The organism is Desulfuromonas acetexigens, assembly GCF_900111775.1.
GTDB classification, from domain to species: domain Bacteria; phylum Desulfobacterota; class Desulfuromonadia; order Desulfuromonadales; family Trichloromonadaceae; genus Trichloromonas; species Trichloromonas acetexigens.
In genome coordinates, this window is sequence record NZ_FOJJ01000037.1 from 226,766 (window position 1) to 284,436 (window position 57,671).

Sequence of the window (57,671 nt, forward strand, 5' to 3'; positions counted from 1 at the left end):
CCGCCAATGCGGAGTAATCCGGCGTGATCGCCCGGCTGGACTCTGGCCAGTTCGACCAGGGTGGCATCGGTGAAGACGACGAAAGGCGGCACCCCAGCGGTTTCGGCGATGGTCTTGCGCAGGGCGCGCAGACGCTGAAAGAGGACTTGGTCGCAGGCAAGATCCTTCTTGCCCTTTGTTTCCCCAGCCTCCTTTTTCACCGCCGGGATCCGCGGCTTCGCCAGATGCAACACCTCTTCCCCCCGCAGCAGGGGGCGGGCCCGTTCCGTCAACTTGAGCACGGAATAGTCCGCGACATCCTGGCGCAGATAACCAAGATGTACCAGCTGGCGCAATAGCGAGCTCCATTCGGCCTGGCTCAGGTCGGCGCCGATGCCGTAGGTGGAAAGCTGGTCATGACGCAGATCGAGCAGCCGCTGCCCCCGGCCGCCGCGCAACACCTCGATAACATGGCCGGCACCGAAGCGTTGCCCGACCCGATAGACGCAGGAGAGCGCCTTGCGCGCATCCTCGGTAGCATCATAGGTTTGTGGTGGATTCCGGCAGATGTCGCAGTTGCCGCAATCTTCCTGCCGTTCCTCGCCGAAGTAGCCGAGCAGCACCCGCCGGCGGCAAATCTGGCTTTCGGCGAAGGCGGCCATGGCGTTGAGCTTGTGCAGTTCGATCCGCACCTGTTCGGGATTGCTCCCTTTTTCAATGAGCCCGCGAGACAGGGCGATGTCACCGCTGCCGAACAGGAGCAGGGCCTCGGCGGGCAAACCGTCCCTCCCGGCGCGGCCGGTTTCCTGATAATAGCTTTCCAGGTTCTTGGGCAAGTCATAATGAACAACGAAGCGGACATTGGATTTGTCGATTCCCATGCCGAAGGCGACGGTCGCCACCACCACCTGGATTTCGTCCCGGGAAAAGGCATCCTGAACCCGGCGCCGTTCTTCGTCGGGCAGTCCCGCATGGTAGGCCGCCGCCAGGAGCCCCTCCCGTTGCAGGCTTTCGGCGATGCGCTCGACCCGCTTCCGCGACAGGGCGTAGACAATCCCCGCTTCCCCCTCGTGCTCGCGCAGGAATTCCAGCAGCAATCCCTGGGGACGGTGCTTTTCCACGACCTGATAGCGGATATTCGGCCGGTCGAAGCCGGCGACATGACAGGCTTCGGGGCTCAGGCGCAAACGGGTGAGGATATCTTTGCGGGTCTGGGGATCGGCGGTCGCGGTCAGGGCAATCAGCGGGATGGCGGGAAACTCATCCCGCAAAGCACCGAGGGCCAGATATTCCGGACGAAAATCGTGTCCCCACTGGGAGACGCAATGGGCTTCATCGATGGCGAAGAGAGCGATCTCGATCTGCCGCAAGCGCTCCAGAAACTCATCGCTCATGAGCCGTTCCGGGGCGACATAAAGCAGATCGAGCTCGCCTCGTTGCAGTGCCTGTAAAACTACGCGACTGGTCTTGCCGTCAAGGGAGGAATTGTAGTAGGCGGCCCGCACCCCGTTGAAGCGCAGCGCATCGACCTGATCCTTCATCAGGGCGATCAGGGGAGAGACAACGATGGCCACACCGGGGCGATGCAATGCCGGGATCTGATAACAGAGGGATTTCCCTCCGCCGGTGGGCATGAGGACAAAGGCGTCGCGCCCTTCGATCAGATCTTGGATGATCTGCTCCTGATGGGGCCGAAAAGATTCGAAGCCGAAGACCCGGCCCAGAGTTTCCCGGGGGTTCTCCATCATCCCTCGGCGACCGGGATGATCCGCGCCAGCTTCATATCGACCATGCGAATGTGCTGAATCAGCCAGGCGAACAGGGCCTCGTTGGTTTCAACCAGCAAGTCGAAAGAGGCTCCGGACTCGTTGAATTGGCTCTGCCATTGCCACAAGCGCTTGATAAATCCCTGGTGTTGGTGCTGATGGTGGGCCATCTCCGGATAGATCGCCGTCGCCATCAGGGCCTCTTCGGCGGAAAAATGATAATGCACATATTCATCGAGAAAATCATACAACCGCCCGATTTCCTCCCGCCCCTTTCTGGCTCGGCAAGCACTGATCAGGGCATTGAAGCGCTCGAACAGTTCCCGATGATGGGAATCGATCAGCGGATGTCCGACCGCATACTCCTCCGTCCATTCCATGGAATACTCCTTTTACTTGTTTGCTGAAAACCCATATTCGTTCCAGCGTTCGTCAACCATTTCCATAATCTTCGCATCGGCAACCACTGGCTTACGCTTCTGGCGCACGGTCGCATCAATGACGACCCGCGAACCATGGATCTCAAGATCCCTATCCGCCCTGACGCAATTGAGAACATGCCAGTAGGAGGACGTCGGGTTTTGCACATCGACTTCGGAATTAAAAACAACCACGAGGCGTGAATTTTTGAAAAGCCAGTGTTTTTGTAGCTTCTGCAGAAGCAAACAGCCTTGCCCATCGGCTTCAGGCTTTACGGAGAGCAGGGCCGCGCCGTGATAGATTCCTTCAACCGGGAAATTAATGTCCTGCACTTCCGGACAATCGAGCTGCAACAGAGGGAGGAAAAGACGCTCGCTGGCTTTTGCGAGATAGGCTGTTTCCATGGGCGGGGGACCAACTACGGTACAGGGGTAGAGCGGTCGCCGGCGTGTGGTCAGGGTAGTCAAATGAAAAACCGGCGCCGAGGCGGCGGGAACATAGTAGCCGGTGTGGTTTGCGAATGGCCCTTCTATGGCTGTTTCCGAGGGATGAAGGTAACCTTCCAATACGATCTCCGCCGCTGCCGGTATCTGAAGATCGCAGCTCATACAGCGAACCATGGAAATGGGTTGCCGGCGTAAATAGCCGGCAAAGGCGACTTCATCGAGCCCCCCGGGAAGAGGAACGCCGGCAGTGTAAAGCAACGCCAGGTCACCACCCAAAGCTATGGCCATCGGCATGGCTTTTCCACGCGCCTGCCAGGAACGATAATGGCGGGCACCGTCACTCTCTTCCGCCCAATGGATCGTCGCCCGACGTTCATCGAGAAGTTGCACCCGGTACATGCCGCAATTGCCTCGTCCCGTCCCTGCTTCGCGAGTGAAAACCAGTGGCAGAGTCAGGTAACGGCCTCCGTCGCCCGGCCAGGATCGCAGTGCCGGAATCTGAGCAAAAGACGCATTGTCGCGCTGGACGGTCTCCTGGCAACTGCCCTGCTTGATCAGCCGCGGCAACCCCGTCGGCGTGTCGATCAGGTGAGCGAGTCGGGCCTCTGCGCTCCCCTCTTCAATCTTGTCCAAATCCCGGGCAATTCTCTGCGCCAACAGATCGAGGTTATCAGTCCACAATGCCCAGCCCATGCGTTTGACGGAGCCAAAGAGATTGGTGAGTACGGGAATCTCGGACCCTTTCACCTTTTCGAAAAAGAGAGCCGGCCCCCCCCCGGGAAGTTTGCAGCAACGCTCCGTTATGGCGGCGATTTCCAGATCGGCGTCGACGGGAGTGTCGATCCGACGCAATTCGCCACACTCCTCCAACAAATCAACAAATCCCCGAATATCCTGCATCGACATAGTAAACACTCCTGATTGTCCCCGATTCGGGCAAAAAACACTTCATCTTAACCTGTTTCACCGATCAAAGAGAAAAAAAAAGCCCCCGGCGCACCGGGGGCTTTAAACCGCTTCGTATCAGGAACGATCAGAATATAGCAGATTTGGCCATTTCCATAATGCCCCCGGGCAGAATGCCGAGGTAAAGAACACCTATAATCGCCAGAACAATGGAGACAACGGCGCCAACATTCATGGTTACCCAACCGAAATCCTCACCAGACTCCTTGAAGTACATGTAGACCATGACCCGCAGGTAGTAATAAAGGGAAACCGCCGAGTTGAGCATGGCAATTACCGCCAGCCAGATATAACCGGCTTTGATGGCACCGGAGAAGATATAGAATTTACCGACGAAACCAGCCATCGGCGGAACGCCCATGAGGGAGAAGAGGAAAATGGTCATCGCGACAGCCAGCAGGGGCTTCTTGTAACCAAAACCTGCAAAACCTTCGAGAGTGAGATTGTCCTCGCCTTTCTTGCCGGCCAGAACCAGCACGGCGAAAGCACCGAGATTCATGAAGGTATAGGCGAGCATGTAGAAGAGGATACCCGACATGCCGATTTCATTGGCAGCAACGATACCGACCAAGGCATAGCCGGCATGAGCGATAGACGAGTAAGCCAGCATTCTCTTGAGATTGGTCTGGTAGATCGCGATCACGTTACCAATGGTCATGGTCAGGACTGCGAGAATCCAGAGCAGCGAGGTCCATTCATCCTGAAGACCACCGAGCCCCAGAGTCAGGATACGCATTAAAGCGGCAAAAGCGGCAGCTTTCGGTCCGGCACTCATAAAGGCCGTGATCGGAGTCGGAGCGCCCTGGTAGACATCGGGAGTCCACATGTGGAAAGGCGCAACGGCAATCTTGAACAGGAAGCCCGTGCTGAGGAGCAGCATCCCGGCAACGGTCAAGGGGTTGGAGAGCTCAGCAGGATTGGCGCTGAGATAGATACCGATATCCGCAACGTTAGTCGTTCCGGTAACACCGTAGATCAGAGCAATACCGTAAAGCAGGAAACCGGTGGAAAAAGCCCCAAGCAGGAAATACTTAAGGCCGGCCTCGCTGGAGTCCACGCGATTGCGGAGAAAACCGGCAAGGATATACAGGGAAACCGAAAGAACCTCGAGACCAAGGAAAATGGTCATCATGTCGGTGCCCGACGCCATCCACATCGCCCCGGCAGTGGTAAAGAGAATCAACGGATAGTATTCGCCGACATTGAACTCTTCACGCTTGAGAAAGCCATCGGACATCAGGATGGAGAGTCCCGCAGCGATCAGGAAAGTAAAGTTGAAGAAGGTGGCGAAATTATCCAAGGCCACATGCCCGGCAAAGCCGAACCTGGGATCATTCCAGGCCCCAAGGCAAAAGAAACCGGTAATGACCAAGGCACCCAAGCTCAACCAGCAAATGAGCGAGGATTTCCCACGCGGCAAAAAGACATTGACCAGCAGAAGCGCCATAGCACAACAGCTCAGCACCAGCGATGGCATAATGGCCGCAAAGTTGACATTCTGCATGGCGGTTTGCACCAGATTTTCCATGGACATGCTCCTCCGGAAGCGGTTTGAACTTTATTCAAAAAAACTTGATTATTTAAGTTCCAGATGGCCGGGAATGACGTTCTCGACCATAGCCACCTGCTGCTTTCCTTTGACCTGCTGAATGAGCTGATCAACAGCCGGATTCATCTTGTCGAAGAAGGTGTTCGGATAAACACCGATCCAGAAGACGAAGAGTAAAAGAGGCAGCATCAAGGCGACTTCACGAGCGGAGAGGTCCTTCAGTTTCTGATTAGCAGGATTACTCAATTCGCCAAACATGACCCGCTGGAACATCCAGAGCATATAAACAGCGGCCAGAATGACCCCAGTCGTTGCAAAGACACCGAACCAGCGCAACTCACTCTCATAGGCCCCCATCAGAATAAGGAACTCACCGACAAAGCCGTTGGTCCCGGGCAAGCCAACCGAGGAAAGGGTCATGATCATAAAGATCGTGGCGAATACCGGCATCTGCTTGGCCAAACCGCCGAACTCGTTAATGGCACGGGTATGTCGACGCTCGTAGATAAAGCCAACGATAAGGAAGAGCGCGCCAGTTGAAATCCCGTGGTTGATCATTTGGATAATACCGCCCGACCAGCCTTGAGTATTCATGGCGAAAATACCGAGCATGACAAAACCAAGGTGGGAAACCGATGAGTAGGCCACCAGTTTTTTCACATCGTCTTGCATCATCGCCACCAGCGCACCATAAATGATGCCGATGACCGCCAAGAGGGACAAGAAAGGAATAAACTGTTGTGTCGCTTCAGGGAAGAGCGGAATGGCGAAGCGAATATAACCATAAGTACCCATCTTCAACATAATAGCGGCCAGAATTACCGAGCCAGCGGTGGGCGCTTCGGTATGGGCATCAGGCAACCAAGTATGCACCGGGAACATGGGAACTTTGATCGCGAAGCTGAAGGCAAAAGCCAGGAACAGCCAGGTTTGAGCTTCGGGAGAGATGCTCAGTTTGTAGAAGTCAATGATACTGAACCCCGCCACTTCAACACCGGATTGGATGGCGTGATAGTAAACGTAGATGATGGCTACCAGCATCAGCAATGAACCGACAGCGGTGAAGATAAAGAACTTAACCGCAGCATAGATACGGTTCTTACCGCCCCAGATACCGATCATGAAGTACATGGGAATCAGCATCAGTTCCCAGAAAACATAAAACAGGAACAGGTCGAGGGAGATAAAGGCACCGAGCATGGCGGTTTCGAGAAGCAGAGTCAGCGCCATAAACCCTTTGATGTTTTTATCTACCGCATGCCACGTCGAGAGAACGGCGATCGGCATGATGAAAGTCGTCAGGATAACCAACCAGAGGCTGATGCCATCGACTCCCACGTTGTAGTTCATCTGGAAATAATCACCGATGCTGATCCACTGAGCGAATTCAGTATAATGCATCGCCCCAGAGGTCTTGAACACATCATCAAAAGCCAAGGGGAGGCTGATGAAGAAGGTGATAATTGTAATAAGCAGTGTGAAGCCCTTGAGCAGATTTCCATTGCCCTTGGGAAGTGCCAGGACAACTAGCATACCCAAGATTGGAAAGAATGTCATCAGGCTAAGAAGATGTTCAGTCATGAGATTTCGCTCCTTGTTTCAACAATCGCAGAATGGCCAGCGTTCTTACCTGAAGACGTAGAATGCGAGAATGGCAACCACACCCAACGCCATAGTCATGGCATAGTTATGGGCAAAGCCAGTCTGGGTGTAACGCAGCGCATTGGAGAAAACATTGATCAACTTGCCGATGCCGTTGACAGCCCCATCTACAACTCGGACATCAAACCCTTTCCAGCAGAAAGTACCGATCTTTTTCGTGGGATTAACAACAAGGGCATCATAAAGCTCATCGACGTACCATTTGTTGAAAACCGCTCGCCAGAGGCCAGTGAAGGAGGCAACAAACTTGCCGGGGAGGGCGGGGTTTTTAATGTACATGATGTAGGCCAGGAAGATCCCGCAAAGAGCGATACCTACGGAGACTCCCATCAAGCCGAACTCGGCAGCGGGGCTGCCATGAGCGGAAATATTATAAAGATCCTGGGTAGGCTTGAAGACCGGAGCAAGGAAGTCCCCGAAGTAGTTGGGAATATTCCCAAAAGTGTGACCGATGACTGCGGGAATGCCGATATAGCCACCCACAACGGCGAGCAAACCCAATACCATCAACGGGATGGTGATGACCAGGGGAGACTCATGGACATGATCTTTCGCCTTGGCATGGGTCCGCTGTTCACCGAAGAAAGTCATGAAGACCAGGCGGAACATGTAAAAGGCGGTCATACCAGCGGCACAGGCGCCAAGGACCCAGAGAGCGACATGACCGCGGGTCGAGGCGAAAGACCACCAGAGGATCTCGTCCTTGGAGAAGAAGCCTGAGAAACCGGGAATACCGGCAATGGCAATGGTCGAAACCAGGAAGGTGAGGAACGTGATCGGCATTTTCTTGCGCAGACCACCCATGTTCCGCATGTCCTGGGCATCGTCATGAAGATGCGCGTGATGATAGGCATGATGCATGGCGTGAATGACCGAACCGGAACCAAGGAAGAGACAGGCCTTGAAGAAGGCGTGGGTCATGAGGTGGAAAATACCGGCGGTAAAGGCACCAACACCCATGGCCAGGAACATGTAGCCCAACTGGGAGACCGTGGAGTAGGCCAGAACCCGCTTGATATCGTTTTGGGCAAGACCGATGCTGGCGGAAAAGAGAGCCGTTACACCACCGACGACAGCGATAACCATCATGGTGTCAGGAGACAAGGCGAAGAGCGGATTCATCCGGCCGATCATGTACACACCGGCGGTAACCATGGTTGCCGCATGGATCAGAGCGGAGACCGGGGTCGGACCTTCCATGGCGTCTGGCAACCAGGTATAGAGAGGAATTTGCGCTGACTTACCAGTACAACCCAGGAAGAAGCAGAGAGTAACCAGGGTAACTACCGAGCTGCCCATGCCGAGGAGATGAGCATTCTGGCCGATTTCCAGGAAATTCACAGTCCATACGCCGTGGCTGCCCAGCGTCCAGTAGAGCACAAAGAGACCGATCAGGAATCCGAAGTCGCCGACCCGGTTGACCACGAAGGCCTTTTTGGCGGCATCACTGGCGCTCTTCTTATGAAAGTAATAACCAATCAGCAGATAGGAACAGAGGCCAACACCTTCCCAACCGATAAACATGACAACCGCGTTGCTGCCGGTAACGAGCATCAACATGGCAAAGGCAAAAAGATTCAAGTAAGAAAAGTAGCGATAGAATCCTTCTTCACCATGCATATAACCAATGGAATACAGGTGAATCAGCGAACCGACACCAGTAACGACGAGCAGCATGACTGCTGTGAGGGGGTCGAACAGAAAACCCCAGTCGACCTGCAGCTGACCGACGGAAATCCACGAAGCAAGAACGATTTCATGCGTCTTGACCGTGTCTCCGAGCAACTGAAAGAAATACTTGCAGGAGAGGACGAAGGAGGAGACCATGGCCAGAGTACCAATGCCGCCAATGATCTTCTCGTTCTTGATCTTCTTGCCTAAAAGGCCGTTGATCAAGCACCCCAACAGTGGGAAAAATGGGATCAGCCATAGTTTGTCGTACATCTAAGTCTCCTCTAAGCAGATTAAGCCTCTACACGGAAGCTACGAAATTTACCATTTCAGCAGATTGAAGTCTTCCACGTCGATCGACTCCTTATGCTTGAAGAAGGCGATCATGAGAGCCAGACCGACTGCTGCCTCAGCGGCGGCCACGGTCATAACGAAGAAGACGAAAACCTGCCCATCCATGTTGCCAAGGAAATGGGAGAGGGCAATGAACGACAGGTTGACGCCATTGAGCATCAGTTCGATACACATAAAGACGACGATGGCATTTCTCCGGGTGAGAACCCCAATGGTTCCCAGCGAAAAGAGAATGGCGCTGACAACAAGATAATGGTGCACAGTTACGGTAAACATGACTTATCTCCTGTCCAAAGTATGACTAAACTTCTCTTTTGGTCAGCACCACAGCGCCAACAATCGCTACCAGAAGAAGAATTGAGGCAATCTCAAAGGGCAGCAGGAAGTTGGTGAACATCGCCTGACCGATCAGCTCAGTGTGTCCAACCTGCGCAACCACTTCCTTGGTGATTTCACCTTGGACTGTCGTGGTTTCACCACCTTTGAGGAAAGTCATCGCCAGCAACATCATCAACGCGCCAACCACGGACCCCCAAGCAATACAGTGAGAAGTCCGCGCTTGTACGGCCGTACCGAGGTTGAGCAACATGATTACGAAGATAATCAGTACGATGATCGCCCCCGCATATACCATGATCTGGATGGCGGCCATAAAAGGCGCATGCAGCATGACATAGAAGATAGCCAGACAGAAAAAGGTCATCACCAGTGAAATTGCACTGTTGATTGGACTCTTGCATGTAATGACCATTATTCCGGATAAGACCGCGACCAGGGCGACCAGATAGAAAAATAGAAGTTCCATGGTTTCAACGCTCCTATTCGGTTACTTGAGAAGTCTCTCTTTGGTGAAGGCAAAGTCTTCACGCTTATAATCAGCCAGTTCGTATGCACCGGTCATCTCGATTGCTTCTACCGGACAAGCCTCAACACAGTAGCCGCAAAAGATACACCGAAGCAGATCGATCTGGTACACCTTGGGATACTTCTCGCCTTTCTCATTCTCTGCCGCCTCGACTGTAATGCATTTCGCGGGGCAGACCGTCGGGCAAAGATAACAGGCGACACACTTCTCCCGATCCTGAGTAGGTACCAGCCGATGAAGGCCACGGAAACGATCGGATACCTTCAGCCTGACCGTCGGATATTGCACCGTTGTAAGCTTGCTTGGCGCCAGATGCTTGGCAGTGATGATCAGACCTTGAATTAATGCTTTAAACATGGGTCCATCCTCTTGTTATGGTGATGTGATTACTGTAACAGAACAACGACCAGGCCGGTCACCACGATATTGGCCAACGCCAAAGGCAGGAACACTTTCCATCCCATAAACATCAATTGATCGTATCTTACACGAGGGTAGGTGGCGCGAATCCACATGAAAAACATCACAAAACCTACAATCTTGATCAGGATGTTAATAAACCCGGGGAAGGGGCCGGACCAACCACCGAGGAACAGAGTGGCGATAAGGGCCGAAATCACGATCATGTTGGCATATTCAGCCATGAAGAAGAGAGCATACTTCATAGAGGAATATTCCGTACAGAAACCGGAAACCAACTCGCTTTCACATTCAGGCAAGTCGAAGGGAGTACGGTTGATTTCAGCCAGGCTGGTCACCGTAAAGAGGACAAAAGCCAAGGGTTGACTAAACACATACCAGTTAGGCAGGAAGCTGATCACACCCCAGAGAGGCTCCATCTGCAGTTCAACAATCTTCCGCAGACTCAGAGTCTCGGAAAGCATGAAAACTGAGATGATGGAGAGGGCGGCCGCCAACTCATAAGAGATCATCTGGGCTGCGGAACGAATGCCACCCAGCAAGGAAAATTTGTTGTTAGAAGCCCAACCCGCCAAAACGATCCCGTAGATACCCAAGCCGGCCATAGCCAGAACATAGAGGATACCGACGTTCAGATCGGTGATCTGCTGGGGGATGATAAAGTTGTTGATCACCAGATCAGGTCCGAAAGGCACGACCGCCATGGTGATAAAGGCCGGGATACAGATCATCATGGGCGCCAGGATGAACGGAACCTTACTGGCCTGCGACGGAATAATGTCTTCCTTGAAGAAAAGCTTCAAGCCGTCGGCAATGGGTTGCAGCAAGCCATGCCAACCGGTCCGCATGGGACCCAGTCGGGTCTGCATGTGGCCAATCAGTTTCCGCTCCAACCATGTCGCATAGGCGACCATGAGAATGACGACTACAAAGACAGCAAGAATCTTTACAATCATCGATCCGAGAAAAAGGGGCCAGTTGTTCGAGAGGCTCAACAGTTCAGGCGTCATGACAATCCTCTTCCTTGACTGATTTAGGACAACTTACGCGCAACAAATAAACGGCTAGAAACCGGGCTTATGAGGGGTGGTCATTTCCCGCAGGTGAGATTTCAGATACTGAGCATCTCGATTTTGCGGATTAATGCGAAGTGCGCTTTCTAATTCCTTACCGGCGGCATCCAGCAGATCCATCTGCATATAACATTCAGCCAACCTGACGTAGGTATCGGCGTCCTTCGGGTTCAGCTTGAGAACTTCACTGTAGGCAACCGTAGCTGCCGAGAAATCCCCTATTTTCCTAAAAGCCTCACCGAGCATGAAATAGCCTGGTGAGAATTTTTCTTTCGAGGCAACAGAACTTTCGAATTCAGAGATCGCTTCTTCGATTTTTCCTTCCTTGAACAGAGCCATTCCCAGTTCGAAGCTTGCTGCTGTGTAAGAAGGACTGATCTCTAGGACTTTCTTGAATCTTTTTATCGCCCCAGGGTTATCTCCGCGCTGGGAAAGGACCATACCCAAGATATAAAGTGCGCGGGTATATACGGGGTTAATCTTAATTGAAGCTTCCAACGCTTCCTGGGCTTTTTCGAGATCTGACACGCGCAAATACGATAGACCCAGACGGTAATGTGTTTCAGCGCTTTTGGGATTAATCTCAAGCGCCCGCTTATAACTATCGATGCTGGCGGCGAGATTTCCCAGCCCATAAAGGGCCATTCCTAATTTGAAATATACACGGAATGGCTCTTTATCATTTTTTAGAGCTCGCTTGAATGAATCTACCGCCTTGTCCAGTTCGCCTCGATCATAATGAGCCATACCTTTATAGTAGTGAGCTCTGGCGAATTCAGGATCTTCTTTTATAACATCGTCCCAGAGGAGCAGAGCCTGATCCAACATTCCCCGATGATAGTGTTCCAACGCCCGCTGGTGAAGGAACCCAACATCCTTGATCAAGCTGACACCACACTGGTCACAGAAACGTGCTCTTTCAGAAACCAGTGTTTGGCACTTGGGGCATTCCATGGATGCTCCTGGGCAATGACTACTTGCTTAGCTCCACGGGGATAACCGACTCACCGCGATAGATGCGGTTGAGTCCGGCACCGACGAAGTGGTAAGGGACGAAAACCAAACCCTTGGGCAGGCGGTTCGCTACCTTGGCTTTCAGTTTCATCTCGCCGTTAGCCGCCTTCACCACAACCATGTCGCCCTCGACAACCTTGAGCGCTTTAGCATCTTCGCGACCGAGTTCAACATAAGGCTCGGGAACGACGGCTAGGGGGCCGGAAGCATGGGTCGACAGGGTGCCGCTGTGATACAAAGCACTGCCCGTTACCATGCGGTATTTGCCCTTGACAACCTTGGCTCCTTCGACCGCGACCACATTCTTCTTGGTAATCGCCAGATTTTCTCCACCCCATACCGCACCCTGGGGACCGATGGCATTGAAGTCAATGCCCTGGTAGCCCGGGACGCTCGCAGTTACTGCGGCAAAGATGGCAGCCGGTCCCGTATAGGAGACTTGTGCCCCGAGTTTGGCCAGCAGTTTTTCAAGAATAACGAGGTCGGACTTGGCCTCGCCGGGGCTTGCGATTCCGGGGTGCAGTCGTTGGATGCGGCGTTCGGCGTTAGTGAACGTTCCTTCTTTTTCCGCAAAGCTGACCGCCGGAAAGACAACATCAGCCTTGGCTGCCGTCGGCGAAAGAAAGAGATCCTGGACCACAACAAACGAGGCTTTATCAAGAGCCGACTCGATCTTAGTCCGATCGGGATAGGACGAAATCGGATCTTCACCGAGAATATAGAGGGCGGAAAGTTTATCGTCCGCGGCGGCCTCAAGCATCGCCTGAGCGCCCATCGCCCCCTTGGCAGGCAAAATACCGAGATCGATGGCACCTTGACTGTTGGCTTTTTCGCCACAAAGGAACAAGCCCGAGCCTTCGCGCCCGGCATTGCCGATAAGAATCGCCAGGTTGGCCGCCGCCACTGCAAGTTCTTTGCTTTGGGCCGTGTAGGGCAGGCCATAGGCGAGCAGAATTGCGGACTTTTTAGCAGAAGCCAAGGCACGAGCTGCCTCACGGATAGCGTCGGCGGAGGCACCTGTCTCGCTGGCCACCTTGTCCGGGGCGTACTTGCTCAGGGCTTTCTTCAACTCATCCAGCCCGGAAACACCGTCGGTTACCGCCAGTTTCTCTTCGATAAGGACGGAAGCGATGGCGTTCAGCACATTAACTTCCATTCCGGGTTCGGCCAGCAGGGTCTTGGATTCGGGAAGTTTGGAAAGCTTGCCGGTTTTATCGGCAACCACGAAAAGCTTGGCATGGTTGGCGCGAATGGCCTGATTGACGACCATCCCAACGACCGGATGGGTTTCATAAAAATCGTTACGAATGGCCAGGATCGCTTCACATTCTTCGATCTGCGGGAAGGTCCCGGTCGAAGCGGAAACACCGAGGGTTTCGACCAATCCTTCAGTAAGACCTTTGTAGCATTCCCCACCGGAATGATCCAGATTGCCTGTGCCCAGGGTCTTGGCCAGGTTTTTCAGCAAGAAAAGCTCTTCGTTGGTAAGACGGCCACCGGTCAGGATGCCGACACCTTTTTCCTGCTGGGCTTTTTTCAGTCCCTCGGCGGCGACGGCCAAAGCTTCATCCCATTCAACCTCAACCAGTTCGCCATTTTTGCGGACCAAAGGCTTTTTGAGGCGGTCTTCACTGTTGACATAGGAGTAGCCAAAACGACCACGGATGCAGAGGTTGCCATCATTGACGCCGGTTTTATCATTGAAGCGGATCGTCTCGACCTTATTTTTCAATACCCCGAGGGTAACCGTGCATCCATTCCCGCAGTAGCCACAAACCGTGTCAACTTCCTTGAGCTGCCAAGGGCGGGCCTTGAATTTGAAGGGACGGGGCAAGATGGCACCGACCGGACACATGGAAACGCACTGTCCACAGAATTCGCAGTTCAGACCCCGGTCGTAGGCCGTGGCGATCTTGGTTTCAAAGCCGCGGTTGATAAAGGTATACGAACCATACCCAACAACCTCGTCGCACACCCGCACGCATTTGCCGCACAGAACGCAGCGGTTCATGTTGCGCTCAATCAGGGGATTGACTTCGTCCTTGGGCAGATCGAACTTCTCACCCTCGAAGCGATTGGCGTTGACTTCGTACTCGTATGCCAGATCCTGCAGATCGCACTCACCACCCTTATCGCATACCGGGCAATCAAGGACATGATTGACCAGCAGAAATTCAAGGACCGTTCGACGCACCTTGCGGATTTCGTCGGACATGGTGGTAACGACCATGCCTTCGGTAACCGGCGTGGTGCAGGAGGGAATGAGGCGACCCTTCATCTGCTCAACTTCAACTAGGCAAATGCGGCAGGCGCCATAAGGAAAGAGTTTTTTGGCGTAGCAAAGTACCGGAATCTTGATGCCGGCCTGTTCAGCGGCCTGATAAATCGTAGCCTTCTTGCTAACCGTAATCTGTTTGCCGTCAATCGTAAGATTTACCATCTTAACCTCGTATCAATCAAATCAGTTAGGGAGTCGGCTATTCGATTGCCATGAACCGGCAGGCATCGTAACAGGAAGTACACTTGGTACATTTATCAAGATCAATCCTGGCCACTTGTCCCTTTTCCCACTCAATGGCATCAACCGGGCAAACCTTAGGACAGGCCCCACACTTTTTGCACTTGTCCTCGATCACCCGGAAATGCAGCAATGACTTGCAGCTATGGGATGGGCACTCCTTCTCCTTGATATGAGCCTCATACTCATCACGGAAATAGCGGATGGTGGAGAGTACCGGGTTCGGCGCAGTCTGACCGAGACCACAGAGTGAGCTCTTTTTGATATCGATTGCCATATCTTGGAGCATTTCGATATCGCCTTCCTGCCCCTTGCCTTCGGTAATGCGCTCAAGAATTTCCAGCATGATCTTGAGACCAATCCGACAGGGGATGCACTTTCCGCAGGATTCAACACGGGTAAAGTTGAGGAAGAAGCGGGCGATGTCGACCATGCAGGTGGTTTCGTCCATGACGACCAGACCACCGGAGCCCATCATCGCACCGGCCTTGATCAGCGAGTCGTAATCGACCTCGGCATTGAGAGCCGCCTCGGGGAGACAGCCGCCCGAGGGGCCGCCAGCCTGAACCGCTTTGAACTTGCGATTATTCAGGAGACCACCGCAGACGTCGTAAATAACTTCCTTCATGGTGGTACCAGCAGGAACCTCGACCAAACCGGTGTGCTTGACTTTGCCGGTTAGAGCGAAAATCTTGGTTCCCTTGGTGCCTTCGGTACCGATAGCGGCATACCACTCGGGGCCGTTATAGAAAATGTAGGAAACGTTGGCGAAAGTTTCGACGTTGTTGATATTTGTCGGATAACCCCAGAGGCCACGGACAGCAGGGAAAGGAGGACGGGGACGGCTCATGCCCCGCTGTCCCTCGATGGAAGCCATCAGGGCCGTTTCCTCGCCACAGACGAAAGCACCGGCGCCGGCCTTGATCCGCATGTCTAACTGGAAGCCGAGACCCATGCAGTCCTTGCCGAGAATCCCTTTTTCGTAACAGGTATCGATCGCCTTCTGCAGACGCTTGATGGCCAAGGGATATTCGGCGCGGCAGTACACATAGGCGAACTTGCAGCCAATAGCGTAAGCACCGATCATCATCCCTTCGATGAGACCGTAAGGGTCACCTTCAAGTACCGAGCGGTCCATAAAAGCACCGGGGTCCCCTTCGTCCGCATTACAAATCAGGTATTTGGTATCCCCAGGAGTAGCAGCGCAAAAGCCCCACTTCACCCCGGTAGGGAAGCCGCCGCCCCCACGTCCCCGCAGACCGGAACGCTTGACCGCATCAATAACCTCGGCGGGTTTCATCTTCACCGCCTTTTTGATGCCAGTAAAGCCTTCATGTTCTAAAAAAGCATCCAGGCTTTCGGCATCAATGGTTCCGCATCGGGAAAAAACGATACGCTTCTGTTTTTCAAGAAATTTGGTGTAATAAGGTCCGGCGACCTTCTTCTCTATAGGCTGATTGCCGATAACATGCTGCTCGACGATTTGCGGCACCAACTCTGGAGTGCAAAAATCGTAGGTCACCGCAGCCTGACCAGGAATGACCACATCGACCAATACGTCGTTGGCACACAATCCGCGGCAGCCTGTGCCGACCACATCGCAACGCTTACCGACCTTGGCTTCAACTCCCTGCTTGGCAAACTCCGCTTCAAAGGCGTCGGCTACCGCCTGCGCGCCGGAGGCAAACCCCCCCGTTCCCGTACAGATTAGAATTTTTATCGCTTCTGCTTTCGCGGCCATATCTGATCCATCCCCGCTCGGTGAATAGTTTTAGTCCAGGGGCGCCTAGTCCATCGCCTTATACTTGGCGATGACCTCATCCATCTTCTGCACCGTCATGCTGCCATAAGTCGCATCGTTGACCATGATGACCGGCGCCATACCACAGGCGCCGATACAGGCGACATATTCGGCAGTAAACTTGAGGTCCTCGGTAGTCTCGGCATGGCCGATTTTCAAGCGATCCTTGAGGGTATCGGCGATCCTGCCGGCGCCCTTGACGTGACAGGCCGTTCCCATACAGACGCGGACAATATATTTTCCCCGCGGCTCAAGGTGGAACTGAGCGTAAAAGGTGAGCACCCCGTAGATCTGGCTCGGGTAGACATTGAGCCTTTCGGCGATAAGATGAACCGTCGGCTCGGGAATATAGCCGTAAACATCCTGTACGGCCTGGAGCACCGGCATCAGTGCTCCCTTCATATCGATATATTTATCGATGACCTCATTGGCGCCGGTCAGATCGACTTCTTCTTCTTTGACCTTCTCCGCGACTTCGCTCATGGAAATAGCCCTTTCGTTTCTCGATCCGTTATCTGTCGATTTCCCCAAGGACGATATCCAGGGTACCGATAACCGCAACAACGTCGGCAATGAGTCGCCCTACGACCATCTGCGGAAGAGCTTGCAAATTGACGAAGGAAGCCGGCCGGATTTTCATGCGATAGGGGCTAGGAGAACCGTCGGAAACAAGATAGAAACCGACTTCACCCTTGGGATTTTCCACCCCCTGGTAAATCTCGCCAACCTCCGGCTTCGGGCCTTCAGTGATGATCTTGAAGTGATGGATCAGGCCCTCAATGGTGTTGACGACATTTTTTTTCGGCGGGAGACAGATCTTCGGGCAATCAGCCAGGATGGGGCCCGGCTTGAGCTTGTCCAGACACTGGCGAATGATCTTGCAGGCCTCGCGCATCTCAAGGAGACGGACCTTATAACGCGCCCAAGTATCGCAGCCGTCGTCGACATGAACTTTGAAATCATAGTCTTCGTACCCGCTATAGGGATTGTCGCGACGCAGATCCCAGTCCACCCCGGAACTACGGAGGGCAGGTCCGGTCAAGCCGATGTCGATAGCATCTTCACCGGTAATGCTGCCAACACCCATGACACGCTTCTGCCAGATCTTGTTTCCGGTCAGCAGGCCTTCATAGGTATCGATATGTCCGGGCATCATGTCGATAAAATCACGCATATCCTTCTCAAAGCCGTCCGGAAGATCGGCGGAAAGGCCACCGACCCGGAAATAGTTGGAAGTCATGCGGGCGCCGGAAATTTTCTCGTACATATTCATGATGTGCTCACGCTCGCGGAAAGCGTAGATGAACACGGTCATGGCACCGATATCGAGAGCGTGACAGGCGATCCACACCAAATGGCTCTTGAGACGGGTCAATTCCGCCAACATGACCCGGACAACCTTGGCCCGCTCGGGAATCTGATCAGTGATGCCGAAAAGCTTCTCAACCGCCAGCACATAACCCAAGTTGTTATGCATGGGAGCCAGATAGTCCAAGCGGTCGGTCAAGGGAATGATCTGATGGTAGGTGCGGTGCTCGGAAAGCTTCTCCGTCCCACGGTGAAGAAAACCGATATGGGGAGTGGCCTTGATGACGATCTCGCCGTCCAGTTCAAGGACTAGCTGGAGCACCCCGTGGGTCGAAGGATGCTGGGGCCCCATATTCACGGTCATTGTTTCGGTAAGTGACATAACCTAGCCTCTTCTATGGAAAAGTGATCTTCGGATTCCTGGCCTACTTATGACGTCCCTGATACGGCTCACGCCCCGGACCCTGCAGCGGGTAATCCTTGCGCAACGGGTGCCCTTCCCAATCAGCCGGCATAAGGATGCGGCGGAGATCGGGATGATTATTGAAGGAAATCCCCATCAGGTCCCAGCACTCACGCTCATGCCAGTTGGCGGTGCCCCAGACTACGGAAACCGTATCAACCCGGGCGTCGGACTCTTCAACGGGGACTTTCAGACGCAGGCGGTCCTTGGTGGCGATGTTGTAAATGTTATAAACCACCATGAATCGGGGGGATTGGCCCAGGTAATCGACACCACAAAGGTCACAAAGGAAGTTGTAACCGAGATCCTTCTTCATGAAGGTGCAGATATCGACAATATTTTCTTTCTTGACGGTTATCGTCGTCTCACCCCGAAACTCAACGACATCCAGAACGGAATCAGGAAATTTTCCCTTCAGCTTTGCCACAGCAGCATGTTCGCTCATTGCTTATATCCCTATCTTTGCAATCAGATTCGAAAGAATGATTTCCGATCAGGCCTGGCAGATCCGCTCACCAACGCCGATGGCCGCCCCGAAAGAGTTGCGCTCTTTCATGATCTTCTCCTGAAGCTTCAAAATGCCATAAAGAAGACCTTCCGGACGGGGCGGACACCCGGGGATATAAACATCGACCGGAATAATTTCATCAACCCCCTGTACAACACTGTAGGTATCAAATACTCCACCCGAACAGGCGCAGGCACCCATGGCAATGATATACTTCGGCTCAGGCATCTGCTCGTAAAGGATTTTGATGACCGGCGCCATTTTTTTAGTCACCGTCCCAGCAATGACGATACAGTCAGACTGGCGGGGGGAAGCGCGAAAGATAACCCCGAAACGGTCGAGGTCGAAACGCGCCGCACCTGTCGCCATCATCTCGATAGCGCAGCAGGCCAGACCAAAGGTCAGGGGCCACAACGATCTGGACCGGGACCAATTGACGAGTTTGTCAAGACTGGTGGTGACGACATTGTTTCCCAGCGTTTTATCTACTCCCATTCCAGTGCTCCTTTTTTCCAGACGTAAATGTAGCCAACGAGAAGGATAGCGATAAAGACGCCCATCTCGATGAATCCAAACCACCCGAGCTGCTTAAAAACAACCGCCCACGGATAGAGAAACACCGCCTCGATATCGAACAAGATAAAGAGCATGGCGATAATGTAGAATTTCACCGGAAAACGTTGCCGCGCCGTCCCCACCAAGGGCATGCCACACTCATAAGGAGCGAGCTTGATTGCGCTCGGCTTCTTTTGCCCCACGAGAAACGAGAAGACCGTGGACCCCAAAGCAAGGGCAATCGCACAGAGGATGAGGACGAGTATCGGTAGATAAACCTCAAGCATGAATAAGCTCCTCCTAGTTGATGGACTGTGACTTGATACGCTACTGTTTACGCTGCTTCGCGGATTGCAAGTTAAGACAAATTAAATTCTTTGTCAAGGAAAAAATACAGTATACAGTATGCACTCCAGCGACCCGGAAAGTCGCTTAAAAAGGGGGTTTAAGGCCCATTTTAGACCCCATTGTTCTCATCGTTTCGGGGGCGTTTGGACACAACCGGTGCCCTCCCCTGGATGCCTGTATACAACATGTTGGGACCCCCCAGCGGGCAACGGAAAGCCGGGCTCACATGTCTTTCCCCGCCGGTTTCAACCCTGGCGACAACCGCCTACCAGTAATGGTTCCAGAATAAAAGGGCCGCCGATTCCCAGTGGCCCAAATCAAGTCGCCGAGAGAATTCAAGGCGCAAGCTGTGATCGCGATCCAGTCGATAGTTCTGGTCAAAAGCGACAAGGGTGGATTCATGACGATCCCCCAACGGGTAGTCCAAAAAACGGATGCGCCCATGCCCACGCCAGGCCCCCCACCGCATAAGCAGACCGGCGCTTCCCCCAACCCCCATCCCGTACCCTTCCTCCAAGCCCCTGCCGACCCGCAGTTCGCTCTCCATCAGCACGTAGCCGGTGAATGAGCTGAAGCGTGCGGCGTATCCGGCCCCCGGATTGAAATGAAACGCTAATCGATCCTCACCTTCATCGCTCCAAACCTGCTGGGCCCCCACTCGGACCTGCCAGGAAATCGGCTTATGCCAGGGCGTCACTGGGGTCAGCGAGCGCAGATCGACCAGGTCTAGCCTTTCCAGCCGGAGGCGTTCATTTTCGTGAAGGTAACGCACGGCAACCTGTCCCAGAACGATCTGCGCGCCGGAGAGATAACCGGCCTCGTCATCGAGAAGATCGTGGTAGACGGGACGATAGCGGATTTCCTGAACCCATTCCCCGGCGGCATAACCCACACCCAGAGACAACCGCGAGGGTCCGTGCCCATGATCAGGACGTACGGGGTGCTTGCTCTCTTCTTCGGTATCTTCACTCCGGCCCAACCGGCTACGGGCCGTAAGCAGCTGCAGAACGCGTGTACGGTATGTGGGCAAGTCGATGCGCTGGGAAAGAAAGTCCTGTTCCACGGCCCGTGCTGCAACCTGGAGAATCCGCCGGTGCGCATTTGTATCCGGGACCGACTGATCGAGTTCATCCGTGGGAAGAGCCCCCGTCGCCAGGGAGCGCGCAACAAGGAGATCCTCCGTTGACAGCGACGCCATCTCCTGCTGCAGCAAGGTCGCCAGGGAAGGGCGAAACCACGCCTCGTCGAGCAGGCCTTCCCGATCCAGCCAGCGGATGGTATCGACCGGCAAAACCCACAAGGGCTTGGTATCCGTCAGCCGCAGGGACGGGCGCGCGGCCTCCAGAAGAAACAACAGATTGTAGGAACAGTTTTCGTCGAAAAAAAAATAATCGGAATAGATATCTCGCAACTCCCAGAGATGCAGGAACATCCGCCGCGTCTCCTCGGGCGTCAGGTTCAAGGGATACTCCCAGATATCCCGCCGTTCCAGGCCACTGTATTCCTTGAGTTTTTCATAATAGGGCAAAAGCGAGAAATAGCCTCGATAAAGACCGGTCAAGCCCTTGACGGCATAAGTAAAACCATTGCTTTCATCGGTAAACGCCGAGTAATTGGCGGCATGGGCCAAAAGCTTGCTCTCGTGAGGTCCGGAGAAATTGAGCAGGGTATGACCGAACATCGAAGCCGGACTGTTCGGATAACTCCCCGGGAAGACCAGGGTCGCGCGTCGCGGTGCGATCCGCTCGAGGGCCGGGCCGAGATCGGAACAGTCGGCGAAGGACAGGTCGGCTGTCACGCCCAGCTCTTGAGCCAGCCACTCATAACGAGCAGGGAAACGGCAACGAGTGATATTTCGCCTCTCTTCATCCTTCCCGAACAAGGCTTGAATCGTTGCTTCCAGTTCCGCCGCGGGATCCGTTTTACCGTCGGACGCCAGAAAAAAGTCCGGGTCATCGACCGGACTGACCAACCCCCGCGAACCTTGCTGATAATGCAACAGCACTTGCCAGTAACGCTGCTCGTGGAGCTGTCGATCTTGCGCTTGGCGGAGCAAGCGCGAGAAATCACTCACTTCGGCCCACACTTCCCCCCCAGAGACCAGCAGACAAAAAACGAGGCACAAGGCCCACCAGGGGGCCTTGTGCCTCGTATGCTGTTGTTTGCCACCGAAGAGCAAGGAGGATACTAACCAGCGATCATACGGATACGATCCAGAACCAGTTCGGGACTTTCTGCACCGGTGACGAAAATTTCGCCGAAAGAAGCCTGCAACTTACCGGAGAAGAAGACTCTTTGCCCCTGGGGAACGGCCATGAGTTCCGCCAGGGTTTCAAGGTGCTCGCCCTCGCCGAAGGCCATATCCTGGGCAAGACCATCGAGATTGTCGCGCACATAGGCGAAAAGCTGGTCATCCGAGCCAATGTTCTCGGGCTGTTCGCAGCCCAGGGTCCCGGAAGTGATGCCGAAGGTCTGACTCCCGAGAAAGCCGTTGGTACTTACCTGCATCGTCTGAGAAAGAATCGAACCATCCGCGCGATCTCCCCACAACAGTGTCCCCAGACCGCACCCGCAATTAGACCTGGCCTGACCGGCCCAGGCACCGCCCGTTACCAGCATGAGGGCAACGAGACTTCCCAGAAAAATTCTGATTTTCATTGATTTCTCCCTTTTGCGACATTTGAACGGAAAATGCATGAAGCTTTGAGCGAATGGACTGTTTCTAACGTGTAGCCAGGGGGAAAGTCAAGGATTGTATACACTCCGCCGACAGCGCCCGGCTCTGAACAAAAAGGAAAGCGGCGAAGCTTTAACACTCCGCCGCTTTTCGGGTCAACTCGCCTATGGCCAAATTCAGCCGTGGATAAAAAGGGCCAGACAAATCGGATCGCCATCCGCCACATGAATGGGGAAGGTCAGAATTCTTTCTCCCGCGACGGCGGCCAAGGGACCGGCCGAGGCGAAGTGGGTGTAGGGAGGATCAATCTCGAAAGAAACCCCCAGTTGGGCCGCCTTGGCGGCGATATTGCCGCAGACGATATTAACGAACTCCAGCACTGTATCGTTGAGCACTTCCTCCGATTCGCCGTCGACGGAGTCCTCCTTGAGAATCGCCTTGGCGATGGCAAGTCGTGTCGCCTCGGTGACCCCCAGGGCGTAGCGCCCCTGGACCGTCCCCTTGAAGGGCATGACCGCCACCAGAAATACCGGACCCAGCGTGTCGGAAATTTGACTTACGCTGGGGCGCGTCGACAGCCCCGCCACCCGCAAGAGCAGCTTGAAGGTCAAATCGGCGCAGATTTCCCACACCTGGGGATGGGGAAGCCCGGCAGGGACGACGATACGATCAACGACATAGGGAGCCTGGTCTTCCTTGAAGGCGTCAAGATAGTGCTTCAGTTCCTCGGAACTCAAGGCGCCGATGCGCACCAGCGCTTCGCCGATATACAGATGGTTGTTTTTCTGGCGGATCAGCACCTGATTGACCTGCTCTTCGGTCAAAATACCGAGCTTGATCGCCATATCCCCGAACTTGAGATCCTCAAGGCGCTGCGCGTCATGAACCCGTTCGAAAGCGGTCAGGGAAATCAAGCCCATCGCCAGCGCGGTCGCGCCAAACTTGAGGTTTGTGGTTTCCTGCAGTTCGATCGCCTTCAACAGATCCTCTTGTTTGACGGCTCGTTGTTCCAGCAAAAACTGACCGAAAAATTTGACAGCCATGAACGGCCCCCTTGTCAAAAAAGTTTCATCCCTCGGCAAAGAAACTGACGACGCTGAATATGCGGTCAGAGATCTCGCAGGGTGTTGAGCACGCCTTCGGTATCAAATGGTTTGGAAATCACGGTCTTCGCCCCCAGGCGCAAGGCTTCGGCGAACTTGTCCCCCACCCCGCCAAGGGAAGTGACCATGACGACTTTGGCCGTAGGGTCCATGGCCATCAGGGTGCGCAAGGCGGTCAATCCGTCCATGACCGGCATGTTCATATCCATGCAGATCAGATCCGGCTTGGTCGTCTGCTTCATTTTGATCGCTTCGGCACCATTTTTCGCGTGTCCGGCAACCTCGAACTCGCCGGAACTCGCCAGAATTTTTTCAAGCTGTCGGGCGACGGCAATACTGTCGTCCACAATCAGAACCTTTTTCATACGGAAAACCTCCCATCGGCAAACGTTAACACCACCGCCGTATCATGCAATATTGAATCCAACTTCGCCGAACAAAGCCGCAAGAGATTCACAAGCAGGCCTTGCGTACCCTTTCCGGCCCCCGGGGGCGGCCTTCACAGTCGACGACGGAAACGAAAAAGACCTGCCAGGGCAGGTCTTTTTCGTTTCATGCCGACACCCGATCAGGGTGCGTAAACTTCCAATTCATAGACGGAATAGCCGTCGTAGCGGTCTTTTTTACAGAGCAGTCGCACATAGCGGGCGTCCCGGGCGGTAAAGGTGATGTCGTCCACTCCGCCGTTGCCATAGTTCTCCGTTTTCACCCGGGTCCAGTTACGGTTGTCGGTCGACACGTAAACCTCGTACTCCCTGGCATAATTGCTGTGCCAGTTAATCACCACGCGATTGACCCGAGAGCTTTGCGTCAAATCCACCATCAACCACTGGTTGCCGTCACTCCTGGTCCACCACCGGGTCGCGGCGTTCCCGTCGACGGCCTTGGCCGCGTTGTAGGTGCTGCTTTCCGCCCGGGAGGCCGTGGCGATCTTGTTCAAGGCCAGATTCGCCGGCGCCGGCGGCGTCACGCCGGGGCAGAGGCTGCCGATATAGGTCGCCTCGGCCAGCTGGTAAGTGGCCAGGGGCACCCGGTTGAGGGTCAGATGATCCCGCCATTTGACGTTGTCGCAGCTTACCTTGGCGGAATTGTCGCCATGGCAGGAGGTACAGACGGCCAATCCGGCGGTGACGGGCCCATCGGTGAAGTAGGGGACCGTATAGACCTTTCCGACATGTTCAATCTGGGTCAGGCTAAAGTCAACGGAATCACTAGTGCTTCTTCTTCTGTCACTGCCGGAAAACTGCGAGACAAACAAATTAAAGATTCCACGGCCGGCACCTCCGCCACCACTGCGGTAACGGCCTCCATCATAGTCCCTAGATCCACTATCGCTGGGCTTGGCGTGAAAGGGCATGGTGTCGTGACAAGCCGCGCAAGCGCCATAATGCTGGATCGGTCCGCCCTTGTCGTGCATGTACTTGCCGTGACACTGGCGGCAAGCGGCCTGGGCCGGTCGGTCGGTGGCGGATGCCGGAATTTTGTGGCAATGGGCGCAATCGCCGGTCTGCGACCAAGTGGTGGTATGGTGCGGGCTGGCCTGGTGGCAGTTGGCGCAGACACTCGGATCGTTGGTGGTGGCGTGGCAAACGGCGCAATCCCCGCTCACCTGAGCCAACGGATCGGCGTGGTGAATCTCGGGAATCGGCGCCGTGTGGCAGGCCTGACAGCTGCCGCCGTTGAGCGCGATGGTGCTGTGGCAATAGGTACAATCGCCGGAAGCGAATTGCGGCTGAGCGTGATGATTGGCCGGCAGGCTGGTATCGGGAGCATGACAGGCGGCGCAGACGATGCCGCCGATTTCGGCACCGACATGGCAGGACGAGCAATCCCCGAGTTGGAAAAGATCGGTGGCATGGTGGGTTACCGCCGTTCCGGCCAGGGCCATGGTCCCATCATGACAGCTGGAGCAGTCCAGCCCTTCGACATTGACCCCGACATGGCAGACGGCGCACTCACCCATCTGATAGGGAATGGTCATGTGGTGCTGATCAACGATCGAAGCCTGATCGCCGGAGGTATGGCAGGTGGCGCAGTCCAGGGCTGCCGTGTCGACGTCGGCGTGACAGGCACTGCAGGCGATGCCGTCGCGGGCGGCGGCAAAGTGATGGCGTTCGTCCACCGCCGGCGCCCCCGGCCCGGAATGGCACCAGGCGCATTCAATGGCAGCCGACTCGGCGCCGGTATGGCAGTCGAGGCAGCCCCCGCCGACGGCAAGTTCGGTGGCGTGATGCATTTCCGCGCCGCCGTTCTTGGTCAGACCGTCGTGACAGGCGGCACAGGTCAGATTGGCGGCGATGATCGTTGTATGACAGGCGACACAGTTGTTGCCGTCATTCACCAGATAGGTCGGCGTGGCATGGTGCATCGCGCCTTGCCCGTCCTTGGCCTGGGTCGCGTGACAGGTCGCGCAATCGAGGCTGGCGGCGGTGATGCCGGTATGGCAGGCGCCGCATTGCAGACCATCCGCCGCCGCAGCGGTGTGATGGCGCTCGGGCAGCGGCACCGCGTTGGCGTTTTCGTGACAGGCGGCGCAGTCGATGGTAGCGAAGGTCACACCGCTGTGACAGGTATCGCAGGTCTGGGCGGCAAAGGCCGGATGCAGGTGATGCATGGCCGCCGAGCCGTCCCGGGCCTTGCCGACATGGCAGGTGGCGCAATCGAGGCCACCGGCGACGGTGTCGATCCCCTGGTGACAGGCCGCGCACTGATCGTTGACAGCCGGTGCGGTGGTATGGTGCATGACCGGCGAACCGTTCAGGACCGGCTGGGCGGCATGGCAGCTTTCGCAGGCGCCGGCGACGACGGCCGCTTCGGCGCCACTATGGCAGGCCGCGCAATTGTAGCCATTGTTCAATGCGTAAAGATCGGTGGCGTGGTGCATGGTCCCCGAGCCGTCCTTGCCCGGCAGAGCGTCATGGCAACCGGCGCAGTCAAGGGCCACGGCCCCGGCATGACAGAGGGCGCAGTTGTTTTCGGCATAGGCCGGTGAGGCATGGTGCATGGTCGGCGAACCGTCGTTGGTCCTTCCCGCGTGGCAGGCGGCACAATCGAGGCTGGCCTCGGTGATCCCTTCATGACAGGCCGCGCACTGATCGCTGACGGCCGGGGTGGTGGCATGATGCATTTCCGGCGAGCCGTTCTGTACCGGCTGCACCCCGTGACAGCTTTCACAGGCGCCGGCTACCGTGGCATCGGCGGCTCCGGTGTGGCATTGATTACAAGCCAGCCCGTCCCGCTCGGCGGCGGTGTGATGCCGTTCGGGGATGGCCACGGCATTGGCACTTTCATGGCAGCCGGCGCAGTCGATGGTCGCAAAGGTCACGCCGCTATGACAGGTAGCGCAGGACTGGGCGACGAAGTCCGGATGCAAGTGATGCATGGCGACGGAGCCGTCCCGCGCCTTATCCTGATGGCAGCTGGCGCAATCGAGACCGCCGGCGACCCCTTCGATCCCCTGATGGCAGGAACCGCAATCGTCGCTGAGGGCCGGTGCCGTGGCATGGTGCATGGTCGACGAGCCGTCTTTCGTCGTCGGCTGGGCAGCATGGCAGGAAGCGCAGGCGCCATCGGCCACCGCCGCTTCGGCGCCGCTGTGACAGGCGGAACAGTTGTCGCCGTTGTTTACCTGATAAAGGTCACCGGCGTGGTGCATGGCGGCGGAACCGTCCCGCGCCTTATCCTGATGACAAACGGCGCAGTCGAGGGCACCGGCGACTTCCTCGATCCCCTGGTGACAGGAGCCGCATTGGTCGTTCAGGGCCGGAGCTGTGGCATGGTGCATGGTCCCCGAGCCGTCCTTGGCCTTGGTCGCATGGCAGGCCGCACAATCGGCCAATGCCGTGCCGTCCACCCCGACATGGCAGGCGGCGCAATCACCGGCCGTCGCCGGGGCGGTGGCATGGTGCATCAGCGGCGAACCGTCGATGGCGGCGGGCTGAGTGCCGTGACAGGCGGCGCAGTCGAGCCCCCCGGCGACACTGTCGATGCCGGTATGGCAGGCGGCGCAATCCCCCGACGTCGCCGGGGCCGAAGCATGGTGGAAGGTGGGAATCGGTTGCTGGTTGACGGTCTGGGTGTGGCAGCTTTCACACTGCTCCGGCGGCGGCACCAGGATGGTGTAGGCCCCGTCAATCATGCCGATGACATGACAATCGAGGCAGGCCATGCCCCAGGTGTTTTTCGTTTCCGTCAGATGATGGATGTTTGCGTCGACAAAAGAGTGACAGCCGGCGCAGCCGTTGGTTTCCTCGACTCCGGAGTGGCAACTGTTGCAGGAGCGATTGTTGAGATCGGCCAGCCGATGGTGGCGGGCCTCGGCGGTGATGTCCGTCCCCCAGCTGGTATGGCAGCTTTCACAGTTGACGACCTCGACGATACCGGCATGGCATTCGGCACAGTTGCCGCCGGTGGCAAAGGTCGTGGCGTGATGCTGGGCGGCGGCGTTGCCGGCGGACCAGCTGGTGGCGGTATGACAGCTTTCGCAGCCGCTGGTGGCGACGATGCTGGTGTGACAGCTGTTGCAGCTCACCGAAACGGCGGGGTCGTTCAGCAGATTGTGATGATCGGTGCGGACATCGGCGGTCCAGGTCGCGGCGGTATGACAATCGGCGCAACCGCCGGCGCCGGGCATGCCGACATGACAGACGGCGCACTCCTGGGTCTGGGCGGTGGCAGTGGCGTGGTGCTGGTTACGGACGTTGCCGGCGCTCCAGAACCCGTCGCCGTGACAGCTTTCGCAACCACCGGCATCGACGATACTGGGGTGGCAGGTATTGCAGCTCACCGAAACAGTGGGGTCGCTCAAGAGGTTGTGATGATCGCTACGGGCGTCGCTGGTCCAGGTGCTCGCGGTATGGCAGCTCACGCACTCGTTGACCCCGGCCAAAGTGGCATGGCAGGAACCACATTCGATGCCGGTGGCACTGGCCATATCATGATGGGCCGGGCGAGCCTCGCCGCGGTCGTGACAGTCCTGACAACCGCCGAGACCGGGCATGCCGGTGTGGCAATCGGTACAGGCCCCGTTCTGGGCAAACGCCGTCTGGTGGTGTTGATCCTGGGCATTGCCCGCGCTCCAGGACGCGGCGTCATGACAGCTCGCGCAGCCGGCGACGGCCGACAGGGCGGTGTGACAGGCGACGCAATCCCCGGCCTCGGCCGTGGCCGTATGGTGATGCTGGTCACGGGCACTGCCGTCGGTCCAGGTGGTATGGCAACTTTCACAGCCGGTCACCACCGCCAAAGCGGTATGACAGTCGACACAGGCCTTGCCGTTGACGGCGGCGAAATCATGATGGGTGTCGCGAGCTTCCCCCTGGTGACAATCCTGGCAGCCTTCGGCGCCGACCATGGTGGTATGGCAGGCGGTGCAGGGGCTGTTCTGGGCGGTGGCGGTGGCGTGGTGCTGATCACGGGCGCTACCAGCGCTCCAGGAACCGGTACCGTGGCAATCGCTGCAGTTTTCCGTGGCGGCGATACCGCTATGGCAGGTCGTGCAGTTGACCGTTACGGACGGATCGGTGAGGAGATTATGGTGATCGGTACGGACATCGGCAGTCCAGGTGGCGGCGGTGTGGCAGCCGGCGCAGGAGGTGGCGCCGGTCAGGCTGGCGTGGCAGGCGCCGCATTCGATACCGGTGGCGGCGGCCATGTCATGGTGAGCGGGGCGGGCCTCCCCGCGGATATGGCAGGCGGTGCAATCCTCTTTCGGATCGAGGGTGGTATGGCACAGGGTACAGGCCATCTGCCCTTCGCTCGCCAGGGTATGATGACCGTTGCGGGCATCCCCTTGCTCGGCCCAGTAAGCCCCGTCGTGACAGCTCACACAGGCGGGATCGCCACTCGGCGCATCGCTGTGACAGCCCGAGCATTCGAGGTTCGATTCGACGGCCACCTGATTGTGATGGAGATCGCGGGCCTCCCCCTGGTGACAATCCTGGCAATTATTTTTGGGAATGATGCTCGTATGGCAGACGCCGCATTCGATGCTCGCCTCGGCCGCGACATAATGATGGCGGGAAGCCGATTCCCCCTGATGACAGACATGGCAATCCTGCTGCAAAGTTACCCCGGCATGACAGGCCTGGCAGTCCTTGCCGTCGGCGGCGGCCTGAACATGATGGCGGGTGCGGGCGTCGCCGTCCTCCCCCCAATATTCGGCATCGTGACAGCTGGCGCAACCGGTTACCGGCGCTATCGTGGTATGGCAGGAATCGCAGCTGATATTTTTGGTCGCGGAGGCGACATGGTGGGCGGTGCGGGTATCGCTGCCGTGGCAGCTCTGACAGCCGTCCCCCCCTTGCAGGGTGGTGTGGCAGGAGCGACAGTCGATGGACTGGGCGGCGGCGGCTTCGTGATGGGGGGTGCGCAGCTGGCCTTGATGACAGCTGGCGCAATCGCCGAGTTCGCCGACGCCGGTGTGGCACTGGGCACAGTCGCCGCTTAGGGCGGCACTTGTTTCATGATGCCGGTTTTCGGCGGCGAAGGCATGGCAGCTGGCGCAATCGCCGGTGGTGGTGATCCCCTGGTGGCAGTAGGAACACTCTCCCTGGTCGAAATAGCTGGTCGCGTGGTGATTTTCGGCGACGTTGGCACCATGACATTCGGCGCAGTCGCTCGCCGTCATGGCGCTGGTCGTGGTGGCAGTCGAGGAGGTGGTCGTCGACGTGGTGGTGGAAGTCGTGGAGGAATCCCTCGTCCACCCTCCCCAAGCAAAAGCCAATTCCGGTGCGCCGATCAGAACCAGCAGGCACAAAAAAAGCCGCACCCCGGCTAAACGAACCCCTTGGGCCGACATCTTCCCTTCCGCCATAACTTTCCCCCTGTTTTCATTTGTGTGAATCGCGTTGTTAATTTCGTGGCAGGTCGCGATGCGTGTTTCGTCCCGTGGGCAGCCGAGTCGAAACCGAATTATCCTAACGTGTAATGAATCCTTCTGATCCTTGTCAAGAAAATTCTTCTTACAACATAAAAGCAAACTATAGGAATATCTACATAAATTAAGACCGCCAGGAGACTGCACGGCCCATTTAATCCTCGGTCTTCAGCGTCGGGGATGCGGGGCGCGGGGACGCCGGATCACGCTTTCCCGTCCGCCCGGCCGGTACCCGGAGGACTTCGATGTCGAGATCGCCGACCAACTCCTTCGTCCCCACCGCCACCCGCATCGGCACGGCGCCGCCATAAACTCCCACATGCCCCCCGTCCAGAGGCGCCCCGCCGCGGTAATCGTCCTTGACCCGCAGATAGATGTCGCCGGGATGGTCGAGGCGCAGGGCATATCGCCCGTCGACGCCGGTGCGGGCCGAAACCGCCAGCGGCTGTCGGGTCAGTTCCGGGTCGGCGAAAGCGAAGACGAGCACACCGGCCACCGGCCGCCCCTCGCTATCGCGCACCCGCCCCGTCACCCCCGGAGGACGGAGCTCCTCCATCCCGGCATAGGTCCAGAAGCGCTGCTGCCGTCCCACATCGAGATGTTCACCGGCGCCGAGCTCAAGTCGAAGGCTCTTGCCATCGGGATCAGGGGTCATGAAAACCCGATCCCCCACCCGGGGCGGGCCGATCTCCGGCCCGGGCGTGGCGCGTACCAACGCCCCGAGATAGTAATCGCCGGGAGGAGCCGCCAACTCGAAGGTGCAGGAGGCCGACAGCGGTACGGCGCTGAAGGGGATGATCAGATAGCGCCGGGGATCGGGCACGCGCCCTTCATCCCCCGGCCAGAGGGAGGCCACCCCCCGGCACTCCCGGCCGGCGGGAAGGGCCAGGCTCCCCGTCACGCGCCCCATCGCCGGTTCTTCCCCCCAGGCGATGAGCGGGAGCAAAAGCAGGAGGAGCAGCAATCGGCCGAACGATGGAAGCCGCATTTCATTTTTCGCCGTCATCGCCGACCTCCTCCCTCTTGGGTTCCGGCCAACTTGAGGGGCAGGCGCAGAAAAAAACGGGTTCCCGTCTCGGCGGCACTGGTGAAATGGACCTCCCCCCGCAGGTAATTGCTGAGCAGGCGCATGCCGTAGGTGCCGAGACCGCGGTCATCTCCTTTGGTGGAAAAATTACGCTTGAAGATCTGCCGTTGAATCCGGGGAGGAATACCGCCGGGATTATGCACAAAAAACTCCGCCCAGGGCCCCTCAACACGACAGCCGAGAGTCACGGTCTCCCCTTCGGCACAGGCTTCCAGGGCATTTTTGAGCATATTCCCGAGGATGCGGAAAACGAGAGTCCGATCGCTGACCAAAGACACCCGTTCCCCGGCGAAAAGGACTTCGATGCACCGTTCGACGCAGACGGGGTGCGCCCGATAGAGTTCCGCCAGAGCTTGCAGCAGTTCCAAGCCCTCGAAGGGTTCCGCCGCCAGACGCAAGGCGCCGCGTTCGGCGGCGACCAGCAGACGCTGCCCCTCGATTTCGTCGATGACCTGGTCGGCGGCCTCATGCAGCAGGCGGTAGATCTCCGGTCGCCGCTCCAGATCGTAGCTCTGCAGCAGCTCGGTAAAGCCCCGCACGCTCCCCATCAGATTGAGGACGTCGTGAAAAAAGATGTTTTCCAGGATCTGACGACGCTTTTCATGGCTGATGTCGGTCAGCGCCATAACCACAAAGTTTTCGCCCTGATGCTGCAAAGGGGTCGCCTCAGCGCGCAGATCGAGGGCCTCCAGGCGCTCGTCGCGCAGGCGCGTCAACCGACACTCGCGGATCGTGCCGACACCGGCCAGGCCGGAGAGGGCGGCGAGAACCGCGCCACAGGCTTCACAGGGCTCGGCGCACCCGCAGCCGTCCGGGGCCTGCCCGGCGTGTTCGCAGTCGAGCAGATCACCGATCCGCCGCCCGATGCAGTTTGCCACATCGGCCAAGCCACAGAGGTCAAGCAGGGCGCGATTGGCGTAAACAATCCGCCGCTGGCCGTTAAGCACCAGCAGTACTCCCGGCAGAGCATCGAGCAGCTGCCGTGCCAACGCCCCATCGGCAAAATAGGACTCCTGGCGCCGGGCGTCGTTCGCCGCCACCGAAACGGGGTTGGATTGGGGAAGGGAAGGGGCCACGGTCATCTACCTCCAAAAAAATGTTTCATCAGATTTCATTCGCCCCGCGCGCCAGCAGTCCGCGGATGACTTCACCGGCCATGGTCAGGCCGAAAATCGGTGGGATATAAGAAGAACTGCCGAGGGTCACCCGCCGCGCCCGCTCCTCCGCCCCGGGCTCGGCGAGGGGACGGAATTCCTCCGTCGAATAGACCACCGGGACTCCTGAGTCAATCCCGCGCTTACGCAATTCCTTGCGCAGGATCTTGGCCAGCCGACACTTCTGGGTCTGGAAGAGATCAGCCACCGCCACCTTGGTCGGATCGAGCTTGTTCGCCGCCCCCATCGAGGAGATAATCGGCAGACCCCGTTCCTTGCAGCTCTGGATCAGATGCAGCTTGCTGGTAATGTGATCGATACAGTCGAGGACCTGGTCGAAGCCGCGCCCGAGCAGAACCTCGGCGCTGTCGGCCCCGTAGAATTCCTGCAGGGGCTCAACCCGGATCGCCGGATTGATCGCCCGGCAACGCTCGGCCATGACCTGCACCTTGGCCCGGCCGACGGTCCCCTCCAAGGCATGGATCTGGCGATTGATATTGCTGAGCGCGACGACATCGAAATCGATCAGGGTCAAACGGCCGACACCGGCGCGGGCCAGGGCCTCGACGGCGTAGCCGCCAACGCCGCCGACGCCGAAGACCGCCACCGAGGCCTCTGCCAGGCGGCGCAGGCCCTCGTCGCCGATCAGCAATTCCATACGATTGAAACGATTTTCGGACAAAAGCTCCACCTCTTGCTCGTCAATAAGGATGCAAACCCAACACCCGCCGGGCATTGGCCGTGGTGATCGCCGCCGTCTCCGCCAGCGACCAACCACGCAGGTCGGCCAGACGGGCGGCGATCAGGGGCAGATAGGCGGGACGGTTGATCTGCCCCCGGTAAGGTTCCGGGGCGAGATCGGGGGCGTCGCTCTCCAGCACCAGCCACTCGGCCGGAAGGCTGCGCGCCAACTCCGGTCCGCGCCGGGCGCCGGTGAAGGTGAGAACGCCGCCGAGGCCGATGGCGAAATTCATCCGCAGTGCATCCCGGGCCGACTCCGAACTGCCGGAAAAGGCGTGAAAGATCCCCCCCACCCGCTGCGCGCCTTCATCCCGCAGAATTTCCAGGGTGCGACCCATCGCCTTGCGGCAATGGATCAACAGCGGCCGCCGCGCCGCAATCGCCAGGCGCACCTGGTCGCGAAAAGCCCGTTCCTGAACGGCCGGGGAGGGGTGTGAAAGCGTTCCGTCGAGCCCGATCTCGCCGACCGCCACCGCCGCATCGAGCAGACCCGTCAGGGCGGCGGCGGTCTCTTCGTTCCAGTCCGCCGCCGCCAGGGGATGGACCCCCGGCGCCGCCAGGACTTCCGGAACTTTCGCGACCGTCGCCAGCAACGCCGGCCAGCCGGCGGGGCGAACCCCGGGGACGACCCAGGCGCCGACGCCGACGGCGCGAGCCTGGGCGAGTTCCTCTACCAGGCGCTCGCGCAGGGGGAGAAAATCGAGATGGGCGTGCGTATCGAAAAAAAACGGCGGGGGGGTCTCCATTTTTCGATGCTAACACAGCCCCTCTTCCGGCGAAAGACTCCTCGCTTTCCAAGGAGATTGCTCAAGATAAATGCCTTGTCACGGCCGCCATTCTGTGTTATCTGGCAAGACACTGATTTTTCATGGAAAGCACCAACAGAACCGGGGAGGACCTATGCCGGCTGAGGGTTTCAGCAGAATTTCCTATCTTCGCAAACTCTTTTATCTGACCCATTTCGTCGGGCTGGGCGCCGGCCTTCTCGTCTCCCTGGCGACCGCGCCCCTGCTCGCCCCGGAAAGCTCCTTCCCCCTCTTTTTTGGCGCCTGTCTGATCGGCGGCCTGCTGCTGGCCACCGCCATGTTCCGCCTGGGGCGGCTGACCCTGAAAAAACAGCTGCGCCATCAGATCGACCGCCTGCGTCCCCTGGTCGGCGACATCGTCATCGCCGACGAGAGTGTCGAAGCTCTGGATGAAGCCTTGACCGCAGCCGTCGATCGGGCCGACGGCCTGGTCCGCCGGCTGCTGGGAACCACCGACCAGTTTCTCCCCCATCACCGGGAACTGACCGAGCTCAGCCGCTTCCTCTCAGAACGATTCAAGGAGGGGATCGAGGCGGCCATCCACGCCCGTCAGGACATGCAAACGATGGAGGGACGCCAGCAGGAGGTCATCCGACAGGTCGAATCCCTGAGCGAAAAGACCCAGGATGAAGCGGCCTGGTCGCGGGAACTCTCGGCCTCCCTGGCGGAGATGAGCGGCGCCATGGAACATTCGACGGCCAAATTCCTGGAGACCACCGCCACCGTCGACCAGATGGCCGCCAGCATCCATGAAATCGTCACCCAGGCCGAGGCCGTCGCCCGTTCGGTGGAGGGAACCGCCCACGATCTCGATTCCATCGGCGAAACCCTGGCCCGGGTGCAGTCCGGCGCCGTCGCCAGCGCCCATTCGGCGAACATGGTGAAGGAAGACGCCGAAAACGGCCTGCAGGTGGTGCGCAGCTCGATGGCGGAAATGGCCCGGATCGAGGAGGAGAGCCGCAAGGCGACCGAGGCCATGGAACGACTTTCCCGCCAGACCAAGGAAGTGGCCAAGATCATCGAGGTCATCAAGGAGCTCGTCTCCGACACCGAACTGCTCGCCTTCAACGCCGCCATCATCGCCGCCAAGGCCGGCGAGGAAGGCAAGGGCTTTTCCGTTGTCGCCGAAGAGATCCGCGATCTCGCCGACCGGACCACGACCAGCGCCCAGGATATTCAGCAGATCGTCAAGGCGATCGGCGGCGATACCCAGGAAGTCACCACGGCGGTCGGCGCCACCGCCCGCGCCATCGCCAAAGGCCGGGACCTCTCCCAGTCCGCAGGCGAGGCTCTGAGCAAAATCGTCGAAAGCTCCAACGAAGCGGCGGCGGCCTCCGACGAAATCGCCGAACTGACCGAGCAGCAGGGACGCCGCGCCCGCGCCCTGCTCAACGACGCCGGTCGCAGCCTGCAGTCGGTCAAATCGATCACCCGTATCGTTCAGGAGCAGCAGGTCGCCATTGCCCGTACCCAAGAAGGGGTTTCCGAAATGAAGGCGGCCGCCGACCAGATCGCCCGGGGCATGGCCGAGCAGGTCAAGGCCAACCGGCAGTTCGATCAGGGCCTGGCCGAGCGGGAGGTGCAGGTCCGCACCATCTTCGAGGCCACCCGCCACCAGCGGAGCATGGCCGAGCAGATTCTCGCCCACTTTGCCAAGTCGGAAGAGCGCCTGAAGAAAAACTCCCTGAAATCCGAAGCCATCGGCCGGGAAGCGGCCGAATTGGAAAACCTGGCTCGGCAGCTCAAGGAATTGGCCGGCACCTTCATCCACTTGGGAGAAACCTGAAGCCCGCCGCTAACAATTCGGCCGTTCCTATAATGTCACCGCTCGCAACAGCGACTGGGCGGGACATCTCAACCAATTCATCGCGGCGGAATCACCCGCCCGATTTTCCCGAGGGGAAGGAAAATGAAGAACATTCTGCCACTGTTGTTCACCCTGTTTCTGCTGCTTTCCGCCGAGGTCGTCCTGGCCGAAAACGGCCCCGCGACCCTGGAGCTGGGCGGACTCAGCCAACCGAAGGTCAGCTTCAATCATGGTACACATCAGGCGCTCACCGGCGACTGCAAAACCTGCCATCACATGGGGGTCGGTAACGGCGGCTGCAAGGGCTGTCATGGCCGCGACGGACGCTTCGCCGACGCGACCACGGCGATTCATGACAGCTGCAATGGCTGCCACGCCGAACGCGCCGTCGCCGGTTCCGACGCCTGCGGCTTCTGCCATCCGGGCGCCGTTGGCACCACGGAATCCGCCCCTTCGGCGGGACCAGGCGGCAAGGGGAAAAACCGCCGCTGATTACTTGGAAAAGAGAACGAAAGCCCCCGCGATCCTGAGATCGCGGGGGCTTTTTTGTGCAGCGGCCGGGGGGGTTGCTAGTCCTTGATCCCCAGTTTGCGCAGCACAGTCATCATCGGGCACCAGTCGGTGAAGGCGCTCTGGATCAGGTTGAGGGCGACAAAGGCGGTCAGCCACAACCAGTTGCAGGAGTGGACAGCGGCGAGCAGCACGCTGAGCAGGATGACGGAGCCGGCGATGAGGCGCAGATAACGGTTGACGGTCATGATTCGATTCCTCCTTGTGAGGGTTGATCGGCTTTGCCGTAAATGATCCAGTAGACCACGGGGATCACCAGCAGGGTGAAGGCGGTGGAGGCGAAGACGCCGAAGATGATCGACCAGGCCAGGCCCGAGAAGATCGGGTCGAGGGTGATGATCCAGTTGCCGAGCAGTGCCGCCCCGGCGGTGAGCAGGATCGGCCGCAGCCGCACCGCGCCGCTCTCCACCAGGGCCTCTTCGAGGGGCAGGCCCCGCTTGACGGCATGCTGGATGAAGTCGATGAGGATGATGGAGTTGCGCACGACGATGCCGGCCAGGGCGATCATCCCGATCATGGCGGTGGCGGTGAAGAAGACCGGCGTATCGTAGCCGCCGACGGGACGGTTCAGCACCAGGTTGAGCAGCCAGAAGCCGGGCATGATGCCGATCATGGTCAGGGGAATCGCCCCCATGATGATCATCGGCAGGCCGTAGGATTTGGTTTCGATGAGCAGCAGCAGATAGATCAAGAGCAGCGCCGCGCCGAAGGCGATCCCCAGATCGCGGAAGACGTCGAGGGTGATCTGCCATTCCCCTTCGCCACTCCAGACGACGCGAGTGCCCGCCGGCAGGGGATTGTCCTGGAAATGACCGTCCAGATTGAGGACGGCGTTGACCGGGCTCTTGCCGGCCATCTCGCCGAAGACGTAGACGACCCGTTGCAGATTCTTGTGGTAGATGGTCGGCTCCAGGCGCTCGGGGAGAAAATGCCCGAGTTCGGAAAGGCGCACCAGCTGCCCCGCCCCCCCCTTGACCGCCAGCCCTTCGAGGTCCGCCAGCGAGGAGCGCTCCGCCGTCGGCAGACGCAGCAGGATACTGAGCGGATGGCGTTCGCTGTCGACATGCACCGTCCCCACCGCGGCGCCGCCCAGAGCGACGGCCAACGTCTCGGCGATGCGAGCGTTATCGATCCCGGCCAGGGCTGCCTTTTCCCGGTCGGGGACGAAAACGAAACGGCGCTGGGCATATTCCACCGTGTCGTCTACATCCCGCACCTTATCTTCAACGACCATGCGTTCCCGCACCAACTGGGCGGCGGCCACCTGCTCGGCGTAGGAAACCCCCGGTTCGGCATAGATTTCGGCGGTGAGGGTGGCGATGACCGGCGGCCCCGGCGGCAGCTCCACCACCTTCAGGCTGGCGCCATGCCCCTCGGCGATGGCGGTGAGCGCGTCGCGCAGACGCAAGGTGATGGCGTGGCTCTGCATGTCGCGCGCGCTTTTGTCGGCGAGATTGACGCGGATGTCGGCGACGTTCGCCCCCTGGCGCAGGTAATAGTGGCGCACCAGACCGTTGAAATCCATGGCGCTGGCGGTGCCGACGTAGGCTTGAAAGTTGGTCACCTCGGGAACGGTGGCGAGATAGTCCTCCAGCGCTCGCACTGCCGCGTCGGTGCGCTCCAGGGTCGTCCCTTCGGGAAGATCGAGCACCAGTTGGAACTCGTTCTTGTTGTCGAAGGGGAGCATCTTCATCGGCACCAGATTAAAGGCCGGCATCGCCATGGAGCCGACCAGCAGCACCAGTACGACCCCCATCAGCAGCCAGGCCCGCCGTCGCGACGCCAGAAAGGGGAGGAGCAGGCGCCGGTAGACCCGATAGGTGCGGGTCTCTTCGAGAACGAACTCCTTCTCCTCCTTGCCGTACTCCCCTTTCAGCACGTGGTAGCTCATCCACGGCGTGATGGTGAAGGCGACGAGCAGCGACATGACCATGGTCAGCGGCAGGTTGATCGCCATCGGCCGCATGTACGGCCCCATCATCCCGGTAATGAAGAGCATCGGCAGAAAGGAGAGGATGACCGCCAAGGTCGCCAGAATCACCGGCGGCCGCACCTCGTCAATGGCGGTCAGGACGGCGTCCCGGGGCGGCTCCTTCTTCATCTTGAAATGGCGGAAGATGTTCTCCACATCGACGATGGGGTCGTCGACCAGCAGGCCCAGGGCGAGGACCAGGGCGAAGAGGGTGACGCGGTTGATGGTGTAGCCGAACCAGTAGTTGACCAGCAGGGTCAGGGAATAGATGATGGGGATGGATACCGCGACGATCAGGGCCTCGCGCCAGCCGAGGGCGAAGAAGACCAGACCGAGGACGGTGACGACGGCGATGACCAGATGGGTAATCAGCTCGTTGACCTTGTGATTGGCGGTCTCGCCGTAGTCCCGGGTGACGCGGACCTCGATGCCGTCGGGGATGATCGTCCCGCGCATGCCCTCTACCGCGTCGATTACCTCCTCGGCGACGCGCACGGCGTTGGTCCCCTTCTGCTTGGCGACCGCGATATGCACCGCCTGATACTCCCGCCCCGCGGCGGCGGCTTCGCCATCCCCGGCCGGTCCGAAACGCAGCCGGGTATAGCTGCTCGCCTCGGCCATGCCGTCTTCCACCCGCGCCACCTCCCGCAGGTAGACCGGACGTCCCTGATGGACGCCGACCACCAGATCGGCGACCTCGGCGGCGGACTGGAAAAAGGCACCGCCGCGCACCAACAATTCTTCGTCGAGCTGCTGAAAACCTCCGGCCGGCAGTTCCAGATTGGCCCCGCCCAGGGCGCGCCGGACTTCGAGCAGATCGAGACCGCGCCCAGCCAAGGTCAGGGGATCGATCTCCACTCGCAACTGTCGGGGACGGCCGCCGATGACGGTCGTCGCCGAGGTCTTTTCCACCGCCTGCAGGCGATCGACCACCTCCTCGGCGACCCGGCGCAGCTCGTGATCGGACGCGCTCGGTGAATAGAGGGAGAGGTTGACGATCGGCACGTCGTCCACCTCCACCGGCTTGATCACCCAGCCGGCGACCCCCGGCGGAACGATGTCGGTGTGGGTGGCGATCTTGTTGTGCAGCTTGACCAGCGACTCAATGCGGTCCTCGCCGACATAGAAACGCACCGTGACGATGGCGAGATCGGGTCGGGACATGGAATAGACGTACTCAACCCCGTCCACCTGCCAGAGCAGTTTCTCCAGACGCGTGGCGACCTGATTTTCCACCTCCTCGGCGCTCGCCCCGGGCAGGTGCACATAGACATCGGCCAGGGGGACGACGATCTGCGGCTCCTCTTCGCGGGGAGTCAGGAGCAACGCGGCAGCGCCGGCGAGGATCGCCAGCAGGATGAGGATGACCGACAGGTTGCCGTCGAGGAAGCGGTCGACGATGCGGGTCGGCAGGGCGTGCTTTTTGGCGCTCATCCCTTAGTTCTCCACCCGGGCGCCGTGCTTCGTCCGTCCGGCGCCGTCGACCACCAGGACTTCTCCCGGGCGCAGGCCGGAGAGGATCTCCACCCGCTCGCCGACGACCCGGCCGGTCCGCACCAGCCGGTAGCGCAGAATGCCCTCTTCCACGACATAGAGGCCGTCGAGTTGTCCGCGCCGGACCAGCGCCGCCGCCGGAATCAAAAGCGCCACCCTGTCACCGTCGTGGGGTCGCACCCGGGCGAAGAGTCCGGCCGGCAGGGACTCATCCGTCGCCAGCTCGATCTTCACCTGAAGGGTCCGGCTTGCCGGATCAGCGGCGGGAATCAACTCGCGAACAGTTCCCATCAACTCCCGACCCAGAGCCGGGATTTCCACGGTGAAGGCACCGCCTAGAGCGATCCGCCCCGCCAGAGATTCGGGCAGATCGGCCCGGGCCAGAGTGCGCCCGGCGCGGTCGAGCGTGAGCAACGGGGCGCCGGGAAAGACCGTCCCTCCCTCCTTGACCAGCAGCGCAACGACGACCCCGGCATAGGGAGCCGTGATTTGACTGTGGGCGAGTACGACATCGGCGCCGTCCCGCGCCGCTCCGGCCCGGGCAATCGCCGACCGCGCCCCCGCCAGATGCTGGCGGGCCTCTTCCAATTCGGCGCGCACCCGGTCGAACTCCTGGGCGGTCAGGGCTTCACGCTCGAACAGCCGACGATAGCGGGCCTCGGTCTGTTCCGCCAGACGCAGGCGCGCTTCGGCGGCGGCCGCCCCGTTACGCGCCCCGGCCAGGGCCGCCTCGGCCTCGCGCCGCTGTTCCGTCGCGCCATGATCGGCGATGATGGCGAGCAACTGGCCATTTTCCACCCGCTCACCCGCCCGCACCAGAAGCCGCGCCACCCGGCCGTCGAGCCGCACGGCCAGGGTCGCGCGATCAGAGCTTTCGAGGGTCGCCACATAGGCTTCCGCCGTCGCCAGGGACGAAACCGTCGCCGTCGCCAGGGTCAGCCCCTTGATCGCCTCGCCGGCCAAAGCTGGACTCGACTGGTCGCCGGTCCCACCGCAGCCGAACAACAGGAGCGCCAGTAGCACCCCCCCGTGGCCTAGCCATCTTTTCATGGTTTATCCTCCCCATCGATGCCCAGGGTCTGCAAAAACGTTCCGTTGCGATAGGCGATGTTGCCCGTCGCGAGAAGTTCCCGGTTGGCCGCGGCGACGCTTTCGTAGCGCGCCCGATCGAGGGCTTCCTGGACCGCCAGCAGGGTCGAGAGCTCTTCCAGCCCCGCCTCGTAGCGTTCCAGCAACAGCCGCCGGCTTTCCCCGACGGCGGCCAATTCCTTCTCGGCAACGGCCTTCTGTTCCCCGGCCTCCCGCGCCCGCAGGCGCGCCTCCTCCAGTTGAAAACGGGCCTGGCGCGATGCTTCCCGCAAGCGCGCGCTCCGCGCCTGTTGTTCGGCCGCGGCTTGCTCCAGCTGATGCGACCGCCGGAAGCCGTCAAACAATTCCCAGTTCAACCCGGCCCGCACCGTCCAGGCAGCGGCATCGGTGCCGAAGGGGAGATCTTCATCGTGAAAGGCATAGCTGGCGCTCAGACCAAGGCGGGGCAGATAGGCGGCACGCCCCTGCTGATAGCCGAGCTCGGCCTCGTCGACACTCAAGGCCAACGCTTCCAGGTCGGCCCGCGCCATCGGAACCGGGGGGAGTTCAGGCGGAAGGGGGGGGACGTCCCTGTTCTCGGCGATCTCCACCTCTTCCCCGTCTCGACCCAGGGCCAGCCCCAGGCCGAGACGGGCGAGACGCAGATCGTTCTTGGCCGCAATGGCCATCCGCTCGCTCCGTCCCTGTTGCGCCTCGGCCCGCAGCACGTCCGCCTTCAGACCGATCCCGGCGGCCTGCCGCTCGCGAGCCAGGCGCAGGAGTTCTCCGGCCTCGGCCCGGGAACTTTCCACCCAGGCCAGGGCGGCCTCGGCCTGTCGCACCTCAAGGTAGGCGCGAAAGGCGGCGAAGGCGATTTCCTGCCGCGTTTGCCGCACCCCGGCCGCGGCCAGAGCCGCCCCTTTTTCCGCCCGCTTCACCCCATAGCCGACATCCGGATCGTACAGGTTTTGCTCCAGGGTCAGACGGGTTTCGAAGTCCTTGCGCGACGGGGGATAATTATAGGTATCGGCATCCTGGCTGAGACGCAGATCTTCCTGGTTCATAGAGATGAAGAGACTGCCGGCCGGCTCGTCGGTGGTGTAAAAGCTTTCGGAAAAAAGCAGACGCGGCAGCCTGCCGGAGCGAGCGGCACCGACGGCCGCCGCGGCGGCACGCGCCTCGGCCTCGGCCGCCTCCACCTGCGGTTGCCGGCGCACGGCCTCGGCCACCGCCTGCCGCAGATCGAGGGGTTCGCCGAGAGCGCGCCCTCCGCCCAGGAGCACTGCCAGCAGCACGAGTACCGATCCCATCTTCATTGGCCACCTCCGTTTCGATATTTTATATATATAAGAAGTTGAATCTGTATGCAAGCAGCCAATCTGAACTCCGTTTAAAAAATACCTCATCCCCCCCGACTGGCAAGCAGCTCGCACTCCGAACCGGTCTTCCCGAGGCGATCGCGCCGCCGGGTTTTTCCTTGACCTTTCCCCGGGGCTCGTTTATTTTTGCGAAATTCCATTATGTTTCCTTAGTTTATCTTGACATCCCCGGGTCACCGACGGTGCCCGTCGTCAGACATTCAGCCATACTCCAACCCTTTCATCCGGAGGTTCCCATGCACGTGAAACGCGTCCTTTTCCTGCTTGCGACCGGTCTCTTGGCCCTGCCGGGATTCCTCCTCAACCCCGGTGACGGCCACGCCAAAGCCTATACCTTCAGTATTTTCTTTCCGCCGACCCACGAGCAGGCCATCGCCGCGACCGACTTCGCCAAGGAAGTCGAAAAACGCACCGAAGGGCGTATCAAAATCACCCCCTTCGCCGGCGGCACCCTGACCAAGGCACCCCAGGTTTATGACGGCGTCGTCACCGGCATCAGCGATCTGGGCAATTCCTGCTTCGCCTATACCCGCGGCCGCTTCCCGGTCACGGCCGCCCTCGACCTGCCCATGGGCTATCCGAACGGCAAGGTCGCAACCCAGGTCGCCGACCAGTTCACCAAGGCGGTCAATCCCGAGGAACTCAAGGATGTCAAGGTTCTCTACGTACATGCCCACGGTCCCGGCCTGCTCCACACCAAGAAACCGGTGCGCAAACTGGAAGACCTCAAGGGGATGAAGATCCGTGCCACCGGCCTCAGCGCCCAGGTGGTCGAGGCCCTCGGCGGCGTACCGGTCGCCATGCCTCAGGGGGATACCTACGAGGCCTTGCAGAAAGGGGTGGTGGACGGTACCTTCGCGCCGATCGAAACCCTCAAGGGCTGGAAACAGGGGGAGGTCATCAAGTACACCACCGAGTGCTACGACATCGGCTACACCACGGCGATGTTCGTGGTCATGAATCTGAAGCAATGGAACAGCCTGCCGGAAGCCGACCAGAAGATCGTTGAGGAAGTGGCCAACCAGTGGGTCAACATCCATGGCGAGGTCTGGGACAAAGCCGACGAGGAGGGCAAGGCCTTCACCCTCGGTCTCGGCAACGAAATGATTCCCCTTTCCGCCGAGGAGAGCGCCCGCTGGCGCCAGGCGGTGGAACCGGTGATCAACGACTACATTGCCAACACCCCGGACGGCGCCCGCCACGTGGAAAAGCTCCGCGCCCTGATCACCGAAGCCTCCAAATAATCATTTCCGTGGTCCAAGCCAGGATGCAGCCCCGTCACCCACCCGGGTGGCGGGGCTGAATCGTCCTGTCCGACCCAACTCGCAGTCCACGGCCGGTTTCCGGCACGAAGGAAATATCCGCCATGCACCGCCTCGAAACCTCCGCCGGCTTTCTCGCCCGGCTTCTCTTCGGCCTGGCCGGCGCGGCCATTGTCGCCATGATGCTGCTGACCTGCGCCGACGTCGTGCTGCGCCTCTTCAGCCGCCCGATTCCCGGAACCTATGAGTTGGTCTCCTTTTTCGGCGCGGTTTCCGTGGCCTTCGCCATGGCCCATACCTGCGTGGAAAAAGGGCACATCGCCGTCAGCGTCCTGGTCCAGCTGCTGCCCCGGCGCGGTCGGGAGGCGGTCGACGCCCTGACCTCGACCTTGAGCCTGGTCCTCTTTGCCCTGATCGCCTGGCGGTCCGTCCTTTACGCCGAAGACCTGCGGCGTTCCGGCGAGGTTTCCCTGACCCTGCAACTCCCCTTCTATCCCTTCGTGCACGGAATCGGCCTCGCCGCCGCCGTCGTCTGTCTGGTGCTGCTCTCCGATCTCGTTCGGCACCTGCAAGGAGCCTTTCGCAGATGAGCATGACCACCATCGGCATTCTCGGCATCCTGCTGCTCGTCATCGGCCTCTTCTCGCGGATGCCGGTCGGTTTTGTCATGGCCATCCTCGGCCTGGCAGGATTCAGCTTTGTCGTCACCTTCGACGCCGGCCTCAACCTACTGGCACGGGATATCTGGGACACCTTTTCCTCCTACGGCCTGACCGTCATCCCGCTCTTCGTCTTCATGGGACAGGTGGCTTACCAGTCGGGAATCAGCCGCCGTCTTTATCATGCCGCCTACGTCATGCTCGGCAACCGCCCCGGCGGTCTGGCCCTGGCGACCATCGGCGCCTGCGCCGGCTTTTCCACCATCTCCGGCTCGACCAACGCCACCGCCGCGACCATGGCCACAGTGACCATCCCCGAAATGCAGCGGCGGCGCTACGACATGGGGCTAGCTGCAGGCACCGTCGCCGCCGGCGGTAGCCTCGGCATTCTCATCCCGCCGAGCGTGATCTTCATCGTCTACGGCATCATCACCGAGCAGTCCATCGGCAAGCTCTTCGCCGCCGGCATCCTCCCCGGCATCCTCCTCTGCACCCTCTTTTTCATCACCATTATGGTGCGGGTGCGCCTCAACCCGGCCCTGGCGCCGGCGGGGCCGAAGACCTCACTGAAGCGTAAGCTCCGCTCCTTCGCCGGCATCATCGAAACCCTGATCCTTTTCGTGCTGGTCATGGGCGGGATTTTCCTCGGCTTCTTCACCCCAACGGAAGCGGCCGCCGTCGGTGCTTTTCTCACCATCGTCCTGGCCCTGTTCCGGCGCCGACTGAGCTGGCAGGGATTCATCCAGGCCCTGCGCGACACCACCCGCATCAGCTGCATGGTCATGATGATCGTCACCGGCGCGGTGATCTTTGGCAAGTTCATGGCCATCACCCGGGTGCCCTTCGAGTTGGCGGGCTGGGTCGGCTCTCTGCCCCTGCCTCCCTATGCGATCATGGCCCTGATCATCCTGATCTATCTCTTTGGCGGCTGCTTCATGGATTCTTTGGCCATGATCATGCTGACCGTGCCGATCTTCTTCCCGGTGGTGCAGACCCTCGGTTTCGATCCGATCTGGTTCGGCGTCGTCATCGTGCTGGTCACCGAGATGGGGGTCATCACCCCGCCGGTCGGAATCAATGTCTACGTCGTGCACGGTATCGCCAAGGACATCCCCCTGCACACCATCTTTCGCGGCGTTTTTCCCTACCTGCTGGCGCTGCTCGCCTGCACCGGTATTTTGCTCCTCTTCCCGCAGCTGGCCCTCTTCCTGCCCGGATTGATCAAGTGAGCGAACCACAGTCCCCCCAGGCACAGACCTCCGGGGGCTGTAGTTCAACCGAATTTATTTTGATTCCGCCAAAAATCCGCTTGTCCCACCAGTACCCCGCCCCTTCCGACTAGCCAAACCATCGCCTTCGCTTTATAATCAAACGCGGTTTTTCTTGCCAGAACACGATTCGTTTTTCGTACATAAACACCTTGGCCCGTCATTTCACCTCTTTTTAAAAGGAGAAAATTTCATGGCTTCCAGATTTCTTTCCCTGCTCCTCCTGCTGCTCGTCGCCTTGCTCGCCCTGCCGGGGGGCCGAGTCCTCGCGGACGACAAGGCCGATCCCCTGGCATCCTGGAAACCGGCCTTTGACCCGAGCGGCGCCAAGTACACCTATCTGCTCTCCAACGTCTCCCATCCCGCCATGGAGGGGATCTCCGCCGGCTACCGGATTCGCGACAAGGTCTGGGAGCGCAGCAACGGCCAACTCTATGTGGACTTCCGCCCCCTCTCCCAGCTCGGCGGCGAGAAGGACGTGCTGAGCAAACTGCGGATGGGCGCAATCCAAGGGATTATGTGCTCGTCGGTGGCGGCCGCCAACGTCGCTGACAAGCTCGGCATCGTCAACCTGCCCTACGTTGTCGATACCTTCGAAAAACTCGATAAATTTCGCGCCAATGAAGAACTTTTCCGGGAATTTGCCGAGAGCGCCAAGCCGGCGGGCCTGAAGGTCGTCGACATCACCGGCTACGGCACCTACGGCTGGGCCAGCACCGTCCCCGTGCGGACCCTGGCCGATGCCGCCAAGGTCAACTTCCGTATCGCCGAGGCGCCGGTGAACACCGATCTCTACAAGGCCTGGAAGTTCAAGTTCACGGTCATGCCCTGGCCCGACGTCCCCCAGGCGCTGCAGACCGGCGTCATCAACGGCCTCGACCACACCCCGACGGTCTGTAACATCACCAAAAAGTTCGACATCGCCAAATACTTCACCGAAGTGAACTACGCCCAGGGACTCTTCATCCACATGATCAACCAACGCTGGTTCGACAAGCTGCCGGCCGACCTGCAACAGGTGCTGATCGAAACCATCGAGGAGGAGAGCGCCAACTCGCGGGCGCTGACCAAGGCCCAGCATGAGGCGATGATCGCCGACGCCAAGGCCAAGGGGGTGGAATTTTTCACTCTCTCCGACGACGACAAACAAAAATTGATCGAGATGGCAGCGCCGATGCTGGACACCTGGGGAAAAAAGATCGGTCAGGACTATCTGAACAAGGTTCAGGCCGCGCTCAATCCTTGATGCGTCACGCCCGCCAAAATCCGGCCGGGGAGCATGTCTCCCCGGCTTTTTCGGGATTTTTTCCATGCTGAAAAAAACCTTCAAAACTATCGACCGAACCATCGCCGCCATCGAAGACTGGTCGCTCTTTCTCGCGGTCAGTCTGGCCCTGTGCGCCGCCATGGCCAATGTCGTGCTGCGCAAAACCACCGACATCAACCTCTATTGGTCCGATGAAGTGGTGCGCAAGGTGATTTTTTTCACCACCTTTGTCGGCTGCAGCGCCGCCGTGCGCCACCGTTCCCTGATCCGCATCGATGCCCTGCCGCAGATGCTCCCCATTCTCAAGCGCGCACTCACCCTCTTCAGCCATCTGGCGGTCCTGGCCTTTTCCGCCACCCTGGTCTGGCTGGGGGGACAGCTGACCCTGGAGATGTACGCCGACAGCTATGCCCGCACACCGACCCTGCAGATTCCCGAATGGTATTTTTACGCCGTCCTGCCGGTGGTGGGGGCGATGATGTTTTTCCGCACCTTGGTCGTCATGGTCGAGGATTGGCAGGGGGAGCGGGAAGACTGATCCGCGCCTGACCCATCGGAGCCCTTTTACTTCAGCAACGACAGGTTCATGGAAAACAGCTATCTGATCATTCTGGCCGTACTGCTCGGCGCTCTTGCCACCACTGTACCGGTCTTCATGGCGCTCTTCTTCACCGGGCTGCTCGGGCTTTCCTGGCTGATGGGGATCGATCCCCGGATTGTCATCGAAGTCCTCTACCGTAGCATGGACAAGTTCGCCTTGATCGTGGTCCTCTTCTTCGTCCTCTGCGGCAACGTCATGACTACCGGGACGATTGTCGAAAAGCTGATCAAGACCGCCAACGTCCTGGTTGGATGCCTTCCCGGCGGGCTGGCCATGGCCGGCATCCTCGCCTGCGGCCTCTTCGGCGCCATTTCCGGTTCAACCGTGGCCACGGCCGTCGCCATCGGCGGCTTCATGATCCCGGCGCTGATCGACAACGGTTATGACGAGAGTTTCAGCGTGGGAGTAATGACGACGGCGCCGATTCTCGGCATCGTCATCCCGCCGTCCATCGCCATGATCCTCTACGCGATGGTCACCAACGACTCCCTGGAGGCGCTCTTTCTCACCGGCTTCATCCCCGGCGCCCTGATCATGCTCGCCATGTCCATCTATGCCTTTTTCGTCTGTCGGGCCAAGGGTTACGCCGTCCGTCCGCGGCCGACCCTGGCCGAAGCCGTCGCCACCCTGAAGGAAAGCTTCTGGGCTCTGCTCTTGCCGGCAATCATCTTCATCGGTATCTACGGCGGCATCTTCACCGCCAACGAAGCGGCGGTAGTCGCCTGTTTCTACGCCTTTTTCGTGGAGATCGTCATTCACCGCGACATGCGTCTGCGCGACGTGAAGAAGGTCATCGTCGCTTCCGCCATCACCTCGGCGACCCTGCTCATCATCGTCGCCGGCGCCTCGGTTTTCGGCGAATACCTGACCTTCGAACAGATTCCCGACAAAATTGCCAACGGCGTCGTCGGCAATATCCAGTCCCCCTGGGTCTTTCTTCTAGCGGTGAACATTCTGCTGCTGGTCATCGGCATGTTCATGGACATCATCTCGGCGACCCTGATCCTGACTCCGATCTTTCTGCCGCTGCTCGCCAAGTTCGGCGTCGACACCATGCACTTCGGCCTGCTCATGACCATCAATCTGGGGATCGGCTACTGCACCCCCCCGCTCGGCGTGAGCCTCTATATCTCCGGGGCGACAGTCAATCGTGACCTGCTCTATGTCTCGCGGGCGGTCTTCCCCTTTCTCATGATCCAGATTCTGTTGCTGCTCCTCTTCACCTTCTGGCCCGATCTCGTTCTGCTCCTGCCGCGCCTGATTTACGGCTACGGCGGTTAGCCCCGGAGGACGCCTGCCATGAGTGACAAAATTCTCGTCCCCCTCGACGGCTCGCCGACCGCGACGCGCGTCATCCAAGGGATCATCCGCGACCAACGGCGGTTGTTCGGCGAACTCACCCTGCTCCATGTTCTCGATGAAGACAAGCTGAACTACCGCATGATTCCCGATTTCCAGGTGGAAATGATTCGGGAGCATGCACGCAAAGCCGCCCGGCAGATTCTTGAGACGCACCGCGAAAACCTCGCCCGGGGCGGCGTGGCGGCAGAGATTCGCCTCGCCTCCGGATCACCTCGGCAAGTCGTCTGCCGCATCGCCAAAGAAGAGAGCTTCAACCTGCTCATTCTCGGCCGGCGGGGGACCGGCGAGATCCGCGACATGCTCTTCGGCTCGGTGGCCAACTATGCCCTGCATAACGTCAGTTGTCCGGTTCTGCTTTTCTGAGCGGAAATCCGGGCGCGACCTGAGTTGGACTCGGCCAAAAATACAAGGAATCACGAGAAGTTAAAAAAAACTCTAAAGAAAAGTTGGCGGGGCCTATTGACAAAAACCCGGCGTCTTCATGTAAAATGAAGATCTATTCGATGAACCGCCGTGAATTGGGGGAATTCCCGGCCCCACCAAATGAAAAATCCCGACAAGACATGACATGGTTTCCCGGCATTGCCGTGCGCTGGCGCGAGCATCCTGACCCATCCACCCAAGGGGAAAGTCCCAAAGGAATGCCTGAATGTTTTCTCGGCTTTTGACACTCCAACTTCTGTTCCTTGTTGCGCTGACTCTAGTGGCAATGCCGGTGGCTGCCCAGGAAATTTCCCGGCCGCTCACCTTTTCCGGCCCGCAATTCGAAATCGAAGATCTCAACGCCGACCTCCATTCGGACGGTCGGATTCTCGTGGTCAGCGGTCGGGTTAAAAACAACGGTTTCTCCACCGTAACCGGCTTTGCCACGGTCTACTTCAAAAGCTCCGATCATTCCGTGCTCAAAGCCATGGATGTAGAAGTCAATCGCAACCTGCCCATTGCGCAGGGACAATCGGGATTTTTTGAAACCAGCACCCGCGTCGACAGCATCGGGGGGCTCGCCAATGTTTCGGTGGAATTTACCGAAACCGGAAGAATGCTTAAATAGAAATACCGGGTTTCAACACACGGGAGGAACCCGTAACCGCCGTAACGGCACTCATCAACGGGGAACAACGAAGGAGGAAACATGAAGAAGCAAGTCGCAATCGTCGCAGGGATGTTCGTATTGGCCAGTGCTAGCGCTTTCGCCGCCTCGGACATCAAGGGAGCTCTGATCAACCAGTCCAATGCCCAGGGCGCCGCCAACATCGCCATCGGCCAGGATAACAAAGCCGCCATGGGCGCCCTTGGCGTCAGCGATTCGGCGATCAAAGGGGCGGTGATCAACACCTCCAACGCCCAAGGCGCCGCCAACATCGCCATCGGCCAGGGCAATGAAGCCAACATGGGCTCCACCGGCATCAGCGGCTCCGACATCAAGGGCGCCGTCATCAACCAGTCCAACGCCCAGGGTGCGGCCAACATCGCCATCGGCAAGGACAATACCGCCAACATGGGCTCCACCAACATCAAAGATTCGGCCGTCAAGGGCGCGGTGATCAACACCTCCAACGCCCAAGGCGCCGCCAACATCGCCATCGGCGAGGGCAATGAAGCCAACATGGGCTCCACCAACCTCAGCGGTTCCGACATCAAGGGCGCCGTCATCAACCAGTCGAACGCCCAGGGCGCAGCCAACATCGCCATCGGCAAAGACAACACCGCCAACATGGGCTCCACCAACATTAAAGATTCGGCCGTCAAGGGTGCGGTAATCAATCAATCCAACGCTCAGGGCGCCGCCAACATCGCCATTGGCCAAGGGAACACCGCCAACATGGGCTCCACCAACATCAGCGGCTCCGACATCAAGGGCGCGGTGATCAACCGCTCCAACGCCCAGGGCGCCGCCAACATCGCTATCGGCCAGGACAACACCGCCAACATGGGCTCCACCAATATCCAAAACTCCGCCGTCAAGGGTGCGGTCATCAATACTTCCAACGCTCAGGGCGCAGCCAACATCGCCATCGGCAAAGGCAACGAAGCCAACATGGGCTCGGTGACGGTTAAGTAATTCCGTTCAATACGCCGCCCCCGCTCAGGGCGGGGGCGGCGATTTCATGGCAAGACCCGATGAGCCCGTCGATGCCGGCCAGGCGTGACGGGTTCCTTTTAAGAAAGGACCATGGTGATGACAGGCAAATACTGGGGCACACTCTTTCTGCTCGTCGGTTTACTCCTGGCCGGCACCGGTGTCGTCCTGGCGGATGACCTGGATGACGGCATCAGCAAATTCACTGATGACGGCGTGAGTAAATACGATGAATTGGGGGAAAAGGACCGCAATATCAGCTTTATCGTCCAGGATGCCAAAAGCCGCGCCAACGTGCGCGCCCAGGCCGGACAAGAACAAGGCATGGCCGGCACCAGTGGCGGAGGGAACATGAACAGCGTAATCATGGGTCCGGGCGGAAACGTCAGAGGGGACATCATCATCATCGACCAGAGCAAGGGTGACAAGACCCAGGTGGTTGAATAACCGAACCCGTTCCGGTGGATCGCATACAGTGATGAAGGGATAGATAGATGGAAAGCATTGCTCGCTCTTGTCGATATCTGCTGTTGCCGCTTTTTCTGCTGCTGGCCGCCTGCGCCGGCCTCGATCCGGCTAACGTGGACGTCCAACTGCCAGAGTCGGCGCCTCAGGCGAAATCAACCTCCTACACCCAGGCCTTGCGCGATCTGGGGCTCATGACCGAAATTTACGGCTCTCAGATAGTCAAGATCCAGAGCAATCCCATCGGCGACAATACTGGAACTTCGGGAAGTACCGGCGGGGAAATCCCCCGGGACATCACCGAAATAATCAAGAGTTCGCTGAATTCCATCGGCGGACAGGTGACCTTCATCCCCTACGATCCCGCCTTCATCCAGAACCAGATGGTGACTGGCTACTCAAACTTCGATAACAAGCTGATCCCCGATGTCGTCATCAGCGGCGGCATCACCGAATTCGACCGCGGCCTGGAAACGCGCGGCAAAGGGACCGATGCCGGGGCTGAAGCGACCTTCACCAACGCTCCTGGTTGGGTTCCCTCCAAATCGGTCAGCCTCGATTACAGCGACACGGACAAAATCGGACTGGCCCGCATCACTCTCGATTTCAACCTGCTTGACTTTCAGACCATGGCCGGTATTCCTCGCATGAATACCACCAACAGCATGGAAGTGAGCAAGGGTATGGCCGAGCGGGAAATCGGCATCACCCTCTTCGGCCCCACCTTCGGCCGCAAAGGCTCGATCAAAAAGGTTCAAGGTCGCCATGCGGCAGTACGACTGCTGGTGGAAGCCAGTATGATGCAGATTGTCGGAAAATACCTCAATCTCCCCTATTGGAAGCTGCTTGGTGAAGATGCCGAACCGGACCAGGTGGTCATGGATTCCATCTCCCAGGAATTCTACCGCAGCAGCGAAGCACAACGGATCGCCAAGGCGCAGGTCTGGCTCTTCCTCATGGGACACAACGTTCCGGTTAACGGCGTTCTCGATCAGCCGACACTGGCGGCCCTGACCGCAGTCGACTCCTCCGTCTCTATGCAGACGGCCAGCATCAGCGTTGAAACCTACGGCAAGCTTTTCCAGTCCGTCCCCATTAAACCGGCCACCCTCGGGCGCCGGAATATGCTGCTCAGCGGCGTGACTCCGCCCGCCACCCCTGTCGCAGCGCCGCCGCTGCCGACACCGACTCCGGCACCCGCGACCGTGCAGTCCGCTCCGACCCCGACACCGGCTCCCAAACCCGCACCAGCCCCGGCTCCGGCCCCCTCACAGCCGGCATCGCGGACGGCTCAGGCCAGCAAGGCCGCCGCGGCTGCCGCAGCCAGTAAGCCGACCCCGCCACCAGCACCCAAAACCGCACCGGCGCCGGCCCCGGCACCAGCATCGAGCGGTGGTTCGGTCGGGCGGAAGCTTAGCGACGAGGAATGGTAAGAAAATGCCGACCAAGACTCAACATATTGTCGCGATCTCCCTGCTGATCAGCGCCTTTGGTCCCGGCGCCGCCCTGGCGACCGCGGGCAATCGTGTCATGGTCGAGGAGCGGGTGAAGGAGTTGTCCGAACTCAATCAACAACTCCTCGAGCAGGAAGAACTCCCTCGGGACGGAAAGCTCGAACTTAAAGCTGAGGCCCGATACCTACAGGACGGATCGATCAATCTGCAGGTTTACAGTCGTAAATTCTCCACCGTCGATGAAAAACCCATCACCTTTGACGGGCAGCAAACCAGAATGCCCGCCCAATAGAGGAGCCTGACATGCCGAGCAAGTATCCTGTTTTTTTTCTGGCTGTGCTGAGCTGCCTAATGCTGGTGGCAACGCCGGCCGTGGCCGGCAACAAACGCATCATGAGTGTCAAGGCCGCGAAGGTCATGGCGGAACGCGCTTTGGTAGAATCGGTTTATGGTCTCAAGCTGCGGGCCGAGGAGCGGGTGGAAGACATGGTTTCCGCAAGTTTCATCGGCAATACCGAATCAAAGACCGCCGCCCAGATCAAGGGGATTGTCTTCGAGGAGGTCATCTACGACGCCAAGCAGGATATCGCTCAGGTCACAGCTTCGGTAAAAATGCCGAGCATCACCAACATCGATGGGCAGACGGTAAACCTCGGCAACAAGGTCTTCCGGCGTGTCGGCTTCGCCACCTCCACCCCCAAGGAGGCTGGTCCCCTTAAGGCTCTGCGGGCGGCGGAACTCGACGCCTACAAGGAACTGATCAAACAACTGGTCGGCTTCGAACTGGAAAGCCATACCACCGTAGAAAACTTCATGTTGACCTCGGATGTGGTTAAAACCAAGGTCATGGCGACCCTCTTTATGGCGGAGCTCACTGAATACGGCTGGACCCCGGAAGGGGATGCCTATGTGAAGATGCAGCTCAACCTGAAAGAGGCCTCGGAAGTTCTGGGGCAGAACATCATCACCGACCGGGAAATCATTGACGTCGAAGGGCAGGGCGCTCAAGTGGATGATTTCACCACCGCCAACGGAAAAAAATAGATGATTTCCGGAGTCCCCATGGATATTCAGCCGCAAAAAGGTCGTTTCAAATATTTCTGTCTGGGTCTGCTCGCCGCCCTGGCCGTGATGCTCTTGGCCGGAGCCGGCGACATCGTCGGCGCCAACAATTTCGGCCCGCCGAACTACGGTCGCTATCAGATTTCATCCTGGAGTTCCGACTTCGGTGATAAAGGCGGCGGCTTCGGTCTGTTCATGGCTGACACCGCGACCGGCGAAGCCAAACTTGTTTACAGCCGGGTTTTCGGCGAGGTCGGTAACGGTGAGGTCAAAAAGGATGAACTGGGTAAGCCCTTCGGCAGTATCAAGTAGTCATCGACCACAAGGGCACACAAATGATCAATCACACAGATCTTAAGGAGCAGCCATGCGCGCTCGTCACCTAAAAACATTCCTGATCCTTTCCTGTACCGGAATTCTACTTTTCTCGGGACAAGGATGGGGAGCCGTCCAGATCAATATCGGTTCCAACATCGTCAATACCGGTAACGTCAGCGGCTGCGTTCAAGGGAGCGGCTCCGCTAAGGAAGAAAGCCGCTCCCTGCCGGCCTTTCACGGATTGGAAGTTGACGGCGCCTACACCGTACGGATTACCTGTCAAAAGGATCAAAGCGTCGAAATCTCCGCTGACGTCAACCTGCTTCCCTTGATCCTGACCGAGGTTCAAGACGGGATTTTGCGCGTCACCTCGAAAAAATCGATCTGCGCCAGCGCGCCCATGACCCTGACCATTGCGGTGGAGGCCCTCAACCTGATCCGCTCCAGCGGTGCCAACGAGTTTCAGGTACAAAATCTTAAAGGGGAGACCTTGGACGTCGAACTTTCCGGCTCCAGCACCATGACCCTGGACGGGGCGGTCGACGAACTGAAGGCCAAAATCGATGGGGCCTCGGGACTTGTCGCCGGGGAATTGAAGGCTCAGCAGGTTTCCGTGGCGATCAGCGGCGCCGGTTCCGCCGAGGTTCATGCCGACAAACGGTTACAAGGGGACATCAGCGGCGTCGGCAGTATCCGTTACTCCGGGCAACCTGGGGAAGTGGTAAAAAACATCACCGGTTGGGGAGATATCACCCCTGTTGATTGAGTTGAAAAAGGGCGTCTCCAAAGGAGTCGCCCTTTTTTGATTCCCATGAACACATCGTCAACTCGACGCCTTTCCTTTTTTAATCCCCGGAGATCTAGACGTCCACTTCTGATTTCATCCCTGCTAAAGGGGTGGGGCGATCTTCACCGATGGAAAAGATCCGGGGAAAATAACGAGACTCGTTGCTTTAAACTTATTTTTGATATATATTGTAAATCAAATAAAGGAGGTCTCGAAGATGGATTTTCTCTGGTTTATTGGACTTATCGTTTTGTGGTATGTCATTAACCGCTGGATTTTGCCCCGACTGGGCGTACAAACCTGACTCTCCGACTCATGCAGCCTTCCCGTGCGGAAGGACAAACAATCCGAAAACAAAACGGGCAGCCCTTAGGCTGCCCGTTTTGTTTTTTTTGGCGCCTACGGAAGATCAGCGCAAAGGGGTGGCACAGCGTGGGCAGGTCAACATGCTGGTCGATGGCACCTTGTGCCCACAGGTCGGGCAGTTGAACCAATATTTGCAGAACTTGCACTGAGGCTCGGAAAGCCCCTGTTTCTTTTTGCACTTGGGACACTGCCGATACATCTTGCGGGACTCCATATACTCCTTGAAGAGCAGCCCGCAGCGCGGACAGACCTCCACCCCCGGCTTACCGATTTGAGCACCGCACCCCGGCGCCGGGCAAAGAAATACCGTCTTGCACGCCTTGCACCAGTACTTGCCTTTTTGTTCTTCCTTGCATACCGGACACTTTTCCATAAAACCTCTCTTCTTCCCTTTCCGGGCAATAACAATCGCGGAAACACCTGACCGCGACATTCCCGGGAACCGGTTTTCGGCCCGAAGATGACTTCGGCATGAAATGATTTTTCGCGGAGCGGAGCAGGCCTGGGATTAAACCTCGGGAGGGGAGAACCGGAACGCCGGGCCACCCCGGCGCTCCGGCTGGAGGGAAATCAGTCGATCTTCTTGAAGGCGCTCTTTGCGGCGTTGCAGACCGGGCAGGAACCGGCGGGCTCACCCTCATGGGTATGGCCACAGACCTGACAGACATAGTAGTCAACGGCCTCGTTGCGCCCCAGATTGTCGAGGGCTTTCTGATAGAGCGCGGCGTGCTCCTGCTCGACGGCATTGGCGAACTTGAAGTTGCGCAGGGCCGTCTGCTCCCCTTCCGCCTCGGCTTCGGCGATCATACGCGGATACATGCTGGTGAATTCGTGGGTTTCCCCACCAATGGCGGTGCGCAGATTTTCCGCCGTGTCGCAAATGCCGCCCATGGTCCGCAAATGGGCATGGGCATGGACGGTCTCGGCATCGGCCGCCGCCCGAAAAAGCTTGGCCACCTGCAACAGACCTTCCTGCTCGGCTTTTTTTGCAAAGGCCAGATAGGTTCGGTTGGCCTGAGACTCCCCGGCAAAGGCTTCCTGAAGATTTTTACGGGTTTTGCTTTCTTCCGTCATTCCGTTACTCCCTGATCGATGGGTTGAGTCTTTTTCATGTTCCCGCTATCGACGCTTGCGCCCGGGAACTGCGGCATGTTCACAGGCTTGAATTTTAACCGCCTCAGGTTTTCTGTCAATCGAAACGGAGCTCCGCCACAGGGGGCCGATCCGCCTTTTGCTTGCTTCGCTCGGGAAAAGGGCTTAGCATTAATCGTTCACATCCACGAAGACCCCCCCCTTCCCGATCAGGAGACGGCTCGATGAACGATTACCGGGTGGAGAAACTGGAAGTCCACGTCACCCTCTTTCTCGCCGACGGCGTGGTGCATGAAGGCATCCTCTTCCTCAGCCCCTTCAGTCCCTCCCACAGCGGACCGCAGCGGATGGTGGAGATGTTTCGCGAGACGGATGTCTTCTTCCCCTTCAAGGATAAAAGCGGCCGCTTCGCTCTGGTCAACAAAAGCTCCATCACCCATGTCCGGTACCCGCTTCAGGACGAAGATACGGAATTCGGCGACCGCAACCGCGTGCGCCTGACCTTCTACGGCGGCGAGCTGCTGGAGGGGGAAATCACCATCGCCATGCCCGCCGGAAAAAGCCGCCTGCAGGATTACGTCAATTCCACCCCCGGCTTTTTCTGTCTCTACAGCTCCGATGCCCACTATATCGTCAATGGCGACCTGATCCGGGAAATCTCCCCCGCCTGAGCCCCGATCCTACAGGTTGAGATAGGCGCGCAGATAGCGGCCGGTGTGGGAGCGGGAATCCCGTGCTACATCCTCCGGCGTGCCGACGACGACAATCTCCCCCCCGCGGCTCCCGCCCTCGGGACCGAGGTCGATAACGTGGTCGGCGGTCTTGATCACGTCGAGGTTGTGCTCGATGATCACCACGGTGTTGCCGCTTTCCACCAACCGTTGGAGCACGTCGAGCAGCTTCTGGATGTCGGCGAAGTGCAGTCCGGTCGTCGGCTCGTCGAGAATGTAGATGGTCCGGCCGGTGGCGCGTTTGCCCAACTCCTTGGCCAGCTTGACCCGCTGCGCCTCGCCGCCGGAAAGGGTGGTGGCGCTCTGGCCGAGCTTGATGTAGCCGAGCCCCACGTCGCGCAGGGTTTCCAGCTTGTTCTTGATGCGCGGAATGTTCTCCAGAAACTTCGCCCCCTGGTTGACGGTCATATCCAGCACCTCGGCGATGCTCTTCCCCTTGTATTTCACCTCCAGCGTTTCCCGATTGTAGCGCGCCC

At 58.7% G+C, this 57,671-nt stretch carries 53 protein-coding genes (2 of these 53 running past the window's edge); 19 read left to right on the forward strand and 34 right to left on the reverse strand.

Annotation, left to right across the window (positions count from 1 at the left end; translation table 11 throughout):
- The 27 genes from recQ to BQ4888_RS13495 form a co-directional block, all read right to left on the reverse strand.
- Window positions 1–1,727: the 5' portion of a DNA helicase RecQ gene (recQ, locus tag BQ4888_RS13365; protein WP_092057755.1), read on the reverse strand. The gene continues 145 nt to the left of window position 1, outside the view; the window shows 1,727 of its 1,872 coding nt (coding positions 1–1,727); its start codon is at window positions 1,725–1,727; the stop codon falls past the left edge of the window.
- The gene (locus tag BQ4888_RS13370; protein ID WP_092057756.1) at window positions 1,724–2,125 is read right to left on the reverse strand and encodes a bacteriohemerythrin; all 402 of its coding nucleotides are present in this window, start codon (window positions 2,123–2,125) and stop codon (window positions 1,724–1,726) included. The genes recQ and BQ4888_RS13370 overlap by 4 nt, the downstream gene beginning before the upstream one ends.
- A gap of 12 nt (window positions 2,126–2,137) precedes the next feature.
- On the reverse strand, window positions 2,138–3,517 hold the full coding sequence (locus BQ4888_RS13375) for a UbiD family decarboxylase (protein WP_092057757.1): 1,380 nt from the start codon (window positions 3,515–3,517) through the stop codon (window positions 2,138–2,140).
- Window positions 3,518–3,644: 127 nt separating this feature from the next.
- Window positions 3,645–5,105 (reverse strand): NADH-quinone oxidoreductase subunit N, encoded by a 1,461-nt coding sequence (locus tag BQ4888_RS13380; RefSeq protein WP_092057758.1) that lies wholly within the window; start codon window positions 5,103–5,105, stop codon window positions 3,645–3,647.
- A 48-nt stretch (window positions 5,106–5,153) separates the two neighbouring features.
- Window positions 5,154–6,707, reverse strand: a complete 1,554-nt coding sequence (locus BQ4888_RS13385) for an NADH-quinone oxidoreductase subunit M (RefSeq protein ID WP_092057759.1) — start codon at window positions 6,705–6,707, stop codon at window positions 5,154–5,156.
- 45 nt (window positions 6,708–6,752) lie between these two features.
- A complete protein-coding gene (gene nuoL, locus BQ4888_RS13390) occupies window positions 6,753–8,732 on the reverse strand; it encodes an NADH-quinone oxidoreductase subunit L (RefSeq protein WP_092057760.1) in 1,980 nt (659 codons plus the stop codon).
- 48 nt (window positions 8,733–8,780) lie between these two features.
- Window positions 8,781–9,089 carry an NADH-quinone oxidoreductase subunit NuoK gene (nuoK, locus tag BQ4888_RS13395; RefSeq protein ID WP_092057761.1) on the reverse strand — a complete coding sequence of 103 codons (309 nt, stop codon included), beginning with the start codon at window positions 9,087–9,089 and terminating at the stop codon, window positions 8,781–8,783.
- 25 nt (window positions 9,090–9,114) lie between these two features.
- Entirely contained in the window at window positions 9,115–9,618 is a 504-nt protein-coding gene (locus tag BQ4888_RS13400; RefSeq protein WP_092057762.1) for an NADH-quinone oxidoreductase subunit J, read from the reverse strand.
- Between the two features lie 21 nt (window positions 9,619–9,639).
- Window positions 9,640–10,035, reverse strand: coding sequence for a NuoI/complex I 23 kDa subunit family protein (locus BQ4888_RS13405; protein WP_092057763.1), 396 nt, complete (start codon window positions 10,033–10,035; stop codon window positions 9,640–9,642).
- A 29-nt stretch (window positions 10,036–10,064) separates the two neighbouring features.
- A complete protein-coding gene (nuoH, locus tag BQ4888_RS13410) occupies window positions 10,065–11,108 on the reverse strand; it encodes an NADH-quinone oxidoreductase subunit NuoH (protein WP_092057764.1) in 1,044 nt (347 codons plus the stop codon).
- A 54-nt stretch (window positions 11,109–11,162) separates the two neighbouring features.
- On the reverse strand, window positions 11,163–12,125 hold the full coding sequence (locus BQ4888_RS13415) for a tetratricopeptide repeat protein (RefSeq protein WP_092057765.1): 963 nt from the start codon (window positions 12,123–12,125) through the stop codon (window positions 11,163–11,165).
- Between the two features lie 19 nt (window positions 12,126–12,144).
- Window positions 12,145–14,625, reverse strand: coding sequence for an NADH-quinone oxidoreductase subunit NuoG (gene nuoG, locus BQ4888_RS13420; RefSeq protein ID WP_092057766.1), 2,481 nt, complete (start codon window positions 14,623–14,625; stop codon window positions 12,145–12,147).
- 37 nt (window positions 14,626–14,662) lie between these two features.
- Complete coding sequence (nuoF, locus tag BQ4888_RS13425) at window positions 14,663–16,444, reverse strand: NADH-quinone oxidoreductase subunit NuoF (RefSeq protein WP_092057767.1); 1,782 nt, start codon at window positions 16,442–16,444, stop codon at window positions 14,663–14,665.
- A gap of 45 nt (window positions 16,445–16,489) precedes the next feature.
- Window positions 16,490–16,987: an NADH-quinone oxidoreductase subunit NuoE gene (nuoE, locus tag BQ4888_RS13430; RefSeq protein WP_092057768.1), complete on the reverse strand. Its 498-nt coding sequence runs from the start codon at window positions 16,985–16,987 to the stop codon at window positions 16,490–16,492.
- A gap of 28 nt (window positions 16,988–17,015) precedes the next feature.
- Window positions 17,016–18,194, reverse strand: a complete 1,179-nt coding sequence (gene nuoD, locus BQ4888_RS13435; protein ID WP_092057769.1) for an NADH dehydrogenase (quinone) subunit D — start codon at window positions 18,192–18,194, stop codon at window positions 17,016–17,018.
- A 43-nt stretch (window positions 18,195–18,237) separates the two neighbouring features.
- The gene (locus BQ4888_RS13440) at window positions 18,238–18,720 is read right to left on the reverse strand and encodes an NADH-quinone oxidoreductase subunit C (protein ID WP_092057770.1); all 483 of its coding nucleotides are present in this window, start codon (window positions 18,718–18,720) and stop codon (window positions 18,238–18,240) included.
- 48 nt (window positions 18,721–18,768) lie between these two features.
- The gene (locus BQ4888_RS13445; protein WP_092057771.1) at window positions 18,769–19,278 is read right to left on the reverse strand and encodes a NuoB/complex I 20 kDa subunit family protein; all 510 of its coding nucleotides are present in this window, start codon (window positions 19,276–19,278) and stop codon (window positions 18,769–18,771) included.
- The gene (locus BQ4888_RS13450; RefSeq protein ID WP_092057772.1) at window positions 19,269–19,625 is read right to left on the reverse strand and encodes an NADH-quinone oxidoreductase subunit A; all 357 of its coding nucleotides are present in this window, start codon (window positions 19,623–19,625) and stop codon (window positions 19,269–19,271) included. The genes BQ4888_RS13445 and BQ4888_RS13450 overlap by 10 nt, the downstream gene beginning before the upstream one ends.
- Window positions 19,626–19,951: 326 nt before the next feature.
- Window positions 19,952–21,772: an Lnb N-terminal periplasmic domain-containing protein gene (locus BQ4888_RS13455; protein WP_170232870.1), complete on the reverse strand. Its 1,821-nt coding sequence runs from the start codon at window positions 21,770–21,772 to the stop codon at window positions 19,952–19,954.
- Between the two features lie 101 nt (window positions 21,773–21,873).
- Complete coding sequence (locus BQ4888_RS13460; protein ID WP_240746349.1) at window positions 21,874–22,344, reverse strand: DUF3015 family protein; 471 nt, start codon at window positions 22,342–22,344, stop codon at window positions 21,874–21,876.
- 195 nt (window positions 22,345–22,539) lie between these two features.
- Window positions 22,540–23,406 (reverse strand): chemotaxis protein CheX, encoded by an 867-nt coding sequence (locus BQ4888_RS13465; RefSeq protein WP_092057774.1) that lies wholly within the window; start codon window positions 23,404–23,406, stop codon window positions 22,540–22,542.
- A gap of 65 nt (window positions 23,407–23,471) precedes the next feature.
- Window positions 23,472–23,831, reverse strand: a complete 360-nt coding sequence (locus BQ4888_RS13470) for a response regulator (protein ID WP_092057775.1) — start codon at window positions 23,829–23,831, stop codon at window positions 23,472–23,474.
- Window positions 23,832–24,034: 203 nt separating this feature from the next.
- Entirely contained in the window at window positions 24,035–30,280 is a 6,246-nt protein-coding gene (locus BQ4888_RS13475) for a discoidin domain-containing protein (RefSeq protein ID WP_092057776.1), read from the reverse strand.
- 217 nt (window positions 30,281–30,497) lie between these two features.
- Window positions 30,498–31,349: a carboxypeptidase-like regulatory domain-containing protein gene (locus tag BQ4888_RS13480; protein ID WP_092057777.1), complete on the reverse strand. Its 852-nt coding sequence runs from the start codon at window positions 31,347–31,349 to the stop codon at window positions 30,498–30,500.
- A complete protein-coding gene (locus tag BQ4888_RS13485) occupies window positions 31,346–32,512 on the reverse strand; it encodes a PAS domain-containing sensor histidine kinase (RefSeq protein WP_092057778.1) in 1,167 nt (388 codons plus the stop codon). Before BQ4888_RS13485 ends, BQ4888_RS13480 begins: the two co-directional genes overlap by 4 nt.
- A gap of 22 nt (window positions 32,513–32,534) precedes the next feature.
- On the reverse strand, window positions 32,535–33,266 hold the full coding sequence (locus tag BQ4888_RS13490; RefSeq protein ID WP_092057779.1) for a tRNA threonylcarbamoyladenosine dehydratase: 732 nt from the start codon (window positions 33,264–33,266) through the stop codon (window positions 32,535–32,537).
- 19 nt (window positions 33,267–33,285) lie between these two features.
- Entirely contained in the window at window positions 33,286–34,071 is a 786-nt protein-coding gene (locus BQ4888_RS13495; RefSeq protein WP_092057780.1) for a TatD family hydrolase, read from the reverse strand.
- Window positions 34,072–34,225: 154 nt separating this feature from the next.
- Between BQ4888_RS13495 and BQ4888_RS13500 the strand changes: the two genes are divergently transcribed.
- Window positions 34,226–35,917 carry a methyl-accepting chemotaxis protein gene (locus BQ4888_RS13500; protein WP_170232871.1) on the forward strand — a complete coding sequence of 564 codons (1,692 nt, stop codon included), beginning with the start codon at window positions 34,226–34,228 and terminating at the stop codon, window positions 35,915–35,917.
- Window positions 35,918–36,040: 123 nt separating this feature from the next.
- A complete protein-coding gene (locus BQ4888_RS13505) occupies window positions 36,041–36,430 on the forward strand; it encodes a cytochrome c3 family protein (RefSeq protein WP_092057782.1) in 390 nt (129 codons plus the stop codon).
- Window positions 36,431–36,507: 77 nt separating this feature from the next.
- On the opposite strand, the gene BQ4888_RS13510 is transcribed toward BQ4888_RS13505, so the two are convergent.
- The 4 genes from BQ4888_RS13510 to BQ4888_RS13525 are packed head-to-tail and all read right to left on the reverse strand — an operon-like array spanning window position 36,508 to window position 42,358.
- Window positions 36,508–36,696, reverse strand: a complete 189-nt coding sequence (locus tag BQ4888_RS13510) for a YgaP family membrane protein (protein ID WP_092057783.1) — start codon at window positions 36,694–36,696, stop codon at window positions 36,508–36,510.
- Window positions 36,693–39,914 (reverse strand): efflux RND transporter permease subunit, encoded by a 3,222-nt coding sequence (locus BQ4888_RS13515; RefSeq protein ID WP_092057784.1) that lies wholly within the window; start codon window positions 39,912–39,914, stop codon window positions 36,693–36,695. The genes BQ4888_RS13510 and BQ4888_RS13515 overlap by 4 nt, the downstream gene beginning before the upstream one ends.
- Window positions 39,915–39,917: 3 nt before the next feature.
- The gene (locus tag BQ4888_RS13520; protein ID WP_092057785.1) at window positions 39,918–41,024 is read right to left on the reverse strand and encodes an efflux RND transporter periplasmic adaptor subunit; all 1,107 of its coding nucleotides are present in this window, start codon (window positions 41,022–41,024) and stop codon (window positions 39,918–39,920) included.
- Complete coding sequence (locus BQ4888_RS13525) at window positions 41,021–42,358, reverse strand: TolC family protein (protein WP_170232872.1); 1,338 nt, start codon at window positions 42,356–42,358, stop codon at window positions 41,021–41,023. Before BQ4888_RS13525 ends, BQ4888_RS13520 begins: the two co-directional genes overlap by 4 nt.
- 299 nt (window positions 42,359–42,657) lie before the next feature.
- Between BQ4888_RS13525 and BQ4888_RS13530 the strand changes: the two genes are divergently transcribed.
- The 16 genes from BQ4888_RS13530 to BQ4888_RS13605 all read left to right on the forward strand — a co-directional run bounded on the left by BQ4888_RS13530 (window position 42,658) and on the right by BQ4888_RS13605 (window position 54,985).
- Window positions 42,658–43,665, forward strand: a complete 1,008-nt coding sequence (locus BQ4888_RS13530) for a TRAP transporter substrate-binding protein (protein ID WP_092057787.1) — start codon at window positions 42,658–42,660, stop codon at window positions 43,663–43,665.
- Window positions 43,666–43,787: 122 nt separating this feature from the next.
- Window positions 43,788–44,273 carry a TRAP transporter small permease gene (locus tag BQ4888_RS13535; protein ID WP_092057788.1) on the forward strand — a complete coding sequence of 162 codons (486 nt, stop codon included), beginning with the start codon at window positions 43,788–43,790 and terminating at the stop codon, window positions 44,271–44,273.
- Window positions 44,270–45,571 (forward strand): TRAP transporter large permease, encoded by a 1,302-nt coding sequence (locus BQ4888_RS13540; RefSeq protein WP_092057789.1) that lies wholly within the window; start codon window positions 44,270–44,272, stop codon window positions 45,569–45,571. Before BQ4888_RS13535 ends, BQ4888_RS13540 begins: the two co-directional genes overlap by 4 nt.
- Window positions 45,572–45,803: 232 nt before the next feature.
- Window positions 45,804–46,856, forward strand: a complete 1,053-nt coding sequence (locus BQ4888_RS13545) for a TRAP transporter substrate-binding protein (RefSeq protein WP_092057790.1) — start codon at window positions 45,804–45,806, stop codon at window positions 46,854–46,856.
- A gap of 64 nt (window positions 46,857–46,920) precedes the next feature.
- A complete protein-coding gene (locus BQ4888_RS13550) occupies window positions 46,921–47,415 on the forward strand; it encodes a TRAP transporter small permease (RefSeq protein WP_092057791.1) in 495 nt (164 codons plus the stop codon).
- A 48-nt stretch (window positions 47,416–47,463) separates the two neighbouring features.
- A complete protein-coding gene (locus BQ4888_RS13555) occupies window positions 47,464–48,759 on the forward strand; it encodes a TRAP transporter large permease (protein WP_092057792.1) in 1,296 nt (431 codons plus the stop codon).
- 18 nt (window positions 48,760–48,777) lie between these two features.
- Window positions 48,778–49,203 (forward strand): universal stress protein, encoded by a 426-nt coding sequence (locus BQ4888_RS13560; protein ID WP_092057793.1) that lies wholly within the window; start codon window positions 48,778–48,780, stop codon window positions 49,201–49,203.
- A gap of 125 nt (window positions 49,204–49,328) precedes the next feature.
- Entirely contained in the window at window positions 49,329–49,508 is a 180-nt protein-coding gene (locus tag BQ4888_RS17390; protein WP_140396660.1) for a hypothetical protein, read from the forward strand.
- Window positions 49,490–49,891 (forward strand): hypothetical protein, encoded by a 402-nt coding sequence (locus tag BQ4888_RS13565; RefSeq protein ID WP_092057794.1) that lies wholly within the window; start codon window positions 49,490–49,492, stop codon window positions 49,889–49,891. Before BQ4888_RS17390 ends, BQ4888_RS13565 begins: the two co-directional genes overlap by 19 nt.
- A gap of 81 nt (window positions 49,892–49,972) precedes the next feature.
- The gene (locus BQ4888_RS17610) at window positions 49,973–50,902 is read left to right on the forward strand and encodes a hypothetical protein (protein ID WP_092057795.1); all 930 of its coding nucleotides are present in this window, start codon (window positions 49,973–49,975) and stop codon (window positions 50,900–50,902) included.
- A gap of 111 nt (window positions 50,903–51,013) precedes the next feature.
- Entirely contained in the window at window positions 51,014–51,367 is a 354-nt protein-coding gene (locus BQ4888_RS13575; protein ID WP_140396661.1) for a hypothetical protein, read from the forward strand.
- Window positions 51,368–51,414: 47 nt separating this feature from the next.
- A complete protein-coding gene (locus BQ4888_RS17615; protein ID WP_170232873.1) occupies window positions 51,415–52,818 on the forward strand; it encodes a DUF4384 domain-containing protein in 1,404 nt (467 codons plus the stop codon).
- Window positions 52,819–52,822: 4 nt separating this feature from the next.
- Window positions 52,823–53,131, forward strand: a complete 309-nt coding sequence (locus BQ4888_RS13590; protein WP_092057798.1) for a hypothetical protein — start codon at window positions 52,823–52,825, stop codon at window positions 53,129–53,131.
- Window positions 53,132–53,142: 11 nt separating this feature from the next.
- The gene (locus BQ4888_RS13595; RefSeq protein WP_092057799.1) at window positions 53,143–53,883 is read left to right on the forward strand and encodes a hypothetical protein; all 741 of its coding nucleotides are present in this window, start codon (window positions 53,143–53,145) and stop codon (window positions 53,881–53,883) included.
- An 18-nt stretch (window positions 53,884–53,901) separates the two neighbouring features.
- Complete coding sequence (locus BQ4888_RS13600; RefSeq protein ID WP_140396662.1) at window positions 53,902–54,213, forward strand: hypothetical protein; 312 nt, start codon at window positions 53,902–53,904, stop codon at window positions 54,211–54,213.
- A gap of 55 nt (window positions 54,214–54,268) precedes the next feature.
- Complete coding sequence (locus BQ4888_RS13605) at window positions 54,269–54,985, forward strand: head GIN domain-containing protein (protein WP_092057801.1); 717 nt, start codon at window positions 54,269–54,271, stop codon at window positions 54,983–54,985.
- 430 nt (window positions 54,986–55,415) lie between these two features.
- Here BQ4888_RS13605 and BQ4888_RS13610 read toward each other — a convergent pair whose 3' ends face one another.
- Window positions 55,416–55,745 carry a hypothetical protein gene (locus BQ4888_RS13610; protein WP_092057802.1) on the reverse strand — a complete coding sequence of 110 codons (330 nt, stop codon included), beginning with the start codon at window positions 55,743–55,745 and terminating at the stop codon, window positions 55,416–55,418.
- A 197-nt stretch (window positions 55,746–55,942) separates the two neighbouring features.
- The gene (locus BQ4888_RS13615; protein WP_092057803.1) at window positions 55,943–56,446 is read right to left on the reverse strand and encodes a rubrerythrin family protein; all 504 of its coding nucleotides are present in this window, start codon (window positions 56,444–56,446) and stop codon (window positions 55,943–55,945) included.
- A 242-nt stretch (window positions 56,447–56,688) separates the two neighbouring features.
- Between BQ4888_RS13615 and BQ4888_RS13620 the strand changes: the two genes are divergently transcribed.
- Complete coding sequence (locus BQ4888_RS13620) at window positions 56,689–57,135, forward strand: hypothetical protein (protein ID WP_092057804.1); 447 nt, start codon at window positions 56,689–56,691, stop codon at window positions 57,133–57,135.
- Window positions 57,136–57,144: 9 nt separating this feature from the next.
- Here the strand turns inward: BQ4888_RS13620 and uvrA are convergent, their stop codons facing one another.
- Window positions 57,145–57,671, reverse strand: partial view of an excinuclease ABC subunit UvrA gene (uvrA, locus tag BQ4888_RS13625; RefSeq protein ID WP_092057805.1) — the end only. Its footprint extends 2,293 nt past the window's final position; 527 of the gene's 2,820 nt are visible here — the last part of the coding sequence; its start codon lies off the right edge, out of view — the gene reads right to left on this strand; the stop codon is at window positions 57,145–57,147.

Bases quoted from the DNA above. Each gene is read 5' to 3' on its own strand.
- BQ4888_RS13370 (WP_092057756.1), bottom strand. From the start codon at position 2,125: ATGGAATGGACGGAGGAGTATGCGGTCGGACATCCGCTGATCGATTCC.
- BQ4888_RS13375 (WP_092057757.1), bottom strand. From the start codon at position 3,517: ATGTCGATGCAGGATATTCGGGGATTTGTTGATTTGTTGGAGGAGTGT.
- BQ4888_RS13380 (WP_092057758.1), bottom strand. From the start codon at position 5,105: ATGGAAAATCTGGTGCAAACCGCCATGCAGAATGTCAACTTTGCGGCC.
- BQ4888_RS13385 (WP_092057759.1), bottom strand. From the start codon at position 6,707: ATGACTGAACATCTTCTTAGCCTGATGACATTCTTTCCAATCTTGGGT.
- nuoL (WP_092057760.1), bottom strand. From the start codon at position 8,732: ATGTACGACAAACTATGGCTGATCCCATTTTTCCCACTGTTGGGGTGC.
- nuoK (WP_092057761.1), bottom strand. From the start codon at position 9,089: ATGTTTACCGTAACTGTGCACCATTATCTTGTTGTCAGCGCCATTCTC.
- BQ4888_RS13400 (WP_092057762.1), bottom strand. From the start codon at position 9,618: ATGGAACTTCTATTTTTCTATCTGGTCGCCCTGGTCGCGGTCTTATCC.
- BQ4888_RS13405 (WP_092057763.1), bottom strand. From the start codon at position 10,035: ATGTTTAAAGCATTAATTCAAGGTCTGATCATCACTGCCAAGCATCTG.
- nuoH (WP_092057764.1), bottom strand. From the start codon at position 11,108: ATGACGCCTGAACTGTTGAGCCTCTCGAACAACTGGCCCCTTTTTCTC.
- BQ4888_RS13415 (WP_092057765.1), bottom strand. From the start codon at position 12,125: ATGGAATGCCCCAAGTGCCAAACACTGGTTTCTGAAAGAGCACGTTTC.
- nuoG (WP_092057766.1), bottom strand. From the start codon at position 14,625: ATGGTAAATCTTACGATTGACGGCAAACAGATTACGGTTAGCAAGAAG.
- nuoF (WP_092057767.1), bottom strand. From the start codon at position 16,444: ATGGCCGCGAAAGCAGAAGCGATAAAAATTCTAATCTGTACGGGAACG.
- nuoE (WP_092057768.1), bottom strand. From the start codon at position 16,987: ATGAGCGAAGTCGCGGAGAAGGTCAAAGAAGAAGAAGTCGATCTGACC.
- nuoD (WP_092057769.1), bottom strand. From the start codon at position 18,194: ATGTCACTTACCGAAACAATGACCGTGAATATGGGGCCCCAGCATCCT.
- BQ4888_RS13440 (WP_092057770.1), bottom strand. From the start codon at position 18,720: ATGAGCGAACATGCTGCTGTGGCAAAGCTGAAGGGAAAATTTCCTGAT.
- BQ4888_RS13445 (WP_092057771.1), bottom strand. From the start codon at position 19,278: ATGGGAGTAGATAAAACGCTGGGAAACAATGTCGTCACCACCAGTCTT.
- BQ4888_RS13450 (WP_092057772.1), bottom strand. From the start codon at position 19,625: ATGCTTGAGGTTTATCTACCGATACTCGTCCTCATCCTCTGTGCGATT.
- BQ4888_RS13460 (WP_240746349.1), bottom strand. From the start codon at position 22,344: ATGAAAATCAGAATTTTTCTGGGAAGTCTCGTTGCCCTCATGCTGGTA.
- BQ4888_RS13465 (WP_092057774.1), bottom strand. From the start codon at position 23,406: ATGGCTGTCAAATTTTTCGGTCAGTTTTTGCTGGAACAACGAGCCGTC.
- BQ4888_RS13470 (WP_092057775.1), bottom strand. From the start codon at position 23,831: ATGAAAAAGGTTCTGATTGTGGACGACAGTATTGCCGTCGCCCGACAG.
- BQ4888_RS13475 (WP_092057776.1), bottom strand. From the start codon at position 30,280: ATGGCGGAAGGGAAGATGTCGGCCCAAGGGGTTCGTTTAGCCGGGGTG.
- BQ4888_RS13480 (WP_092057777.1), bottom strand. From the start codon at position 31,349: ATGACGGCGAAAAATGAAATGCGGCTTCCATCGTTCGGCCGATTGCTG.
- BQ4888_RS13485 (WP_092057778.1), bottom strand. From the start codon at position 32,512: ATGACCGTGGCCCCTTCCCTTCCCCAATCCAACCCCGTTTCGGTGGCG.
- BQ4888_RS13495 (WP_092057780.1), bottom strand. From the start codon at position 34,071: ATGGAGACCCCCCCGCCGTTTTTTTTCGATACGCACGCCCATCTCGAT.
- BQ4888_RS13500 (WP_170232871.1), top strand. From the start codon at position 34,226: ATGCCGGCTGAGGGTTTCAGCAGAATTTCCTATCTTCGCAAACTCTTT.
- BQ4888_RS13505 (WP_092057782.1), top strand. From the start codon at position 36,041: ATGAAGAACATTCTGCCACTGTTGTTCACCCTGTTTCTGCTGCTTTCC.
- BQ4888_RS13510 (WP_092057783.1), bottom strand. From the start codon at position 36,696: ATGACCGTCAACCGTTATCTGCGCCTCATCGCCGGCTCCGTCATCCTG.
- BQ4888_RS13515 (WP_092057784.1), bottom strand. From the start codon at position 39,914: ATGAGCGCCAAAAAGCACGCCCTGCCGACCCGCATCGTCGACCGCTTC.
- BQ4888_RS13520 (WP_092057785.1), bottom strand. From the start codon at position 41,024: ATGAAAAGATGGCTAGGCCACGGGGGGGTGCTACTGGCGCTCCTGTTG.
- BQ4888_RS13525 (WP_170232872.1), bottom strand. From the start codon at position 42,358: ATGAAGATGGGATCGGTACTCGTGCTGCTGGCAGTGCTCCTGGGCGGA.
- BQ4888_RS13530 (WP_092057787.1), top strand. From the start codon at position 42,658: ATGCACGTGAAACGCGTCCTTTTCCTGCTTGCGACCGGTCTCTTGGCC.
- BQ4888_RS13535 (WP_092057788.1), top strand. From the start codon at position 43,788: ATGCACCGCCTCGAAACCTCCGCCGGCTTTCTCGCCCGGCTTCTCTTC.
- BQ4888_RS13540 (WP_092057789.1), top strand. From the start codon at position 44,270: ATGAGCATGACCACCATCGGCATTCTCGGCATCCTGCTGCTCGTCATC.
- BQ4888_RS13545 (WP_092057790.1), top strand. From the start codon at position 45,804: ATGGCTTCCAGATTTCTTTCCCTGCTCCTCCTGCTGCTCGTCGCCTTG.
- BQ4888_RS13550 (WP_092057791.1), top strand. From the start codon at position 46,921: ATGCTGAAAAAAACCTTCAAAACTATCGACCGAACCATCGCCGCCATC.
- BQ4888_RS13555 (WP_092057792.1), top strand. From the start codon at position 47,464: ATGGAAAACAGCTATCTGATCATTCTGGCCGTACTGCTCGGCGCTCTT.
- BQ4888_RS13560 (WP_092057793.1), top strand. From the start codon at position 48,778: ATGAGTGACAAAATTCTCGTCCCCCTCGACGGCTCGCCGACCGCGACG.
- BQ4888_RS17390 (WP_140396660.1), top strand. From the start codon at position 49,329: ATGAAGATCTATTCGATGAACCGCCGTGAATTGGGGGAATTCCCGGCC.
- BQ4888_RS13565 (WP_092057794.1), top strand. From the start codon at position 49,490: ATGTTTTCTCGGCTTTTGACACTCCAACTTCTGTTCCTTGTTGCGCTG.
- BQ4888_RS17610 (WP_092057795.1), top strand. From the start codon at position 49,973: ATGAAGAAGCAAGTCGCAATCGTCGCAGGGATGTTCGTATTGGCCAGT.
- BQ4888_RS13575 (WP_140396661.1), top strand. From the start codon at position 51,014: ATGGTGATGACAGGCAAATACTGGGGCACACTCTTTCTGCTCGTCGGT.
- BQ4888_RS17615 (WP_170232873.1), top strand. From the start codon at position 51,415: ATGGAAAGCATTGCTCGCTCTTGTCGATATCTGCTGTTGCCGCTTTTT.
- BQ4888_RS13590 (WP_092057798.1), top strand. From the start codon at position 52,823: ATGCCGACCAAGACTCAACATATTGTCGCGATCTCCCTGCTGATCAGC.
- BQ4888_RS13595 (WP_092057799.1), top strand. From the start codon at position 53,143: ATGCCGAGCAAGTATCCTGTTTTTTTTCTGGCTGTGCTGAGCTGCCTA.
- BQ4888_RS13600 (WP_140396662.1), top strand. From the start codon at position 53,902: ATGGATATTCAGCCGCAAAAAGGTCGTTTCAAATATTTCTGTCTGGGT.
- BQ4888_RS13605 (WP_092057801.1), top strand. From the start codon at position 54,269: ATGCGCGCTCGTCACCTAAAAACATTCCTGATCCTTTCCTGTACCGGA.
- BQ4888_RS13610 (WP_092057802.1), bottom strand. From the start codon at position 55,745: ATGGAAAAGTGTCCGGTATGCAAGGAAGAACAAAAAGGCAAGTACTGG.
- BQ4888_RS13615 (WP_092057803.1), bottom strand. From the start codon at position 56,446: ATGACGGAAGAAAGCAAAACCCGTAAAAATCTTCAGGAAGCCTTTGCC.
- BQ4888_RS13620 (WP_092057804.1), top strand. From the start codon at position 56,689: ATGAACGATTACCGGGTGGAGAAACTGGAAGTCCACGTCACCCTCTTT.